The sequence below is a fragment of the Polaromonas sp. genome (assembly GCF_016185115.1).
Classification (GTDB): domain Bacteria; phylum Pseudomonadota; class Gammaproteobacteria; order Burkholderiales; family Burkholderiaceae_C; genus Polaromonas.
In genome coordinates, this window is the sequence record NZ_JACPOF010000030.1 from 281344 (window position 1) to 339014 (window position 57671).

Genomic DNA, 57671 nt, shown 5'->3' on the forward strand with positions numbered 1-57671 from the left:
GTCGGCCACGGCGCCCAGGATTTGATAGGCGATGCCCGGGGTGTCAGGCACGCCCAGCACGGATATTTTGGCTTCATCACGGTTGAATGCGATGCCCGATACGATGGCTTGTTCCATGTTTTCGTCTTCCTCAAAGCTGATCAAAGTGCCAGATTTGGCCTCAATGTTGATGTCAATGTCCCAGTCGGTAAAGCTGCTGAGCACGCGCAGCGGCACCTTGTACTTGCCGGCAAATTCAACCGAGCGGATCTGCAGCACCTTGGAGCCCAGCGATGCCATCTCCAGCATCTCTTCAAAACTCACGGTCTGCAGGCGGCGCGCTTCAGGCACGACGCGCGGGTCGGTGGTGTAAACGCCATCGACATCGGTGTAAATCAGGCACTCATGCGCCTTCATGGCGGCAGCAATGGCGACAGCAGAAGTGTCGGAGCCGCCACGGCCCAGCGTGGTGACGTTGTCGCCTTCGTCCACACCCTGGAAGCCGGTGATGATGACGACCTTGCCGGCATCAAGGTCGGCCTTGACCTTTTTGTCGTCAATCGATTCGATGCGGGCCTTGGTATAGGCGCTGTTGGTCTTGATGGCGACCTGCCAGCCCGCGTAGCTGACAGACTGCATGCCCTCGGCCTGCAGCGCAATGGCCAGCAAGGCGCTGGAGGCCTGTTCGCCGGTGGCGGCAAGTGCGTCGAGTTCGCGGCCGTAGGCGTCGCCGGGTTTGGCGGGCGACAGTTCTTTGGCCAGGCCGAGCAGACGGTTGGTTTCGCCACTCATGGCGCTGGGGACGACGACCATCTGGTGGCCAGCACGCGCCCATTTGGCGACGCGTTTGGCCACATTGCGAATGCGCTCTGTCGAGCCCATCGATGTGCCGCCGTATTTGTGAACGATCAAAGCCATTGCAGGATGTCAATCAAGGGTTGGGTTTTGGCATTTTTGCGGGCAAAAAAGCCTCTTTCAATGAAAAGACTGCTGCCAGCAAAGCCTTCAATTATAGCCAGTCGGCCCCTGCAGGCCGCCACGCCTCAGCGCCAGCCCAGTACGGCCCCGATGCGGGTAACGTGACCGGTCGCAACCTTGATGTCGATCTGGTGGCCGCGTGTCGTGCAGGCAGCTATCTGGGAAAGCAGCTGTTCGAGCTGCGCAGCGCTTGGCGTGGCCCCATGCACCCCAAGCAGCCAGTACCTGAGCACATTCGCCTGGCGGTTTTTTGACAGGGCCTGAAGGCTCTTGATGGCGGGCGGCGAACCCACCTTCACAAGGTCTTCAGCAGCAACCTCAACCAGCAACTCATGCGCCTGCGCTGCATGCCGCGCACTGCGCGCATAGGTCTCGCGGAACTGGGGGAAAGCGCCGTCAAGCGCGGGCAACAGCCGCGCGCGAATCATGTTGCGGGTGTAGCGCTCGTCGGTATTGGTCGGGTCATCGACAAACGGGATTTTTTGCTGCACCAGCCATGCACGCAGCTCAGCTGCTGACGTTTCCAGCAAAGGCCGGTAAAACTGCATGCCCTCACGTTCGAACTGCGGCCCCATGCCAGAGAGCCCCGGCAGCCCCGCCCCCCGGCTCAATGCCAGCAAAAGCGTTTCAACCTGGTCATCCGCGTGCTGGCCCAGCAGCACACCACTCACGCCCAGACGCAATGCCTTGGCCGCCAGTGCCTTGTAGCGCGCTTTGCGAGCTGCATCTTCCGGGCTTTCGCCAGTAGCAGCCGAAGCATCAACACGCACCACGTGCAAAGGCACATTAATCCCGGCACAGACCGCTTCGCAAACCCGCACGAAATCATCGGCAGCGGCCTGCAGGCCGTGATGGATATGAATGGCGTGTACTTGGCCCGGCCAATGAGCGGCAGCAGCAAGCAGCAAGGCGGTGGAATCAGCACCGCCGCTGTAGGCAACGGCCAACCCCGAAGAGTTTGGCGGAAACGTAGGGATTCGAACCCCCAATGAGAGTGCCGCGGCAGCCGGATTAACAGGAACGTTAATGGCAGGCGGCGCAGGCAGCTTATTTCGCGTCGGCTTTGGTGTCGGTGAAGCGGCCATAGCTTTGCAGGCGTTCGTAGCGGCGGTCCAGCAATTCCTTGACCTTCAAATCGCTGACCTGCCGGAACGCGTCGTTCAGGGCGCGCTTGAGGAATGCCGCCATCTGCTTGTGGTCGCGGTGTGCGCCACCCACCGGCTCGTTGACGATCTTGTCGATCACACCCAAAGCCTTGAGGCGGTGCGCCGTGATGCCCAGCGCTTCCGCAGCGACTTCTGCCTTGTCGGATGTCTTCCAGAGGATGGAAGCGCAGCCTTCAGGGCTGATGACTGAATAAATCGAATACTGCAGCATGACGACCTGGTCACCCACCGAAATCGCCAGTGCGCCGCCAGAGCCGCCTTCGCCAATGATGGTGGTGATGATGGGCACCTCCAGCTGCGCCATCTCGAATATGTTGCGTCCGATGGCCTCGGATTGGCCGCGCTCTTCGGCATCAATCCCGGGGTAAGCGCCCGGCGTATCGACAAAGGTGAACACCGGCAGCTTGAACTTCTCGGCGGTTTTCATCAGGCGCAGGGCCTTGCGATAACCCTCGGGCTTGCTCATGCCGAAGTTGCGCAGGCCGCGCTCTTTGGTGTCGCGGCCCTTCTGGTGGCCCAGCACCATGCAGGCCGTGCCGTTGAAGCGCGCCAGTCCGCCGACGATGGACAGGTCGTCGGAAAAATGCCGGTCGCCGTGCAGCTCGACAAAGTCGGTGAATATTTCGCGAATGTAGTCCAGCGTGTAGGGCCGTTCGGCGTGGCGGGCGATCTTGGTGATCTGCCACGGCGTCAGGTCGCTGTAGATGTCCTTGGTAAGCTGCTGGCTCTTTTTGGCCAGCTGGTCGATCTCTTCAGAGATATCGACGGCTGACTCGGTCTGCACATAACGCAGTTCTTCGATTTTTCCTTCAAGCTCCGCAATCGGCTGCTCGAAATCAAGAAAGGTCTTTTTCGCCATGTCGTACTCCCCAAAGCTTCAAGGCTTCAAAATCAGGTCGGCTCGGCGCCCGGCACGGGCAAGGGGTCGAGCGAGCGCCAAATATACCAAGTTGCAACACTGCAATAAGGTGCCCAGGCGGCGGCCACCTCGCGCGCATCGCTGCGGCTCACAGCTTCGCCCGAGAAATAGCTTTTGCTGATGCCGGCAATCAGGCCCACATCATCCAGCGGCAGCACATTGGGCCGGCGCAGGTAGAAGATCAAAAACATCTCGGCCGTCCAGCGGCCAATGCCACGGATGGCCACCAGTTCTTCAATGATGGCCTCGTCGTCCATCGCGGCCCAGTCCTTCACATGCACCGTGCCGGCGTCAAAGTGTATGGACAGGTCAACGAGGTACTCGACCTTGCGTGCGCTCAGGCCGGCGGCGCGCATGTCGTCGACTTTCAGCTTGAGCACATTGGCAGGTGTCATCTTGCGTGGCAGGGCCACAAACCTGTGCCATACGGATTGCGCCGCCTTGACAGAAATCTGCTGCCCCACAATGCTTCGCGCCAGCGTGCTGAAAGCGTCGCCCCGCGACTGCAGGCAGGCATCGCCAAACTGCGGAATCAGCCGTTTCATGACACGGTCTTTTTTGGTCAGGTGCCTGCAGGCGTCGGCCCAGTACTCCGGCGTGGAATTTACCGGCCCCAGGTCTTCCGGCTCTGCATTCACCGTCTTTTTCATGACGCGGCTTCCCAGGTCGTCCCGGCAGGCGAATCCTTGAGCACAATGCCTTGCGCCAGCAAATCGGTACGAATCTTGTCGGCCAGTGCAAAGTCTTTTGCGGCCTTGGCCTGGGCGCGCTGCGCAATCAGGGCCTGTATGCTGGCCTCGTCCAGGCCTGCACCGGCCTGAAGATAGGCGCCAGGTTCGTTTTGCAGCAAACCCAGGCAGCCACCCAGGCCCTTGAGCAATGCAGCCGTTTCGGCAGACGCGGTTCTGTTTACTTCACCGGCCAGCTCAAACAAAACCGCCATGGCTTCGGGCGTGCCAAAGTCTTCATCCATCGCTGCCTTGAAGCGCGCGGCAAACGTGTTGCTCCAGTCGATGCCCGTACCGGCCGGTGCCACCAGCGCCAGTGCGGTGTAAAGACGTTTCAGGGAATTGCGGGCATCGTCAAGATGCGCGTCGCTGTAATTGAGCGGGCTGCGGTAGTGGGCGCGCAGGATGAAAAAACGCACCGTCTCCGCATCGTATTTCTGCAGGATCTCGCGGATGGTGAAGAAGTTGCCCAGCGATTTGGACATCTTCTCGTTGTCAACCCGCACAAAACCGTTGTGCATCCATGTGCCGGCCAGCGGCTTGCCAAACGCACCCTCAGACTGCGCAATCTCGTTTTCATGGTGCGGGAACTGCAGGTCTGCACCGCCGCCGTGAATGTCGAAGGATTCGCCCAGCAACTCACAGGCCATGGCGGAGCATTCAATATGCCAGCCGGGGCGGCCCGGGCCGTAGGCGCTGGGCCACTTGGCGTCGTCGGGCTCGGCCGGTTTTGCGCTTTTCCAGAGCACAAAGTCCAGCGGGTCGTCCTTGCCATCCAGTACATCCACACGCTCGCCGGCACGCAGTTCGTCCAGCGACTTGCCCGACAGCTTGCCGTAGCCGCTGAATTTACGAACGGCGTAATTGACATCGCCAGCGCCGGTTCCTTCCTTTGCCTGATACGCCAGGCCCTTTTTTTCAAGCTGGCCAATGAGGCTGAGCATCTGCGGCACGTATTCAGTGGCGCGCGGTTCATGGGTCGGACGTTCAATGCCCAGGGCATCGGCGTCCTGGTGCAGGGCCTGGACCATGCGGTCGGTCAGCGAGCGTATGGTTTCGCCGTTCTCGACTGCGCGCCGGATGATCTTGTCGTCAATATCGGTGACATTGCGCACATAGGTCACCTTGAAACCACTGGTTTTGAGCCATCGCTGCACGACGTCAAACGCAACCATGGCGCGCGCATGCCCCAGGTGGCAGAGGTCGTACACGGTCATGCCGCAGACGTACATGCGCACATGGCCTGGGACAAGCGGTGAAAACGTTTCCACGTCACGCTTGAGCGTGTTGTAAATCCGGAGACTCATGAATGGGTTGGGTACGTGGCAGCCCTGGAGCGGTCAAAAGGGTTTGTAAAAACCACTGTTTCACTGGCCGTGGCGGGTGGAAAGCAGGTATAAAAAGCGGGTTGTAGAACTACGGGAAAAGCGCCCGGGCACCTGTAAAACGGATACTTCGAACGCTAATGAACTATACCCCTCAGCTACAATCCGCCAGTATATCCAGCCCGCTTCACCCGTCAAAAGCACAAAAATTGCAGAGGCCTTATGTTTAATCCAGCATCCCGTCCGCAACCATCCGCCGCAGCCGGTCTTTCCGGCCTCATGCGCGTGCTTTTGCTGGCTTTTGGCCTGTCGGTCACGGCAGCTTACGCCGACGAATACACGGATGTGAACGCGCTGATTCGGGCCGGCAAGTTTGCAGAAGCCCAGGCCAAAGCCGACCAGTACCTGTCGGGCAAACCGCGTGACCCGCAAATGCGCTTTATCAAGGGTGTGATCCAGACCGAAGCCGGCAAACCGGGCGACGCCATCACCACCTTTACCCAGATCACCCAGGATTACCCCGAACTGCCAGAGCCCTACAACAACCTCGCGGTGCTGTATGCCGGCCAGAGCCAGTTCGACAAGGCCCGCGCCGCACTTGAAATGGCCATCCGCACCAACCCGAGCTACGCCACCGCCCATGAAAACCTCGGCGATGTCTACGCCAAGCTGGCCAGCCAGGCCTACAGCAAGGCATTGCAGCTCGATAGCGGCAACACCGGCGTGCAGCCCAAGCTGGCGCTGATCCGCACCCTGTTTGCACCTGAAGCCAGGGGCCAGAAGCCGGCAACCGGCGCGCAGGCTGCAGCAGCTGCAGCAAAGGCCCCCGTGGTCGCAGCAGCACCTGCGGCGCCAGCGCCTGCCGCACCTGCGGCAGCCAAACCCGCCCCGGCCCCGGCCGCAGCGGCACCTGCAGCACCACCACCACCCGCCGCTGCAGCCCCCAGCGGCGCAGAAAAAGATGTCGAGACTGCTGTTCGCAACTGGGCCGCAGCCTGGGCGGCCAAGGACATGACCGGCTACCTCGGCAGCTACGGCAAGGACTTTGCGCCGCCAAAGGGCGAGAGCCGCAAAGCCTGGGAAGAAGACCGCCGCGCCCGCATCGTCGGCAAGTCGCGTATCACGGTCAAGCTCGACAACCTTTCCGTGGCCGTCGATGGCAGCAAGGCCACCGCCAAATTCAGGCAGGCTTACAGTGCCGACTCCCTGAATGTGTCCAGCCGCAAGACGCTGGACCTGGTCAAGGCCGGCGAGCGTTGGGTCATCGTCCGGGAATCGACCGGAAACTAATCCGGTTGCGGTGGGTCACATGACTTCATGGCCACAGCAGGCTGCGTGTCAACCTTGAGCATCTTTTCCGATTGAACCCTTTTTCCACACAGTTAAAAAAGGCATCGCACGTCTTTTTCTGGGCCTCGCTTGTGCTGGCGCTGGCGCTGGCATCGCCGCTCGCCTACGCCAAAAAAGAAAAGCGCACAAAGGCCGAGCGGGCCGCCGCGTCTGAAAGCCGCAAGGCCGCGCGTGCCGAACGCAAGGCCAGACAGGCGAAGGCTGCACGCGCCCCGGTCGTCCCCAAGGCTGTGGTCCGCGATGGTGAAGCCGAAGCCCGGCTCATCGACATCTACAAACTGATTGGCCAGGCCAAAACGCGCGAAGCACTGGGCAAGGCCGAAGTGCTGGTGCGCGACCACCCTACTTTCCAGCTGGCCCAGCTGGTTTATGGCGACCTGCTGTCCGCACAGTTGCGCCCGGTGCGCGCCATCGGCGATGTGCCCGACACCACTGCAAAAGCGGCTGGCCCGGCACTCGCCGAGCTGCGCGATGAATCGCTGCTGCGCCTGCGCGCCCTGCGCGAACGCCCGGCGCCCGGGCTGGTTCCGTCGCAGTTCATGGCGCTCTCAAGTGTCAACAAACACGCCATTGCCGTCGATGCATCCAGATCGCGGCTCTACCTGTTTGAAAACACCGCCACAGGCATGAAGCTGCTGGCTGACTACTACATCTCGGTCGGCAAGTCCGGCATTGAAAAGAAGGTGGAAGGCGACCTGCGCACACCGCTGGGCGTTTACTTCATCACCAGCAACCTCGACCCGAAATCCCTGAAGGATTTTTACGGTTCGGGTGCGTTGCCGGTCAACTACCCCAACCAGCTGGACATCAAGCGCGGCAAGACCGGCGGCGGCATCTGGCTGCACGGCACACCACCCTCACAATATTCACGCGCACCACTGGCCACCGACGGCTGCGTGGTGCTGGCCAATCCCGACCTTGAACGCATCATCAACACGGTCGAGATTCGCACCACGCCGGTGGTGATCGCCCAAAGCCTCAAATGGGTGGCCCCGCAAACCGCAAAAGCCGACAGCAAACCGTTTGAAGATGCCCTCAAGGGCTGGCACACCGCCAAGTCCAGCGGTGACTTCGCCAAGGTCGCCAGCTGGTACGCGCCCGACTTTTTCACCACCAACGGCAAGACCCTGACCGACTGGACGCCCACCCTGCGCAGCGAAGTCGAGAAACTGGGCGGCAAGGAAATCCTGCTCAAGGATGTGTCCTACCTGCGCTGGACGGACACCACCGACACCATGGTGGTAACCTTTGCCGAACTCGTCCAGGGCGCCAAAACCGGTCGGACCAAACGCCAGTACTGGAGCCGCAGCGGCAACCAGTGGAAAATTTTCTACGAAGGAAACGTCTGATGACAACAGCCCCATCTCTTGCCTCCGCCAGCCGGCGCGCCAGTCTTGCCATCGCAGGGTTTGCCTTCGCCGCACTCAGCCTCGCCTCTTCAGGTGCTTTTGCCCAGGCGGCTCAGAAAGTGAAGTTTGTGACCACCGAAGGCGACTTCGTCATGGAGGTCTACCCCGACAAGGCCCCCAAAACGGTGGCCAACTTCCTGCAATACGTCAAGGACAAGCACTACGATGGCACCATCTTCCACCGCGTGATCAGCAACTTCATGGTTCAGGGCGGCGGTTACGACGCGACCTACGCCGAGAAGAAAACCCGCCCACCCGTTGCACACGAAGGCCGCGAAGCGCTGGCCAAAGGCGGCGCAAAAAATGTCGTTGGCACAGTGGCCATGGCCCGCACCAATGACCCCAACTCTGCATCGGCGCAGTTCTTTATCAACGTGAAGGACAACGAGTTCCTGAACCCGACCGTCATCCCGCCGGGCGACCCTGTGCCCAAATTCGAATTCCAGGGCCGCACCTATGAAAACATCCCGCGTTCGCAGCTGGTCAACAACCCGCAGCTCTTTGGCTACACCGTGTTCGGCAAAATTGTGAGCGGCATGGACGTGGTCGAAAAAATCAAGGGTACGCCCACCGGCCCGGGCGGACCTTTCGCGTCCGATGTACCGAAAACGCCCGTCATCATCAAGTCGGCCGCGCTGGTCAGCTGATACCCCAAACTGCCAGTCACTTCATTAACCACTCTCATCCAGGACCATCATGAGCAACCCACAAGTAGAACTCCACATCAAGGATTACGGCGTCATCACGCTGGAACTCGACGCGGCCAAGGCGCCCAAGACCGTTGCCAACTTCCTGAGCTACGTCAACAAGGGCCACTACAGCAACGTCGTGTTCCACCGCGTGATTCCCGGCTTCATGATCCAGGGCGGCGGCTTTGAACCCGGCATGAAACAAAAGCCCACCGATGGCGAGATCGAAAACGAGGCCACCAACGGCCTGAAGAACGACAAGTACACCGTCGCCATGGCCCGCACCAACGCACCACACTCGGCCAGCGCACAGTTCTTCATCAATGCATCGAACAACAACTTCCTGAACCACACCGCGCCCAACGGCTCCGGCTGGGGTTATGCCGTGTTCGGCAAGGTGGTGTCGGGCACCGACGTTGTCGACAAGATTGAAGGCGTGAAGACCGGCAACAAGGGCGGCCACGGTGATGTGCCGCAGACCGACGTGATCATTGAAAAGGCTGTGGCCCTGTAACTCTTTCTTCTTTTCCGTCCGCCGTCATGGCCGAGGCCGTGCCCCAGATTGCAGAGCTCAATGCTCCACAAGACTGGCGCACGGTCGATTTCATTTCAGACCTGCATCTGCACGCCAGCGAACCCGCCACCTTTGCCGCCTGGCAGCACTACATGCAGACCACCCCTGCAGACGCCGTGTTCATCCTTGGCGACCTGTTTGAAGTGTGGGTCGGCGACGATGCCGTGAATGACGACATTTCCATCACCGCCGCCAGCTTTGAAGACCGCTGCGCCCATGTGCTGGGCGACACGGCTGGCCGGCTTCCCGTCTACTTCATGCACGGCAACCGCGATTTCCTGGTCGGCCAGGGCCTGATGGACCTTTGCAATGCCACATTGCTGGCCGACCCCACCGTGCTGGTTTTCAACAGGCACCGCTGGCTGCTGTCACACGGCGATGCGCTGTGCCTTGAAGATGCCGACTACATGGTGTTTCGTGAGCAGGTGCGCAGCGTTCAATGGCAGCAGGCCTTTCTGGCCAAACCCCTGGCTGAGCGGCAGGAGATAGCGCGCAGCCTGCGCACGCAGAGCGAAGCCCGCAAGGCATCCGGCGCCACCTATGCCGACCTCGACACGGCCGCCACGCGCACCTGGCTGCAGGCAGCGCACGCCCAGACGCTGATTCACGGCCACACCCACAAGCCGGCAGTGCATGACCTGGGCAGCGGCATGAACCGCGTGGTGCTGTCTGACTGGGACCTGGCAGCAGCACCGCCGCGTGCGGAAGTTCTGCGTCTGTCTGCACACGGCCTGCAGCGCATACCGCTGGCGTAAATGCGCTTGACCGCCGCCTCCGCCTTGCAAATCGGGCACGGGCTCCCCAGCTAAAGCCATGTTCGACCGGCTGCAACATCACCTTTCCAGAATCACAGCCCTGCTCAGGCGCGAGCCGCCGGCCATCCCCGATGCCCTGTGGGATGACACATTGCGCGCCTATCCATTTCTGGCTGCGCTGATGCAACCCCAGCAACTCCGGCTGCGGCAGTTGAGCGCCAGCTTCCTCGCCCACAAGGAGTTCACAGGCGCGCACGGGCTTGAAGTCACCGACGCCATGGCAGTCGCCATCGCCGCGCAGGCCTGCCTGCCGGTGCTGCATCTGGGCCTGAAGTATTACGACGACTTCAGGGGCATCGTGGTTCACCCCGGCGCCATGCTGGCACGCCGCCAGACCACCGATGCAGCAGGTGTGGTGCACCACTATAGCGAGGTGCTGGCCGGCGAGGCGATGGAGATGGGCCCCGTCACCCTGAGCTGGGAAGATGTCACGGGTGGCGTGGCAGGCTCTGCCGAGCTGGCAGAGCGCGGCCACAACGTCGTCATTCACGAATTTGTACACAAGCTGGACATGCGCGACGGCCACGCCAACGGTTGCCCGCCCCTGCCCTCGCGCGCGGCAAAGACGGCATGGCAGCAGACCATGCAGGCGAGCTTTGCAGCCTTTCGCGAAAGCGTGGCCATGCATGAGCGGTTTGGGGCTGAAGCACCCTGGCTGGATGCCTATGGCGCGCAGTCGCCGGTCGAGTTTTTTGCCGTCGCGTCAGAAGCCTACTTTGTCAACCGCCATCGCTTCACGCAAGAGTTCCCCGCGCTCACCCCGCTGTTTGACGGCTTCTTCAGGCCCGGGGCACGGTAACCCCCATTCTCTGCCCCGTTCGTGTTTGAGTCAGCGCCAGTCACTTTGGGCAGACGCCTGCCTGCAGGCCCATGCCATTGGCAAATCAGGCTCACAAGCTGGGCTTCACAGGCATGGCAGCGCTGCTCGAAGCCGCGCGATGACCCGGAATTGCTACATATTTAATAGCTGATCACGTGCGTATCTATTGGCTTGCAGCCGTTTTTATGCCCCAAAAAGGCCCTTTTTCGATGTTTTTGGCGTGTTTTGGAGGGCCAAAACAGGCTGAAATCCTGAAAAGTTAATATGGAAGTTAACTTTTCAGCATTTTTTAACGTGCACGTTAAATTTTTAACACCTACGTTAATTTTCTGCCCAGCACCCCGGGCAACCGTCAGGCCTTGCCGCCCTCGGCCTTGGCCCGCTCAACCCGCGTAATAAAACACGGCGATGCAGTGGCAGGCGGTGCCGGTGGCCACAAAGATGTGCAGATGAAGTGGCCGTAGCGCACTTTGCCGTCGGTCGCAAAAAACGCGACGCCTGCGGTGTACGACAGGCCGCCGGCCACCAGCCAGAACAGGCCCCAGGCGGGAATCAGTTCCCACATGGGCTTGATGGCGATGACGGCGATCCAGCCCATGGCCAGATACAGAATGGTTGAAAGCCGGGGCCAGCGAATGCCGGCAAAGGCCTTGACGGCCACACCCGCCAGCGCCATGGCCCAGACCAGGCCAAACAAAGTCCAGCCCCAGGGGCCGCGCAAAACGCCCAGCGTGAAGGGTGTGTAGGTGCCTGCGATCAGCAGGTAAATGGCGCTGTGGTCGAGCACCTGGAACACGCCCTTGGCACGGCTGGCCCGCATGGGCAGCGCGTGGTACAGCATGGACGCGGCATAAAGAGCCACCATGCTGGCGGCAAACACCACGGTGGCTGCAATGTCTATGGTGTCGCCCTGGCGCATGGCAGACACGATGAGGAAAGGCGCGGCAACAAGAGCGGCCAGCAGCGCCACGCCGTGGCTGATGCTGTTGGCAATCTCCTCACCGAGCGTTTGCGGACGCTCTTCATGCAGCGCAACACTCGCGGGTTGAGCTGCAGGAATGCTGCTCATCGTTTGAGCAGTGCCTTCAATGCGTTCTGAACACGACGCGCCTTGGCGGCGTCAAACTCACCGGCCAGTACCTGTGCGGCGTCTTCACCCCAGGTTTCCGTCGGTGCCGGCGCGTTGCGTTTGGTCAGCAGCTGAAGCTGCAACATGCGGCGCGCACTGATGTGCTCGGCGGGGGTTGGCAGCTCGGCTGCGATTTCCATGCGCAGCAGGGCTTCTGATGCATCCTTGCCGGACGGCGTGCTGACGGCCTTGACCCAGCTGTTGCGCACTGCGGGCGTGACAACCTTGCCGAGGTCCTGGGCGCTGGGCAGCTGTTCGGGGTCGCGCTTTTCCCATGCGGTCAGCAGGTTGGTCAGCACTTCGCCGTGGGCCTGCATGGCGAGCTTTTTGAGCGCCATGTTGGCGGCTTCAAAAGCCTCGCGCTGGGCGCGGAAGGCGGCATCACCGAGGCGCGGGCCGCGCTCTTCAAACGCGGGGCGTGCGTTGCGGTCTGCACCACGCGGGCCCCGCTCTTCGCGGTCGGCACGGTACGGCTCAAACTTGTTGTCGGTGCTCTGGCGCGGGCCGCCGGGCTTGCCGCCCGGGCCGCGTGAATCCTTGCGGTCACCGAACTTGCCGCCACGGCCTGCGGGCGCGGCCTCTGGCCTGCGCGCACCTGGCCGGTCATCACCGCGCATGGCGACTACGGGCTTGGGCGGTGCCTTGGGTGCGGGTGCAGGCTCGGCAGTGACCGGGTCGGGGTTGGCGGGCTGGCCGGCTTCAGCAAAATCTTCAGCGGCGGCATCGGCGGCTACTTCAAGCACGGGTGGTGCGGACTCTTCAGCTGGCGCGTCAGCAGGCGCATCACCAGCGGCAAGTACTGCTTCGACAGATGGGAAGTCATCGGCTACACCCGATGCGGCTGGCGCAGGCGACGCGGCAGGCGCAACTACTGGTGCTGCAGGTGCGGGTACAGGCACCTTGCCGGACACGATGGCCTCAAGCGCCTTGGCTGCGGCATGAATCTGCTGCGCATCGCCACTGGCGGTTGCGGCGGCGACTGCCTTCGATGCTTCAAGCACCATGCGGTCGTATTCACCCAGTGCAGATGCGGCCTTCTCGCGCTCTGCCGTCTTGCGCTGGAAAGCGTCGTCAATCGGCTTGCGGAAGGCGTCCCACAGTTTTTGTTCCTGCTTGCGCTCGATAGGCACGCCCTGCGCCTCATGCTGCCAGCGCTGCTGCAGCGACTTGACGGCATCAATACGCAGCATGGGTTCTGCGCCCAGCACAGTCGCTTCTTCAATCATGGCCCTGCGGCGTGCCAGGCTTTCGTTGCGGGCAGTGGTGAGGGCCGCATCGGCGGTTTCCATCGCGGCTTTCCACTGCGGCTGGATTTCTGCAAAGGCCTTTTCGCTCAGGTGACCGGCTTCACGCCATTTCTCAACAAAACCGTTCAGGCTGCGGATGTGCATCTTCCAGTCGGTGTTGCCCTTGTTGGCTTCAGCCCAGGCCAGCACTTCGTCGATCAGCGTCTTGCGCTGTGCCTTGGTGGCTTCGGTCTGTTCCTTGACGGTTTCCAGCCAGGTCTCAACAACCTTGTGCGCCTCGTTGCAGGCGTCGTCGAAACGCTTCCACAGCGCATGGTTGGGCGTGCCGCCCTGGTCGCTGGTCTTCCATTGTTCGCGCATATGGCGCAGGGTATCCTGCTGCTTGCGGCCGCCCATGGGCTTGGCCACCAGTGCTTCTGCCTTCACAACCAGTTCTTCACGAATCTGGTCGGCACGCCAGCGCTGCCAGCCTTCAAGTTCACCGGCAGCCGTCAGCGCGGCATGTGCGGCGGCTTCGAGCTTGCTGTCGATGTTGCGGATGTTTTCTTTCAGGGCCTGGCGCAGTTCGGCTGCGACCCTGGGCGTGGCCTTGCCGTGGCCTTCAGCGACTTCACGCTCCAGGTTGGCAACGGCCTGCTGCACGATGGCAGAAGATTTCTCACGCATGTCCTTGAGCACGGCCGGGTCAAGTTTGGTCTTGGGCGCACGGCCGCCCTGCTCAGCCGACGCAAGCGGCGCAACACCCCGGGCAACGCGCAACTCATCAGCCCACACCGGCACGGCAGGCAAAGGAGCTGCTGCATCGTCTGCCGCCTTGACGGCAACGGCAATCGCGCCCTGAAAGGCTTCCCACACGGCGAGCAGCTGCGCACGCGAGGCGTCGAGCAGCAGCGGAAACTTGGCGTCAACGCTGGCCCAGTTGGCGTCCTGAGTGATCTCGTCGGCCTGGCCTTGCCAGTGGGTGACATCACCACGCAATGACTCAAGCGCGGCTTCTGCATCACGCCAGGGCTTGAGCGACAGCACCTCGGTGCGCTGGGCCAGCAGCACGGCGGCTTCGCGCTGCACCTGGGTGCGGTGCTGCAGGTCTTCAATCGTCTTGATGCGTTCGGCCAGTTGCGCCTTGAAGCCTGCCAGCGGCTCTTTCGACAAAGGCGCACCGGCCTTGGCCGCATCGCGCTGCCATGCAAGTGCGTCAGCCAGGTTGAGTTTTGAGGTGGCCAGCAAGGCCTGCGCTTTTTGGGCCCACTCGGCGGCAACGGCTTCCTGGCCCTTGCTGCGTTTGAGCTCGTCGAGCTTTTCCTTCAGCGGCTTGGCTGCGCCCTTGTCGCGGTTGGCCAGGTCTTTGTAGACATCAGCCATCTGCTCTGCGGTCGGCTCGGTCGCCAGCCAGGTGCGGATGCGCGCAGCACGTTCGCCCGAGGTGGGTGCAGAAAATGCCCCGCCGGTCAGGCCGTCGAGTGGATGGGCATCTGCACCTTTGGTTTTGGCGGCAGGCGCTGCGGAGGTTTCGTTTTGGGATGGTTTGGACATGGGAAAGCGCAGCATTAAAAAGGGTTCAACAGGTTCGGAAAAAACAGCTGCAAGCGACGGCCTTGTGGCCGTTGCCGTCTGCAGATCTGTGGATGAGGCGATGGGCGCCGAAAATGATTTATGACGCCAATACCCGTATTTTCGCTGATTTAAGGAATGGCCAGTACCAGCTCGGCCCGGGGCGTCCATTTGGCGTCTGGCGGCACTGTTTTTGAGGCCCCCAGAAACAGCCTGTCGGTGGGCAGGTTTTTGGCCGCCAGGTAGTCCTTGACCACCACGCCGCGCTGCACAGCCAGCTCGCGCATGGTGTCCTCAGTGACCTTGATGTCGGCCAGCAACAGGTTCTCCATCTCCGGCACGGGCAGGTCTTTGGCCATGCCGACGAGGTTGCGCGGCTTGGACATGTCGGCATGTTTGTAAACCTCCTTGAGCAATGTGGGGTACTCAGCCGGGCTGACTGTGACGCTCACCGTTGCAGCACCGCCCTCCTTGACCACGCTGCGGCGCTTTTCTGCACGCACCAGCTGGTCAAGCCTTGCGCGCTTGAAGCCCTCACGTTCAGCATCGAGGTTGCTGGTGCCTACCACCGTGAGCCTGAGCGACGGCCGGTCTTCAAGCGCCTTGGCCACCTTGTCGAGACCCGCCTGCGCATCGGGTTGAAGCCGCGCGCTGCCGGGCGCGAAGGCAACGTTGCCGAGCTCATCCCCCCCGCCGCCAAACGCACTGGCGAGCAAGCTGAAGGGCGCGGTAATGGCCTTGACGATCACGTTGAGGATGACCTTGATGATGATGGGACCGAGGCTGAACTGCGGGTCGTTGAGAGAGCCGCTGATGGGCAGGTCAATGTCGATCACGCCATTGCGGTCAGCCAGCAGCGCGACGGCCAGCTTGACCGGCAGGCTGGCGGTGGAGCCTTCAACCTTGTCGCCAAAACTGAGCTGGCTCAGGATGACCTTGTTGCTGGCTGTGAGTTTGCCGTCAGGCTGCACCTGGTACTTCACATCGACACTGAGCTTGCCGCGGTTGATGCCGTAGCCCGAGTATTTGACCGAGTACGGCGACAGCGGCGGAAGTTCAAGATCGCGCACCTTGCCGGTGATGTCGAGTGCAATCGGCTTGACCAATGGGTTGAGCTTGCCGAGGATTTCGAGCGAGGCCGTGCCTTCTGCCCTGCCCCGCAGTTCAAGATCAGCCATATTGGGCACACTGGCCGAGCCTGCCGGCACGGACGAAAACGCACTGAGCTTGCCGGTCAGGTCACTGAGGTTGGCCGAGTAATTGGGTTTGACAAAGCGGTCCGAGAACAGCACCTTGCCGTTGACCATGCTGATGGGGCCGAAGTTGATGATGGGCGCTGGCCCGGCTTGCGCTGCAGGAAGGGCTGTCTGGGCGGTCGTTGCAGTTGCTGAATTTGTTGGGGGGGCCACTGCTGCTGCGGTCGGCGCGAAGGTCGCCGTGCCCGGGGCTGACGCGGCCCCGGGCACTGTCCCGGACGAGGAGGACTTCACCAGGTCCTGCAGGTTGATGCGCCCTTCCGGCAGCACGATCACCCGTGCAAAAAAGTCCTGCAACACCGTCTCTTTCACATCGATGCGCGTGGCCTTGCCCGGCTCAAGCGCGACATTCAGGCCGCGCAGGTTAAGCGCCTTCCACGCCAGCAGGTCTTCGCTGGGTGCAAGGGTATTGGCCTTCATTTCTTCAATCGCAAAGTTGCCATTGACCTGCGCCTGCGGGCCCGCCGGCATCTGACGATAAACCACGCGCCCCCTGAAGCTGGCATCAGCCCGCAGCAGTTCTATATTGAGGATGTCTGCGAAGTAAGGTTCGAAAGCCTGTGCGGGCAGGCGCTCGGCCAGCACCTGGCCCTGCGCCTGTATGGGCGCCAGACCCAGATTGCCGTTAAAGCTGAGCTTGCCGGGCTCAAAGCGCCCTGTCGCCAGGCGCAGCGAAGCCTTGAGCGGCATGAGCTTTGTCGCGGCTGCTTTTGAAGATGCCCGGTCGTCAAGCACCAGCCCACCCAGTTGCGCATTGAAGGCACTGACCTCAAACACAACAGGTTTGGCGCCGGCCCTGTCCGAGAAAGACATGCTGCCACCCTCGACAACCACATCACCCACGGCCACGGCCCAGGATGGCGCAGCGGCCTTGCTCGCAGCCGTCGTGGGGGCCGGTACAGGTGCAGTGGGCGCACGGCTGCCGACCAGCCAGCGTTCGTACATCCAGCGTTTTTCTGCATCGCGGTCAACCAGGGCCCTGGGCTGGGTGAGCTGCATCTTCGCAGCCTTGAAGCTTTGGCCTGTTACGTCAATATCCACACCGGCTACATCCACCCGCTTGACCGAAACCAGCGACACCTTTCCCTCGGCCAGCAGGATGTCGCTTACCGCGAGTTGCGGCGCGGTGACCTGCAGGGTCGGCGTCTTGCCGGGGCCGGCTGCCTGCCAGTTGAACCCGAGTTGTGCATCAAGCTGACCACCGAGAGCAGGCAACAGGAACTGGCCTATGTATTTGGAAGCCATGTTCAACGGCCATGCCGCGAGCGTGGCAGTGACCTGGGCGGACTGGTCGGTGGCTGTGCCACTGAAAGCGAGCCGGGCGGGCGGTGCAGGTGTCGCGGTTTTGGCAGGCGTCTGTTTGCCCGAAGCAGCCGCTACGGGTGCGGCAGGGGCGGCATCAAGCCCGAGTGAACCGCTGAACTGCAATGGCGAACCTGCCGCGAAGGGCCAGGCAATAGCCGAGGCGTCCAGCGCCACACCAGCCAGCCTGACCTGCGCGGGCGAGGCCAGGGTTTCGTCCAGCCAGTTGACGCGGCCATCGCGTACCGCCACGCTGGCGACCTGTACCTTCCAGGGGTTTGTGGCTGCGGGTGCGGGTGCGGTCGCCACTTTTGGCGCAGCTGGGGCCGCCGGGCTGCCTTTTGAGTCAGCACTGGCCGGCTTGCCAGCATCCACCGGCAACAGGTTGAGCCGGCCCGCGCGATCACGCGACACACTCAAGACAGGCGACAGCAGCTCCACTTTTGACAGCTTCACGGACTGCGCGAGGGGCTGCACGTCATCCATGGTGATGCGCAACTGCTCAAACGCCAGTACTTCCTGGCTGGTTTTCCCGGCCGTGGCTCCAGCGCCGGGCTTGCCCGAAACCGGGCTGATGGCCGTGCCCAGCAAACGAACCTTGTCGGCAGTCAGCAGACCGGATACCTTCACGACTGCGCCCGGGTTTTGCTCAAATGAGACCTTGGTATCAGCATTGAGCACAGCGCTTTGCAGCCTGAAAGGCAGGCCTGCAGGCACATAGCCGAGGTAAGGGGTCAGGTCGAAACTGCTCAGCTTGAAGGTGGCGTCGGTCTTGTGGGTCTGGGCGAACGGTGTGCCTTCAGCAGCGGTATCAAAACTGCTGCCATTGAGTTTGAAAGCCAGGCGCGGCGCGGTTTTGACATCGCGCTGGGAATTGAGGTTGCTGAGAAAGGGAACCGACAGGTCCAGCGCCCGCAACTCATGCAACCTGCGGACGGACTGGTCGTCAAAATCGAGCTGGCCGCCCCTGATGACGATGTTGTAAAGCGCAAAACGCTGCGGGTCGCCTGCGGGAGGCGCGTCTGCTGCGGGCTTCAGGCGCTCCAGGATGTCGTCAATGTCGTAGCGCCCTTCGCCAAAATGGGTAAGCGCCAGGGCTGGCCCATCCACCTCAATCGCATCGGCCACGGGCGCCAGCCGCAGCAGGGACTGCAACTCACCATCTATATATATGCGCTTGATGCCCAGTTGGGCGGTTTTCTGGGGGGAACCCGGTTGGGCAGTCCCTCCCGCTACCCCATTGGTAGCCTGACGCCTGGCGATGGCCAGGTCGTTGACCGTGAGCTCCAGCGACCAGGGTTTGAAGTCTATGGAGCCCACCGTCACCTGACGACCCAGCTTGTCAGAAGCGATTTTTTCGATCTGGCTTTTGGCGATGCCGGGCACGAAGGCATAGGCCAGGGCCCAAAACAGCAGCACACCGCCGGCAAACCACGCAGCGCGTCGCTGCCATTTGGGCGAGCTCGCCACCCCCACTGCTGCGGAAGGAAGCTGTTTGCCCCTTGCCAGCCACTTGTCCATTGTTTTTATCGCGGTGTCAGGAATCGTCATACCCCGAGTCTTGAACGAGGCAAGGCAAAGGTCAATGACCTGCCTCAAGATTCATGCGCATTGCCGGGCTGCACCAGTTGGCACAAAGGGGGCCATACATAATGCCGCGCCGTGGCAGTGCCCCTGTAATTCGGCAGGCCCAAAGCAAAAACCCCGGCCAGCTTGACTGTCCGGGGTTGGCGGCGGGCTATAAAGCTCATGCCGTCAGGGTTTTCGCAGCAGGAGAGATGAATCGTCCCCAGTGCGATTGAAGGCAAGTGATTACCTCCAGGTTTGCCGGGGTTGGTTACCCGGTAGAGTCCGATGACTCGGACAAGGTGCAGATTAAACCTGTAGCGCTGTGCGCACAAGGAAAACTTTTAAATCACAGCAGCCGCTGTGATTGCCGCGAGGGGAGTACTGGGTAAAAAACCAGCCGTGTGCCGCCGCTGATCGCATCAACGGAGTTCGTAACTTGTAGGTCAATGCCGCAACTTGACTTAGAGCAATCTATCAAAAAGACGCCGTAAGACCTTGATTTTAGCTGCACGGGTCGAAATCCATGGTTTTTATGGCTATTTTTAATATAAAGAACCAGTTACTTATTATTGACAGGTTATTAAACAAGCCCATAAAATTCCGCCAGTCCCAAAAACCAAGGGACAACCCGAACCCGCTGCCCCGCTCATTTTGAAGCAGGCAACGTCAAACCAAGGGTCAACACAGCAAGGGCCAACACGGCACAACCTGGTTTGATGGCGACCCAATCCAGGCCCAAAGGCTCCGACCCACAACGGAACCGACTGGGCAGTAGAGAAGGAGTGCTATGACAGCGCCAGTAAATTCCCGCCTGAGGCTTCGCCTTGAGGCACACCTGAAAAACGTTCAAAGCAGTGCGGCCAGCATTGCCGACGACATCGCTCAGGGCTTTTTCGAAATCACACACAACGGCTTTGCCCTGCTGGGCCTGGCCGTCGTTTTTGCAGTGATCACACTGATCGCCCGCCCGGACCTCCGCCAGGCTGGTGAAAGCAAACTGATCACCTGGCTGCAGGCACGGCAGGAGGCCGTGATCGGCTTCACCGAGCCCGATGCGATAGACCGCGCCACCGCGTCCAACCCCAAAGACCTGCCAAAACAGCAGGCCGCCCTCGCCTACTGGCTCAGCCGCAAGTACGGCGTGGCGCCCGAGCCCCTGAGCGTGCTGGTGTCAGAAGCATTCGAAATCGGCCAGAAAGCCAGGCTGGACCCGACGCTGATCCTCGCCATCATGGCCATCGAATCGGGCTTTAACCCTTTTGCCCAAAGCCCGGTAGGCGCCCAGGGCCTGATGCAGGTCATGACCAAGGTGCATCACGACAAATACGAAAACTTTGGCGGCAAGCTGGCTGCATTTGACCCCGTGACCAACCTGCGGGTGGGCGTGAAGGTGCTGCAGGAATGCATCAGCCGCGCCGGCTCGGTTCAGGGCGGCCTCAAGTTTTACGTGGGGGCTGGCAACATGGATGACGACGGCGGTTACGCCGGCAAGGTCATGGCAGAACATGCACGCCTTCAGGCGGTTGTCGGCGGCAAGGGCCTCTCGCCTTTCCACGCAGCCCCGGCAAGGACTGTGCCCGCCAAGGCAGATCCAGCCGACGCCGCAGACCGCAAGTCGGACGAAAAAGTCGCCGCACTGGCCCAATCCTGAACTGGCGCCTGGGGGTCTCCGGCCTCCCGGTCGGGTACACTTGAGGCGTGCGCAACTGGCGATAGGCACAGCGCCTCCAGAGCTTCTGGCAGGACCTGATGCTGACGTGGGACACCACTGGGAAGCGCACCGCGGGGGCCTTTTTTGGCCGAAGCGTTCAGCCGTTCGCCTGGGCAGCCCTTGTTTCATTGCTTCAATGACTGACAGGGACCACGTCTTTAAGGACTGCCATGTACGACCGCAATATCCTGGTTGAACAAACCGACCCCGAAATCTTCGCCGCCATACAGGCTGAAAACGCCCGGCAAGAGCACCATATCGAGCTGATTGCCAGCGAAAACTACGCCTCCCCAGCCGTGCTGGCTGCGCAGGGCTCACAACTTACCAACAAATACGCTGAAGGCTACCCGGGCAAGCGCTACTACGGTGGCTGCGAATTCGTCGATGTGGCCGAACAGCTGGCGATTGACCGTATCAAGAAAATTTTTGGCGCCGACGCCGCCAACGTGCAGCCGCATTGCGGTGCATCCGCCAACGAAGCCGTCTTTCTGGCTTTCCTGAAACCCGGCGACACCATCATGGGCATGAGCCTGGCCGAAGGCGGCCACCTGACCCACGGCATGGCACTGAACATGAGCGGCAAGTGGTTCAATGTCGTGAGTTATGGTCTCAATGACAAGGAAGAAATCGACTACGACGCCATGGAACGCAAGGCGCATGAGTCCAAACCAAAGCTGATCATTGCCGGTGCCTCCGCCTACAGCCTGCGCATCGATTTCGAACGTTTCGCAAAAGTGGCCAAGGCCGTCGGCGCAATCTTCATGGTGGATATCGCCCACTACGCCGGCCTGGTGGCTGCAGGTGTGTACCCCAACCCGGTGCCGCATGCCGACATCGTCACCTCGACCACGCACAAGAGCCTGCGCGGCCCGCGCGGCGGCATCATTTTGATGAAGGCCGAGCACGAAAAAGCCATCAACAGCGCCATCTTCCCCGGCCTGCAGGGCGGCCCGCTGATGCACGTGATCGCCGCCAAGGCTGTGGCCTTCAAGGAGGCCATGGCCCCCGAGTTCAAGACCTACCAGCAGCAGGTCGTGAAAAATGCGCAAATCGTTGCCGAGACCCTGATCCAGCGCGGCCTGCGCATCGTCAGCGGCCGTACCGAATCGCACGTCATGCTGGTTGATCTGCGCGCCAAGGGCATCACCGGCAAGGAAGCCGAGGCTGTGCTGGGCAGCGCCCACATGACCATCAACAAGAACGCGATCCCCAACGACCCCGAAAAGCCCATGGTCACCAGTGGCGTGCGCATAGGCACCCCGGCCATGACTACTCGCGGCTTCAAAGACGAAGAGGCCCGCGCCACCGCCAACCTGATTGCCGACGTGCTGGACAACCCGCGCGACACGGCAAACCTTGAAGCCGTGCGCGCGAAGGTCAAGGTTCTGACCACCCGCTTCCCGGTCTACAAATAAGGGAGCGGTTTTGGGCATTTCCGGACATTCAGGCCATGGTATTGAATTCACGGAATTGCCCGGATGAAATGCCCTTTTTGCGGCAACCTCGAAACCCAGGTCGTTGAAACCCGGGTGTCGGAAGACGCCGACTTCATACGCCGCCGCCGCCAGTGCGGCGCGTGTGAAAAGCGTTTCACGACCTACGAGCGGCCTGACGTCACCTTTCCGGCCATCGTCAAAAAAGACGGTCGGCGCATCGAGTACAAACGCAGCAAGATCCTCGGCAGCATGAACCTGGCTTTGCGCAAGCGTCCGGTCAGTACCGAACAGATTGACTCGGCCATAGAGCGAATTGAAGAAAAACTGCTGAGCCTGGGCGTGCGTGAGGTGGTGTCAAACCGCATTGGCGAGCTGGTCATGCGCGAGTTGAAGAAGCTCGACAAGGTCGCCTACATCCGCTTCGCCAGCGTTTACCGCAGTTTTGAGGATATCGACGAGTTCAAAACCCTGGTGGACGAAGTCCGGCGGTAGGCGGAACTATTCCACATTTGTAACGCCACTGGTCGTCTGTGGTGTTCCGCCTGTCTGCAACGCTGGTCGGTCAACCCGGGCACGGGCAAAATCAGGGCCATGCATAAACCCGGCGGATTCACGCTGCTTGAAGTGGTGGTAGTGATGGCGATCATTGCCATCATGACTGCGCTCGCAGCACCTGGCATTATTGGGTTGATCCAGTCCAATTCGGTGGCCAGTAATGTGAACACCTTCATGGCCGACATACGTTTTGCGCGCAGTGAGGCCGTCAGGCGCGGCGGTGCGGTGGTGATGTGTCGCAGCGACGACCCCGAAGCTGCAGCCCCTACCTGCGGAACCGGGTCCGGACCAGGAAACAACGGCTGGGTCAGCGGCTGGATCATTTTCGAAGACCGTGATGGCTCCCAGAACTACACCAGCGCCGGGGACCAGGCCCAGTTGCTCAAGGTTCAGGGACCGATTGTCAACCTCGACTCAATCGTGGAAGCCAGCAGCACCAAATTCCAGTTTACCGCGACAGGCCGCATGAAAAACCTCACGTCGGCCACGTCACTGCAATTTGGCAGCAACATGCCGAACACACGTCAGCGGGTCGTCTGCGTCAATGGCTCGGGACGAGTTCGAATAGCGGGTGACGGAACTGCTTCCTGCAGTGCTGCAACGGATCAATGACACATTCAACCAACTTACCAAGCCAGCGTGGCGCAACCCTCATTGAGGTGCTGGTGACCATGCTGATATTGTCCATGGGTCTCCTTGCGATGGGTGCCATGATGGCTTACTCCAGCCTTTTGCCAAAGTTTTCCGGAAATCGCTCGGTTGCGGTCAGTACCGCCAGCAACATGATTGACCGCATGCGGGCAAATCCGACCACACAGACCCCAAGCTTCTCGCTCACGGCGTACAACACCGCAACTTTTTCGACAAGTTTCACGCCGTCAGGGACATTGCCTGCGGGCAGCACATGCAGCTATCCCAGTTGCACGCAAACAGCCATGGCCAATATGGACATCGCCATCATCCAGCAGCAATTGAGTCAGCAGCTTTCCCCTGCGGGAATCACCATCGCGGTAACAGATGCCGCGAATAACGAAGGCAACCTCTGGGTTATCTGGCAGGAACCTTCCAGCATTGCAACCCTGAGTACGGGCAGTGACAACTGTCCAGCCGCGATAACAGCCCTGGGCCTGTCTCCAGCTCCGCGCTGCGTATACATGCCATTCAAACTATGAAGAGCCATCACATGCTCCCGGGATCCCACCAAAGGGGTCTGACTCTGATAGAGCTGATGATCTCGCTCACGCTGGGCATGATCATCATGATTGCGGTTATCAGCGCCTACCTTGCCGCATCGGGAGCAGGTCGCACGGCGGAAGCCATCGGGCGCATGAATGAAGACGGCCAGACGGCCTTGACCATACTCTCACAACAGTTACGCATGGCTGGCGTGAACCCGTCCCAGTCGGACAGATCGACCCAGACGGTAGCCGGCAGCCCCAACCTGCGAGGCAATTCCGTACCACTGCACAACACGGTCACCAACGCCTTTGCCATACGGGCCTGTGACACCACCTTTTCAAACATCACGTCGTCAGCGGTCTCAACCGCGGGCCTGACCTGTGTCCATGCCGCCGGCAGTACAGGCCCGGACTCGATTTCCATTGCCTACGAGGCTGACCGCTACAACACTATTCCCACAAGTGCAGGCATACCGACCGACTGCATGGGAAGTGGCCTGACGGCGCTGTCACCGGTGCCGAACTACCTCAAATCAGATGGTGTCACAACGGTCAGCCCCAATATTTACGAAGCTGAAAACCGGTACTACATAGGCACGTCAACTTATGTCACCAATCCGACGCTGTATTGCAAAGGCAAGGCGACGGCCAATGCACAACCATTGGTTGAAAACATAGAAAACCTGCAATTTACCTTTGGCATGATCAATCCGATCACCACGACTTTCGCTTATTTGTCTGCCACCCCGACGTATACCGCTACCATGGTTCTTGGTTATCTGTCGGCATTCAACGTTGAAAATTTCGGCGACCCCAGTCCGCTTGGTGCTGCCGGCGCCACCCCCCTGCGATGGAATGCGGCAAAAACCGTACGGATCTGCGTCGTGGCACGCAGCGAAGGGCTGGTGGCTGACTCGATTGCATCGGCGCAGTATCTCGACTGCAATGGAACACTGGTTACCCCTGCGGACAGGCGCTTGAGGCGGGCATACACCACCAGCGTCATCATGCGTAACCAGTAGCCGGATGTCAGCGATCACACCATGCACAAACGCAAATTGAAACACTCGCCAGGCGGGCAGGCGCAGAGCAAGGCCCAGCGGGGCATCGTACTCATCATGGCCCTGATCATGCTGGTCGTGATTTCCTTGCTGACGGCCATGAGCGTGCGCAACGCAACATCAAGCGAGGGGGTCAATGCCGCGGTGCGGCAGACGCAACTCGCAACCCAGTCGGCCGAAACCGCATTACGCTACTGTGAAGCAGGTTTGATCTCAAGGCTGACCTACACCACCGGCGTCCAGACGCCCACCTACATACTTTCACCGCCCGGATCGTCCACCGTCACCATGACGGATATCCACTGGCAGGAGCCTGTAACAGGCACGCCGACATCCGTGATACCCGCCAACTGGGATACAAATTCGTCGGGCAACCCCGACCGCATATTGGTCGTGCCCCTGTCCAGTGTCAATCGTGGCGGCATCACGACCACTTTTGCCCGGCCACCCGAGTGCATGATCGAGCGACTGAATCCCGTCACATCGGACAGACACACCAAAAACTTTGTCATCACGGCCCGGGGCTTCGGCCCGGAAGTCGCCGCGGCGGACGCGAACAGAACCCGCCCCATAGGCAGTGAGGTGTGGATGCAGTCCACACTGGAATTCAATTAGGCAACGCTCGGCAGAGGCTCACCATGCTCAATTTTCTAAGCTTGAAGATCTTGCGGTACTTACGCGCGACGGCTGTGGCATTCGCCGTGCTGGTCTTGTCCTTCGCAGCCCTGCAACCGGTTCAGGCTCAAATATCACAAACGCCACTGCTGACACAGGCGGGTTCGGTTGAGCCCAACCTGATGCTGATGTTCGATGACTCAGGGTCGATGGTCGCGCAATTCATCTACCAGTTTGGCGGGCCGGAAAGCGGTTACGGGCGTGCGGGACCTGGCACGTCCGCTTCATTCTCGACAAACTGTCCGATAAACCTCCGGGGCATTAACTGCAGCACCTATCCCTCGCCGGGAAGCATCACCGTTACGGGCACCTACAACCCCCCACCAAGTGATTGGTACTGGGAGATGTCTCCCGATGTCAATGGCCTGTACTACGACCCAAGAGTTACCTATAACACCCGGGTCAATGCGACGGGCACCTTCTCTACCCCGGGCGTCACGTCAACCACGGCATTTAACGTCTATTTTTACAAGAACAGTTCCAACGTCAATGTGACCTGGCCAGGAGTGACCGGTACTGCAGCTTTTCCAACACCCACCCTGATTACGAGTTATTTCTCGGGCAGCAATACGTATGTGCCCGGCACTTCACTTCTGGCAATCGGCGCAACTCCAAACTTGTCTTACCCCTCCACAGTGAGCAGCACCACGGGGCCATTCCCCAAGTTTCTCAACAGAACAGATTGCGCGGGAAACTCCTGCTCTCTTGCGGAGGAAAGACAGAATTACGCCAACTGGCAAAAATACCACAGCAACCGCATGGACGTGGCCAAAACGGGGCTGGGCTACGCTTTCCAGAACATGACGCAGTCCATACGTTTGGGCTGGTCTACGATCAATGATTTGAAAAACAACAGCGCGGTCGCTGCCGGCGTCGGGTTATACACACAGGCGCAAAAAAATGCGTTTTACAACTGGCTTTATTCAATAGATATAGGCGGGGGTACTCCGACTCATTTTGCACTTGACAATGTAGGAAAGTATTTTTCAAGAAGTGACAATCTGGGCCCTTGGGCAAGCAGCCCCATCGTCAGCTCAACCGGCATCGTCACCTTGAGCACCACTACAACCGACACCGTAGCCATACGCGCAGCGCAATACTCTTGCCGCAGGTCGTTTGCCATGCTCACAACGGACGGCTATTACAACGACAGCTATTCGGGCCTGGGGAATATTGACAACACATCAGCAGGGCCCATCACTGGCACAACGGCCACGGGCGGCACACTGACATACAGCTACAACGGGACTGCCAAACCTTACGCCGACAGCCAGTCCAACACGCTTGCAGATGTGGCGATGAAATACTGGATTACGGATTTACGGACAGACCTCCCCAACCGGGTCAAGCAAATCACGCCCTCCGTGATTAACGGGCTGACAACAACAGTCGCCAATGAATCCTTCTGGCAAAACATGAGTTTTTATGCGGTCGGACTGGGTGTATACGGAACCTTGCCGCAAACGGCCACGCAACTGGCGTCGCTCACATCGGGTGCATCATCATGGCCTACGGTAGGCGGTGAAGATGAAACGGCCATGGATGATTTATGGCACGCCACGATCAACGCCCGCGGGAAAATCCTGAGTGCCAAAAACGCCGGCTCACTCAACGATGCGGTCGAAGGCATGCTGGCAGACATCAGCAAGAACACTTCTTCCCAGTCCGGTGTGGCAGCATCCACCCTCAGCCTGACGAATGGCACCCGGAAATACACCCCGAAATACACCACGGGGGAATGGACAGGCAACGTCATTGCAACAGCGCTCGACCCTTCGTCCAGTGCGGAGATATCCATCACATGGCAGGTGGTGGACACAAACCCCATCACCAGCGCCACCTACAACGGCATACCGGGCTACAGCACCCGGAATATCTATGCCTGGAATGGTACGGCGATGGGCAACTTCAACGCCCTGAACACCTACGTGATGTCAAACGTGGTGGGCGCAAATACAAACCTGATCAACTATCTCAGGGGTGACCGAACCAATGAAGACCCCAATGGCACGGCGCTGTACCGCGCGAGGAAGTTTTTGCTGGGCGACATCGTCAATTCGTCCCCCGTATTTATCAGGGGGGCGCTCAATTCCAGCTATGACCAGTTGCCCTCAGGCACTTACGGACAGTCCACCTATGCGGCGTTTGTGACCAGCAAGGCGGCCCGAGCCGAGGGCGTGCTGTTTGCCGGGGCCAATGACGGCATGCTTCACGGCTTCCGGGACAGCACTGGCACAGAGATTTTTGCCTATGTGCCGAGCGCCGTGATGCCCAAACTGCATTTGCTGGCCAGCAGAAGCTACGACCACCAATATTATGTAGACGGCCCCAACGTGGAAGCAGACGCTTGCCTGAGCGGGGGGTCCGGGTGCACCACCTGGTCAAACCTGCTGATAGGAACGGCCGGTGCGGGTGCCAAAACGGTTTACGCACTTGATGTCACCGACCCCATCAACATGTCGGCATCGAGTGTGAAATGGGAGATCACGCCCTCGACCCCCGGCTATGCAAGCCTGGGGTACATCCTCACTGATGTACAGACCGGATTGACCAAGAGTGGTGAGTGGGTTGCCATATTCGGCAACGGTTATTACGGCTCCAGCACAATGGCCAGCCTGTATGTTGCCAACCTTGACACGGGTGCATTGATCAAGCAGATCAGCACCGGCGTGGGCGGAAGCAACGGCCTGGGCGGCGTGCGGGTGGTACGGGACAGCAATCAGCGCATCATTGGCGCCTACGCCGGTGACGCCAGGGGCAACCTGTGGAAGTTTGATCTATCAAGCGCAAGCAGCGCGGGTTGGGGTCTGGGCCTGTCAAATTCGCCCCTCTACAGCGGCACCACGACAAAATCCATCACCGCCCAACCCACGGTTGTTGCGAATCCCAATGGCGGCAATGTGATTGTCTTTGGCACCGGCAAGCTCTACGACGCGACAGACGTCACAAACACGGTGACCCAGACGATGTATGGCATATGGGACAGCGTGTCATTTGGAAGCAGCACAACCCCCTTGGGCGTGACACAGACAGGTGTGTCCAGCCTGGTACAGCAAACCATTTCAACAGTGGCCACAACAGGCACCAAAATAGTCACGGCTTCCAACCTGAGTACGTCGACCGTCACGGTCAACTACTACACAGTCTCGACAAATTCGGTGGACTTCGCCACCAAAAGGGGCTGGTATATGAACCTCCCCAATACCGGGCAGAGATCCATCTACTCTTCTGAGGCGCTGGTTAGTGGATATGTGCTGCTCGACACCGTGTCACCGTCGAATGTCTCCCTGGACCCATGCATTCAGACCGGGTCAGGGAGGGCATGGAATTACGTCATTGATGGTGTCACGGGCAGTGGCCCTACGACAGCCATTTTTGACACCAACGGAGACGGCATCATCAACACGTCCGACGTGATTGTGGCGGGTTATGAGAATACGGCCGACGGTCGAACGCGGGTGATCAAAAATGACAGCAAATCAGACTCGACCGGGACTTACTACAATCCTCTCAGCACCGAACAACAGCCCGGGTTCAGGATCAGGATTCCCCCCCAGGTTTTCAATCCATTGACCAATATCAGCAATATCGGTGGCGGCAAGCGCTCCTGGCGACAGCTGTTCCCACGCTGAGGTATTTTTCAGGGGCCTTTGCGGCCCCGTCTGGCATCACCATTTTCCCCATCGCAACGGGAGTTTTCAAAAAATGAAACAGCAATCGTCACACATGAGGAGGCCCCATGGCTTCACACTGATCGAACTCATGATCACGGTGGTCATCATTGGCATCCTGGCCAGCATCGCACTGCCCTCCTACAACAGTTATATCGCGAGAGCCAGGCGCGCCGACGCCAAAGCGCAATTGCTGCAGGCCGCCCAGTTCATGCAGCGCTTTTACGCCGCAAATGACCGTTATGACCAGGATCGGGGCAGTAACAGCGTACTTGGAAGCGGGGTCGGCATGCCCGATGGTCTCAGGGTTTCGCCGGCAGACGGAACCGCCCTCTACCAATTGAACCCCGCCATCAGTGCTGCGGGCAACTACACGGCCACTGTGAGTGTCACAGCCTTCACCCTGTCGATGTCTCCGATTCTCGGGCGCTCCCAGGCGGCAGACGCGTGCGGCATTTTCACCATTACGTCTACCGGCATCAAGGGCGTGACGGGCAATACCAAGACCCGGGATGAATGCTGGAAGTAAATTGTCGTTGAGCAACGCGTGCCGACAGCGTACGAGATGACTGGACCCGGCGCTTGGGCAACGGGCAGCGCATGACTCCTGCTGCAGCACATGAAGGTTTTGTTGGGCAGGCGCTCGCCCTGGCTCGATCAGCGTGTTACATCACCTCACCCAACCCCCGCGTGGGATGCGTGCTGGTCTCATCCGATGGCAAGGTCATCGGCGAGGGCCACACGCAAAAAGCCGGCGGCCCACACGCCGAAGTAGCGGCACTCGCAGACGCTGCAGCGCAAGGCCGTGATACAGCCGGTGCAACCGCTTATGTCACGCTTGAGCCCTGCTCCCACCACGGCCGAACGGGCCCCTGCTGCGATGCACTGATTGCCGCAGGTATCAAAAAAGTTGTGGCCTCCCTACCCGATCCGAATCCGCTGGTCGGTGGCCAGGGTTTTGCGCGTTTGCGCGCAGCGGGTGTTGAGGTTGAAATCGGCCCGGGCGCTGCCGAATCGCGTGAACTGAATATCGGGTTTTTCAGCCGCATGATCCGCAAGACGCCGTGGGTGCGCATGAAAGTGGCCGCCTCGCTGGATGGCAAGACTGCACTCATGAACGGGCAAAGCCAGTGGATCACCGGTGAAGCTGCGCGCACCGATGGCCATGCATGGCGCGCACGCAGTTGCGCCGTGTTGACGGGCATAGGCACCGTGCTTGAAGACAACCCCCGCCTGGATGTGCGTCTGGTCGATACGCCACGCCAGCCTCATCTGGTGGTGGTTGACAGCCGGCTGGAAACACCACCTGACGCAAAGCTGTTTATCGCAGGCCGCGCCTTGTACATCTACGCGGCAGTGCCCGATGGCGCAAAGAAACAGGCGCTTGAAGCGCGCGGCGCCAAGGTCATTTACCTGCCTGGCCCAACAGGCAAGGTCGACCTGGCAGCCATGCTGCTCGACCTTGCGAAACGTGAAATCAATGAACTGCACGTCGAGGCCGGCCACAAGCTCAACGGGTCGTTTCTGCGCGAAGGCCTGGTTGATGAGCTGCTCCTCTACAGTGCGCCGCAGCTGCTCGGCACCGCCCAGGGCATGGCCTCATTTGGCCCGCTTGAAAGCCTGCAGGATGCGGTCAGGCTGCGCTTTTTATCAACGCAGCTGGTGGGCGATGACCTGCGAATACTGGCGCGGGTTACAGGCCGGGACCAGTTCCAGGTCGATTTCCACCGCAGCGATTGACCCCGTTTGTCATTGCGGACTGGATCCGCAATCCATGAACCCCGTTCCGGAAAGCCTCAAAAGCCATGGATCCCGGATCCAGTCCGGGATGACAAAGCCCCAGGCGAGACATTCACACCTTCATTTCTCGCCTTTTGAGGTTTAATCAGCCCCGGGCAGGAAGGCCGACCCGATTCCCTGCGAAAATAGCGCATGTTTACCGGAATCATCACCGGCTTGGGGCGCATCGTCGACATCCAAAGCCTGGGCAGCTCTTCAGACCATGGCAAGCGTCTCACCATTGAAACGCCGGCGGGTTACCTCAGTGATGTCGGTCTGGGGGACAGCATCGCCCTCAATGGCGCCTGCATGACAGCCGTATCGCTCGACCTTCCAGCAAACCGCTTCACCATAGACATTTCCGCCGAATCGCTGGACAAGACCAGCGGGCTGTCAGAGCCCGGCATCATCAATCTTGAAAAAGCCCTGCGGGCGCATGACAGGCTGGGCGGGCACATCGTCTCCGGCCATGTTGACGGTATCGGCACTGTCACACACTTTGCCGAAGTCGGCGAAAGCTGGGAACTGCGCATACAGGCACCGCTTGAACTTGCCAAATACATGGCCTACAAGGGCTCCATCACCGTCAACGGCGTCAGCCTGACCGTCAACCGGGTTCAGGACCTGGCCGATGGCAAGGGCTGCGAGATCAGCATCAACCTGATCCCGCACACCGTCGAAAACACCGCGCTGGGCCAGCTCAAACAGGGCTCCAGGGTCAACCTTGAAATCGATCTGATCGCGCGCTACGTCGAGCGCATGCTCCAGGACACCGGAAAGAACCAGCACCAATGACAGTCGCCCCAATCTCCATTTCCCCCATAGAAGACATCGTTGCCGAGATGAAGGCTGGCCGCATGGTCATCCTCATTGATGAAGAAGACCGCGAGAACGAAGGCGACCTGGTCCTGGCCGCAGACCACGTCACGCCGGAGGCCATCAACTTCATGGCGCGTTATGGCCGCGGCCTGATTTGCCTGACGCTGACGCGCGAGCGCTGCGAACGCCTGCAGTTGCCGCCCATGGCCAGCCGCAATGGCACCAAGCACTCGACCGCTTTCACGGTGTCGATTGAGGCGGCCGAAGGCGTGACCACAGGCATATCCGCAGCTGACCGCGCGCGTACCGTGCAGGCCGCCGTCGCCAAAGATGCGAAGGTCAGCGACCTGGTGCAACCCGGCCACATCTTTCCTCTGCAGGCCGTTGACGGCGGCGTGCTGATGCGCGCCGGTCACACCGAAGCCGGCTGTGACCTGGCCGGGATGGCGGGCTGCTCACCCACCGCCGTGATCTGCGAGATCATGAAAGACGATGGCGAGATGGCCCGCCTGCCCGACCTGCTGATTTTTGCAGCCGAGCACAAGCTCAAGATTGGCACGATTGCCGACCTGATCGAACACCGCAGCCGCAACGAGTCACTGATCGAAAAAGTCGGCAGTCGCACGCTCACCACCACTTTTGGCGAGTTCATCGCACATGCCTTCAAGGACAAGACTAGCCAGGGCTTGCATCTCGCCCTGGTCAAGGGCCAATGGTCAGCAGACGAAGCCGTGGCGGCACGCGTGCATGAGCCGCTGTCGGTACTGGACGCACTCGAAGTCGGGCGTGCCATGCATTCGTGGAGCCTGGACCAGAGCCTTCGCTATATCGCCGACGCGGGCAAGGGCGTGGTGGTGCTGCTCAACTGCGGTGAGAGTGCCGAGCAGTTGCTGGCCCAGTTTGAAGGCACGGCCCGCGCCAGCCAGGCGCCGGAACGTGGCCGCATGGACCTGCGCACCTACGGTGTCGGCGCGCAAATCCTGCTCGAATGCGGCGTGCACAAAATGAACGTGCTGGGCAACCCGCGGCGCATGCCCAGCATGGCGGCAGGCTACGGCCTGGAAATCGTCGGCTACATCAACAAATAACAAACTGAAATCAAGAGGAAGCCATCATGTTTGGTGCAGACAAAGGAACAGCCGACAGGCTGGACGGCAAAAAGCTGGTGATCGGCATCGTGCAGGCGCGTTTCAACGAACCTGTGACCAACGCGCTGGCCGATGCCTGCCTGCTGGAGCTGGGGGCGCTGGGCGTGGAAGCCAAACACATCAAGCACGTCAAGGTGCCTGGTGCTCTTGAAGTTGCCAGTGCGCTGCAGGTGATGGCCGAGAGTGACAAATACGACGCGCTGGTCGCGCTGGGCTGCATCATCCGCGGTGAGACCTATCACTTTGAGCTGGTCGCGAATGAAAGCGGCGCGGCTGTCACACGCGTGGCGCTTGACTACCAGATACCGATTGCCAATGCCATCCTGACCACTGAAAACCTGATTCAGGCCGAAGTGCGCCAGACCGACAAGGGCCGTGACGCTGCCCGTGTCGCCGTTGAAATGGCCAACCTGCTCAACGACCTGGCCTGAACTGAAAACCCCTATGTCTGAACCGACCGCCAAACCCAAGCGCCCGCCGCAAAAGCGCACAGGCCTGACCGATACCGGCGTTAAAAAAGCGGCCGACAAATCCGGCCGCACCCGTGCCCGTGAATTTGCCATGCAGGCGCTCTACCAGCACCTGGTGGGCCGCAACGAGGCCGACGCCATAGACACATTCACACGTGACCTCGTCGGCTTTCACAAGGCCGACTCGGCCCACTACGACGCATTGCTGCACGGCTGCATAGACGATGGACAGGCGCTGGACGCCGCCATCACGCCGCTGCTCGACAGGCCCATGGCCGAGATCTCACCCATAGAGCATTCGGTGTTGTGGATAGGCGCTTACGAATTCAAGAACTGCCTCGACGTGCCCTACCGCGTGGTGATCAACGAATGCATAGAACTGGCCAAGGCCTTTGGGGGTACCGACGGCCACAAATACGTCAACGGCGTGCTGCACAAGTTGGCGCCTTCGTTGCGTGCAGCTGAAGTTGCTGCAGACAATGCCAGGTAAGACGGCGTCTTGAAAGGCATGCTTTGAGGATTGCACAAAGAGCCCAGAAAATCGAGCCGTTTTACGTGATGGAGGTCGCGAAAGCGGCTTCGCTTCTTGCAGGCCAGGTCGCGCACACCGCCGACCCGATGATCTTTTTGAACATCGGCGAACCCGACTTCACCGCACCGCCGCTGGTGCAGGAAGCGGCTACCAAAGCCATACACGACGGCGCGACCCAGTACACGCAGGCTACAGGCCTGTGGGAACTGCGCGAAAAAATCAGTGGCTGGTATGCCTCGCGCTTCAAGGTCGACGTCGCTCCCAACCGCATCATCATCACTGCCGGCGCCTCTGCAGCCCTGCAGCTGGCCTGCCTGGCGCTGATAGAAGCCGGCGACGAAATCCTGATGCCGGACCCGAGCTATCCCTGCAACCGGCATTTTGTAAGTGCAGCAGAAGGCCAGTCGGTGTTGATTCCGACCACTGCCCAAGAGCGCTTCCAGCTGACGCGTGAAAAAGTCGAGGCCGCGTGGAATCACAAGACGCGCGGCGTCCTGCTCGCATCGCCCTCCAACCCCACCGGCACATCGATTGCGCCTGAAGAGCTGCAACGCATTCATGAATACGTGGAAAGCCGTGGCGGCATCACACTGATCGACGAGATCTACCTCGGCCTCAGCTACGAAGAGCACTTCGGCCACACGGCGCTGGCCATGCCCAATGAGCTGGGCCAGAGCGTCATCAGCATCAACTCCTTCAGCAAATATTTCAACATGACGGGCTGGCGGCTCGGCTGGCTGGTGGTGCCTGAGGCGCTGGTGCCTGTGATTGAGCGCATCGCACAAAACCTGTTCATCTGCGCCAGCACTGTGGCCCAACATGCAGCGCTCGCCTGTTTCGAGCCTGAAAGCCTGGCCGAATACGAACGCCGCCGCAGCGAATTCAAGGCCAGGCGCGACTATTTCATACCCGAGCTGAACCGCCTGGGGCTGACCGTACCGGTGATGCCCGACGGCGCGTTTTATGCCTATGCCGATTGCACCTCACTTGTAAAAAAATGGGGGTTGGCAGAACACAGGGCTGACGGCACCGGTGGTAGCTGGGACCTCGCTTTTGAGCTGATGAAGCGCGCACACCTGGCCGTCACGCCAGGGCGGGATTTCGGCACCGCCTCGCCTGAAAAATACGTACGGTTTTCAACGGCGAGTTCGATGGCGCATCTCAAGCAAGCCATTGCCCGGCTGGAGAAGGTCATTGGATAAGCCTGCCTTCCAATGGCCCATCCGTGTTTACTGGGAAGACACAGACGCGGGCGGCATTGTTTTTTATGCCAACTACCTGAAGTTTTTTGAACGTTCACGCACCGAATGGCTCAGATCACTGGGCATTGAACAGCAGCGGCTCAAGAAAAGTGAAGGCGGCATGTTTATCGTCAGCGACACCAGCGTGCGCTACCTGCGCCCTGCACGGCTGGATGATGAACTTCTTGTTACCTCCACCCTCCAGGAATTGGGCCGTGCATCCATAACAATAGTGCAGCAGGCGCTTTTAAAATCCGGGCAGGACAGCACCCTGCTTTGCGAAGGCACCATACGCATAGGCTGGGTCAGCGCTACAAGCTTGCAGCCAACCCGAATTCCGGCCAGCATCATCAACAGCCTTAAAAACTGAAACACCAGCATGAACCAAGACCTTTCCATCGTCAGCCTTATTCTTCATGCCAGCTGGGTCGTCCAGGGCGTTGTGGCGCTGCTTGTGGGTGTGTCGATTGCAAGCTGGGCCGCCATCTTCAGGAAAATCATTTCCATCAAGCGTGTGCAGGCACTCAATGAAGAGTTCGACCGCGAGTTCTGGTCCGGCACCAGCCTGAATGATCTGTTTGCCAGCGCCACACAGAACGCCAAACACTCGGGCTCCATGGAGCGCATTTTTGCCAGCGGCATGCGTGAGTACCAGAAGCTGCGCGAGCGCCGCATCACCGATGCAGGCACGCTGCTCGACGGCGCACGCCGTGCCATGCGTGCCGGTTACCAGCGCGAGCTGGATGCGATTGAGGCCAACCTCTCTTTCCTGGCGACTGTCGGCTCTGTTTCGCCCTACGTCGGCCTGTTCGGCACGGTCTGGGGCATCATGCACGCCTTCACCGGGCTGGCCGCGCTGGAGCAGGTTACGCTGGCCACGGTGGCACCTGGCATTGCCGAGGCGCTGGTCGCCACCGCCATCGGCCTCTTTGCTGCCATACCCGCTGTCGTTGCCTATAACCGTTTTGCGCACGATATTGACCGCATCGCCAACAAGCTCGAAACCTTTATCGAAGAGTTCTCCAATATCCTGCAGCGCAACCTTGGGGCACAAAGCCCCTCAGGACATTAAGCATGCCGGGCGTTGTTTCCCGCGGCCGGGACCGCCGCACCATCAGTGAAATCAACATGGTGCCTTTCATCGACGTGATGCTGGTGCTGCTCATCATCTTCATGGTGACGGCGCCGCTCATCACGCCCAGCATGATTGCGCTGCCCAAGGTCGGCAAGGCCCCATCGCAACCGCAAAACCCTATACAGATTCTGATCAGCAAGGACGAAACCGTGCAGATCAAGGTCAAGACCGACGCCGTGCCCAGCAACGTCAACAACGTGGCCGCCGACATCGTGAAGATGGACGCCAACGTCAAGGCCGGCGCCAATGCCGTGCCTGTGGTCATCAGCGCCGACAAGTCCATCAAGTACGAAACCGTCGTCAAGGTGATGGACAACCTGCAGAAGGCCGGTGTCTCGCGCGTCGGGCTTTCAGTGCAGACCGGCAAATAAACCAGACGCACCATGCCCAGCGCAGCAGACCGCATTGAATTTGGCCCGCCACGCGATGCCGGTTCGATGCGCGCCTTTTGTTTTGCGCTGCTGGCCCACGCGCTGCTGATTGCCGCGCTGACCTGGGGCGTGAACTGGAAGCGCACGGACCAGTCGGTGGCCTTTGAAGCCGAGATCTGGTCCGCCGTGCCCCAGGCCGCCGCGCCCAAACTGGTCGAGCCACCTCCCCCGCCGCCGCCCGAGCCACCGCCCAAACAGCCCGAAGTCAAGGCCGCTCCGCCGACTCCCAACGTAGATATCGCTCTTGAGCAGGAGAAAAAGCGCAAGTTGCTGCAGCAGCAGAAAGAGCGCGAGGAACTGCAGGCTAAGAAAGACAGGGAGCAGAAGGCAAAGGAAGACCAGGCCAGAAAGCTCGCCGCACAGCAGGACGCCAAAAAACTGGAAGACCAGAAGCTCGCCAAACAGCGTGAGCAGGACAAGCAGGCCCAGACAACAACGGCCAAACAACGCGAGGAAGCCCTCAAACGCATGATGGGGCTGGCAGGCGCATCGGGCGCATCCGAATCAACCGGCACGGCCAGGCAGTCCAGCGGCCCCTCGCAGGGCTACGGCGCCAGGGTCAGGGCCGCAGTCAAGCCCAACATCGTGTTTGCCGATGACGTGTCTGGCAACCCGATTGCCGAGGTCGAGGTACGCACCTCATCGAACGGCACCATCATCAGTCAGCGCCTGGTCAAGTCGAGCGGCAATGCCGCTTGGGATGAGGCCGTGATCAAAGCCATCATCCGCACCGGCACCATGCCGCGCGATGTGGACGGGCGGGTGCCTTCCGCCATGGTCCTGAGCATGCGTGTGAAGGATTGAGTCTGGGCGTCAGCAGGCAGACTTGCTATTGAATCAATAGCTGCTCACGCACGTATTTAAAGGGCTACAGCCGTTTTTGTGCCTAAAAATGGCCTTTTTTTGGCTGTTTGAAGCGTTTTGGGCAGGATTTTCAGATTGCAACAACCCCAGAACACATAATTTTGCCGTATACGTTAAATTTTTGCCGTATACATTAAAATAACCTCCACCACTTTAAACACCGGCGTCATCCCGGACTCGATCCGGGATCCATCCCCGCTTTTATCAAGCGTCAGCGCTCAACCAGCATGGATTGCGGATCGTGGTCCGCAATGACAGGCGGGGAAGCGATCCCGGCCGCCCCCACCCCATCACTCGTAGACGATATGCGCCTGGCCCCTGTCTGCCTGCGCCATCCAGCTCGCCAGCGCTGCATCGGTCGGGAAGAATTTGGCGCGTTCGTCCAGCACGATGTCGGCGTTGACAGAACCAAAGTCCGCTTCGCGCCGCACACTCAGGCGCACGGGCAGGCCCCTTACTACTTCCAGTTCGCCCTGCTGCGACATTTCGCGTCGGGGCGGAAAGTCGCGCACCATACGCGAGATGTCGGGCGCCGTGCCATTGACCGCTACGCGCAGGTACTTGCCGAACTTGCAGCGCGCGGTTTCCAGGTCCCAGACCTGCGTGACCTTGAGCCGGTAGCCGCCCGAGAAGCGGTCTGGCTGCAGCACGCCCTGCACGATGACGAGTTCATCGTCCTTCAGCAGGTTGCGGTTGGCGTTGAGCGTCGCCTCGTCCGCCGTGGCCTCGATCATGGCCGTCTTGTCATCAAGCTTGAACAGCGCCAGCTTGCCGCGCTGGCCGTTGATGACGCGCAGGTCGGTGACGATGGCGGCCAGCAGTTGCTGGTCGCGTGAATCGATGAGGTCTTCAATCTTGCGCTTGGCAAACTTGCGCACCTCCAGCTCGACCTCGTCAAACAGGTGGCCCGACAAATAGAAGCCGATGGCGGTTTTTTCCTGCACCAGGCGCGCCTTCACGCCGAAAGGCATGGCCGGCACCAGCGGCGGCTCCTGCGTGCTGGCGGCGTGCGAGTCCATGTCGAACAGGCCGCTCTGGTTGGCGTTGGCTTCGGTCGCAGCCGCAAACTCAAAAGCGCGGTCTACCGACGCCAGCAACTCGGCCCGGTTCAAATGCAGGTTGTCAAAAGCGCCCGCCTTGATGAGCGCCTCGACCGTGCGCTTGTTGAGTTTTGATTTGTCGACCCGCACGCAGAAATCAAACAGCGAGGTGAAAGGCCCGCCCGCTTCACGAGCGGCGACGATGGCTGCAATCGCCTGCTGGCCGGTGCCCTTGACAGCGCCCAGGCCGTAACGAATGCTTTTGTCGGTGATGGGCTCAAATCGGTAGTTGCCGCGATTGACGTCGGGCGACTCAAAGCTCATACCCATCTTCTGCGCATCGCCGAAGAGAATCTTCAGCTTGTCGGTGTCGTCCATTTCCACCGTCATGTTGGCGCAGAAGAACTCGGCCGTGTAATGCACCTTGAGCCAGGCTGTGTGGTAAGCGAGCAGCGCGTAGGCGGCAGAGTGCGACTTGTTGAAGCCGTAGCCTGCAAATTTTTCCATCAGGTCAAAAACCTCGTCGGCTTTTTCCTGGCTCAGGCCGTTTTCACCGGCGCCCTTGCGGAAGATCTCGCGCTGCGACGCCATCTCCTTCTCGTCTTTTTTACCCATCGCGCGGCGCAGCATGTCGGCGCCACCGAGTGAATAGCCACCCAGGATCTGCGCGGTCTGCATCACCTGCTCCTGGTACACCATGATGCCGTAGGTCTCTTCCAGCATGGGTTTGACGCGCGGGTCCGGGTACTCGGGCTCCTCGCGGCCCTGTTTGCGGGCGATGTAGGTCGGGATCAGGTCCATGGGGCCCGGCCGGTACAACGCATTCATCGCGATCAGGTCTTCAAGCCGGTTGGGTTTGGCGTCTTTCAGCATGCGCTGCATGCCGGTACTTTCAAACTGGAACACGGCTTCAGTCTGGCCGCGCGCAAAAAGCTCGTAGGTCTTTGCGTCGTTCAGCGCCAGGTTTTCAAACGCGAAGTCTTTCTGCGTGGGGTGCCGGGCGATGATGAACTCGCGCGCAATCTCAAGAATCGTCAGCGTCGCCAGGCCTAAAAAGTCAAACTTGACGAGGCCAATCGCCTCGACGTCGTTCTTGTCGAACTGGCTCACCGCCGAGGTGCTGCCGGGCTGCAGGTCGAGCGGGCAGAAGTCGGTCAGTTTGCCAGGCGCAATCAGCACCCCGCCGGCATGCATGCCGACGTTGCGGGTCAGGCCTTCGAGCTTGCGCGCCAGTTCAAGCAGCGTGTGGACGTCTTCTTCTTTCGCTTCACGCTCGGCGAGTATGGGTTCGGCTTCAAGCGCATACACCTGCTTGTCGCTCTTCTTGCGTTCAGCCGGAAGCAACTGCAGGGTGACAGACTGCCCCGGCTTGTTGGGAATGAGCTTGGAGATGCCATCACAAAAGCCGTAGGGAAAGTCCAGCACCCGGCCCACGTCACGAATCGCCGCACGCGCCGCCATGGTTCCGAAGGTGACGATCTGGCTGACCGCCGCGTGGCCGTATTTGTCCTTGACGTAGTCGATGACGCGATCACGGTTGCTCTGGCAGAAGTCGATATCGAAGTCGGGCATGGACACCCGCTCAGGATTCAGGAATCGCTCGAACAGCAGGTTGTACTGCAGCGGGTCCAGGTCAGTGATCTTGAGGGCATAGGCAACGAGTGAACCTGCGCCAGAACCCCGGCCCGGGCCGACCGGGCAACCGTTGTTCTTGGCCCAGTTGATGAAATCGCCCACGATGAGGAAGTAGCCAGGAAAGCCCATCTTCAAGATCGTCTTGATCTCGAACTCAAGGCGCTCGACGTATACCGGGCGCTTTTCCTCGCGCACGGCCTCGTTCGGGTACAGGTGCTTGAGGCGTTCTTCCAGGCCTTCAAACGACACCTGGCGGAAATAGTCATCGGCCGGCATGCGCACGCCGTTGACTTCAGGCGTCGGGTAATCCGGCAGCATGGGCTTGCCGAGTTCGAGCTTGAGGTTGCAGCGCTTGGCAATCTCGACCGTATTGGCAATCGCCGACGGGATGTCGGCAAACAGCTCTTCCATCTGCGCGGCCGACTTGAAGTACTGCTCACGCGTGAACTTGCGCACGCGGCGTGCATTGCCCAGGATCTCGCCTTCTGAAATACAGACACGCGCCTCATGCGCCTCGTAGTCGTCGTAGGTCAAAAACTGCACCGGGTGCGTCGCCACCACCGGCAGCTTGAGCCGCGCTGCCAGTTGAACTGCGGCAGTCACATGGCGCGAATCCTCGGCCTGTTCGGCGCGCTGCAGTTCAACATAGAAACGGTGCGGGAATATCCCGGCCAGGTAAAGCGCGCTTTCAACAGCACGTGCATCGTCACCCTGCACCAGCGCCTGGCCGATGGCACCGCGCTGCGCACCTGACAGCGCAATCAGGCCCTCGTTCAACTCTTTCAGCCACTCCAGACTGATGATGGCCTGGTCGCGCACCACGCCCCGCGTCCACGCGCGGGTGAGCAGCTCAGACAGGTTGAGGTAGCCCCGGTGGTTTTGCACCATCAGCAGCATGCGGGCCGGTGGCGCGGCGGCATCCTTGCCAGGCACCTGCACCCACACATCTGCGGCTATCAGGGGCTTGACGCCCTTGCCGCGGCATTCCTTGTAAAACTTGACTGTGCCGAACAGGTTGCTCAGGTCACTGATGGCCAGCGCGGGCTGCTGGTCGGCCGCAGCGGCGGCCACGATTTCATCTATGCGGTTGGTCCCGTCGACGACTGAAAACTCGGTGTGGATGCGTAAATGGACAAACATCGAAGAATTTTAGCCCCCACGGTCGTTCACTATGTGTAACTCCCTGCCCCCCCGAGGAGGCCGCTGCGCCTACGGACTAGCAAAGCCAGATCCGTGGCCCCTGCTTGCATGGGAGGGGACGCCTTCTACAATTCTAGGCATCATGAAAGTTCTGAACATCGCGGCTTACAAGTTTGTGTCGCTGAGCCAACTGCCTGAAATGCAGGCAGCCATCCGGGATGCCCTGCAAACACGCGCTCTCAAGGGCACTGTGCTGCTGGCTGAAGAGGGCATCAACCTTTTCCTGGCAGGTCCGTCGGCGGCTATTCATGATTTTTTGGCATGGTTGCAGCTGGATGTGCGTTTTGCCGATCTGGAGGTCAAGGAAAGTTTTTCGAACACCCAGCCCTTCCGCAAGCTGCTGGTCAAGGTCAAGCCGGAAATCATCCGCATGAATCACCCGGCCATACAGCCTGCATCAGGCCGCGCACCTGCAGTGGACGCGAAGACGTTGAAACGCTGGCTGGATGCTGGTCATGACGACAAGGGCCAGCCGGTGGTCACGCTGGATACCCGCAATGACTTTGAAGTGGATGTGGGCACCTTCAACAATGCAATTGACTGGCGCATCAGCAAATTCACTGAATTTCCGCAGGCACTGCTGGACCACCGCGAAGAGCTGCAGGGCAAAACAGTGGTGAGTTTCTGCACCGGTGGCATACGCTGCGAAAAGGCGGCCATTTTCATGCGCGAAGCCGGTGTGCAGGATGTTTACCAGCTAGATGGCGGCATCCTCAAGTACTTTGAAGTCAACGGCCACGCGCACTATGACGGCGAGTGCTTTGTGTTTGACGAAAGGCGTGCGCTGGACCCGGCCCTGAGCCCAAAAGTAAACCCTGAACTGGCGTCCTGAGATATCCGGGGCTGCAGGTCTGGAGGGCGAGCAGGTTTCGGCATCTTGTCTGACAATGCACCGATTCAGAGTCTGCGAGGCTGATGCTCTGGTTCATCGGCGTGTAAGAACGCCTTGACCCCAATCGACCAACGCCAAATCAATCCGAGGCCAGTCATGACAAGTCCCCAGAACGCTCTTTCCCTGTACGCTCCCCAAACCTCAGATCTGGCAGCACGCTTTCTCGCCATACGTCAGCAAACTGAAAACCTCATCAAGCCGCTGAGCGCTGAAGACTGCCAGTTGCAGTCGATGCCTGATGCCAGCCCGGCCAAATGGCACCTGGCGCACCTGACCTGGTTTTTTGAAACCTTTCTGCTTGAAAAGTTTGAGCGCGACTTCAAGCCTTTTGATGCACAGTTTCGTGTGCTGTTCAACAGCTATTACAACGGCGTGGGTGACAAATATCCCAGGCCCAGGCGCGGCCTGATCAGCCGCCCCACGCTTGACGAAGTGCTGGACTACCGCGCCCAGGTCAACCAGCGCATGCTGGACACCATGGCTCATGTCGAGGCCCACGGTTCAGCGCAGCAGAAGAAGGAAATTGAAGAACTGGTCACGCTGGGCTTGCACCATGAGCAGCAACACCAGGAACTGCTGCTGACCGACATCAAGCACGCTCTTTCATTTAACCCGGGGCGCCCTGCCTACGCCAAACGCTGGCCGCTCGCTGGCATACATCCGCAACCGGTAAGCTGGACGGCCTATGAAGGCGGGCTGGTAGAGCACGGCTTTGATGCCACGCGCGATGGCGCTTTTGCTTTTGACAACGAAACGCCACGCCACAAGTACTACCTTGAACCGTTTGAACTGGCCAGCCGCCTCGTTACCAACGGCGAGATGCTGGCCTTTATGGCCGACGACGGTTACCAGCGTCCAGAGCTCTGGCTGTCCATGGGCTGGGACTGGGTTCAGTCGGGTCAGCATGAGATGCCACTCTATTGGCAGAAGACCGGGGACAACAGTTACCAGAACTTCACCTTGCAGGGCCTGGTCGATGTGGACCCGAACACCCCCGTATGTCACCTGAGTTATTTTGAAGCCGATGCTTTTGCCCGCTGGACCGGTGCACGACTGCCGACCGAGTTTGAATGGGAACTGGCCGCGCGCGATTTGCCGCAAGCGATATCACCACAAGGCAACTTCGTCGAGAACGCCGCCTATCACCCATTGCCACAACAGGAAGGCCATGAGGGCCAGCCCATGCAGATGCTGGGCGATGTCTGGGAATGGACGCAATCAAACTACAACCCCTACCCCGGCTATAAGCCCTGGGAAGGCCTGGTCGGCGAATACAACGGCAAGTTCATGTGCAACCAGTTTGTACTGCGCGGCGGCTCATGCGCCACACCGCAAAGCCACATACGCGCCACCTACCGCAACTTCTTCCCGCCGGATGCACAGTGGCAGTTCAGCGGACTGCGGCTTGCCCGCGACATCACAAAGAATCGTTAGCCAGGAATAAAGCGCCGCTCCGGTAGCGGGATGAATTCCGTCTCGCCATCGACCTGGCCTATGGTTTGCGCAGCCCAGTCATCAGAGGCCTGCACAATGCGCTCCTTGCGGCTGGAGACAAAGTTCCACCACATCAGGCGGTGCCCATCAAGTGGTTCGCCTCCCAGCACCATGAAGCGCGTGGCCTGCGATGCACTGATGCTTGCAGCAACGCCCGGCTCAAGTAGAACCAGGGTATGTGCCTCAACCGCTTCCCCATCGACCTCAAAATCGCTGTCCACCGAATAAATGGCCAGTTCGGGGGCGAGTGGTGGCATCTCGAAAGTGCCGCCAGCCTTGAGCTGCACATCAAGATAGAGGGCCGGTGCGAAGGTGGCGACAGGTGAAGTCTTGCCGAATGCCTCGCCTATCAGCACGCGTACCTCTGCGCCGCCCACCACCAGTTCAGGAATGTCCGCGGCAGGCGTGTGTACAAATGCAGGGGCCACCTCTTCATGCGCCACGGGCAGTGCCGCCCAGAGCTGAATGCCGTGGTTCACATAGGTTTTTGTGCGAAGGTCTTCTGGCCCGCGCTCTGAATGAACAATGCCGCGCCCCGCGGTCATCCAGTTGATGGCGCCGGGCTCTATGCGCTGTTCGTAGCCCAGGCTGTCGCGGTGCATGATCGCGCCTTCAAACAGGTAAGTCACGGTGGCCAGGCCAATATGCGGATGCGGCCTGACATCATGGTTCTCGCCGGGCTGCACCGTGACGGGACCGAAGTGGTCAAAGAACAAAAAAGGCCCGACAGCCTGCTTCTGCGCAGCCGGCAGCAGCCGCCGCACCATAAAACCGCCGCCCAGATCCTTGTTGTGTCCCGTCAATTTGATCTGCACACTCATGCCGCACGCTCCACACTGGTTGTGATTTCGGTTGTAACCGTGGTCATGAGTTTATGCACCGGGCATTTTTGTGCAACCGCGGCCAACTCGCGTACTTGCGCATCCGTCAGCTCACCGCTGACCTGCAGCCGCGCCGCAAGCTTGTAAATGCCAGCCCGTTCCTGCGAATCATCGCGCTCAATGACGGTATGAATGTCATCGACCTTGATGCCCTTCTTGTTGGCATACCACATCACCGTGAGAGCCTTGCACGCGGCCAGCGCCGCGTCGTACAGGTCATGCGGGCTGGGGCCGGTATCTGCACCGCCCTCTTCTGCACTCACATCCGCAATCAGCGAGTGTGTGCGAATCTGCAGCGACTGGGCCATGGCCTCGCCATAGGCGCGTTTGAGTTCAACAGTCATGGCGCAGCCTCCAGTTTTTAACGGTTGAATTTACCCGCGACCTCAACAACCCGCTGACCGAGCTTGCGTGCGTTTTCAAGGTCACCGGCTGCCATCTCTGCGGCACCGGCATCAGACGGCGACTGCGCCATCGCGCCGCTGTAGGAGCCGAGGTAGTTTGCGTCGTTGCGCTGTGCAGCCTTGCTGTTGCTCGGCAACACGCCCTGGCTGACCCAGATGCCGCCGTGCTGCATGGCCAACGTGAACATGTAGGTCAGCGTGGACGATTTGTCGCCATTCAGGCTGGCGCTGTTGGTGAAACCCGCAAAGAGTTTGTCCTTCCAGGCCTGGGTGTACCAGGGCTTGGACGATGCATCGACAAACTTCTTGAACTGCCAGCTCACGCTGCCCATATAGGTGGGAGAGCCCAGAATGATGGCGTCCGCAGCGGCAAGTGTTTCCCAGCCACCTTCGGGCAGGTTGCCATCGGCATCAATGGCCAGCAGGTCGGCGCCCGCGCCCTCCGCCACAGCCTGCGCCATGCGCTGGGTATGGCCGTAGCCGGAGTGGTAAACGACAGCAATTTTTGGCATAAACGCTTTCGGTAAAACGGTTGGAATAATCAGGATTACTTGCCGATTTTGGCGTCAGCGCTCCATGCGCCGCCACCAAAAGCTGCGATGCTGAACAGACCACCGGCAATCGCCAGGTTCTTGAAGAAATTCATCTGCTGCATCATGACCTGTTCTGCAGGCACGGACCAGAAGGCGTGGAAGATAAACGTGATCACGACGGTGAACAGTGCAATCCCCAGCGCCGCCCAGCGCGTCTGGAAGCCCACCAGCAGCAACAGGCCCAGGCCAAGCTCAACGAGGATTGCAATGGCTGCGGCCACCTGGGGCAAGGGCACACCCTGCGAAGCGATGTAGCCCACCGTGCCGGCAAAGCCACCAATCTTGGCGAAACCTGCAGGTACGAACAGCAAAGCCAGCAGTACGCGGGCCAGCAGGGAGAGAGGGTTTTGAAGTGTGTTCAACATGATGAGTCCTATATTAAAAATGGGAAGGCAAAGGGAAAACGAAAACAAAAATGTCAGCCGGAAGTTTCCGGCCAGCACTCACGAAGACCTCAGGCGGCGAGGTCAAACACCAGCACCTCGGCATCCTTGCCGTGGCCCAATTCAAGATGGCCGTCCTGACTCTCAATCAGGGCCGCATCACCAGTTTGCAGCTTCTGGCCATTGACGTCCAGTTCGCCGCGCACCAGGTGCACATAGGTCTTGCGCTTGGGGTCCAGCGCAAATGAAGCCTTTTCACCGGCGTCAAACAGGCCAGCATAAATTTTTGCATCGGCATGGATGGTCACCGAGCCGTCGACACCGCCGTTTGAAGCCACCAGTTTCAGCTGACCGCGTTTTTCAGGGGCGCTGAAAGTCTTCTGTTCGTAGCTCGGTGGGATGCCCGTCACATTGGGTTCAATCCATATCTGCAGAAAGTGCGTGGTCTGTCCTTCTGCATGGTTGAACTCGCTATGCTGCACGCCGGTGCCGGCACTCATGCGCTGCACATCACCGGGGGGGATTCCCTTGACGTTGCCCATGTTGTCCTTGTGGGCCAGTTCACCGCTCATCACATAGCTGATGATTTCCATGTCGCGGTGGCCGTGCGTGCCGAAGCCGCGGCCTGCGGCAATGCGGTCTTCATTGATGACGCGCAGGTTGCCGAAACCCATGTGCTCGGGGTCGTAATATCCGGCGAACGAGAACGAGTGAAATGATTTGAGCCAGCCGTGGTCTGCATAGCCGCGGTCTGCTGATTTGCGCAAGGTGATCATAAAAACTGCCTTTCGGAGCTGGCATCTGCGGCGGTGCTGTTAAAACTTTGCAGCGCTGCGTCCAACAACTCCAATGTAGGTCCATCCGAACCGCTGGCAGTTGCCGCCGTTTGATGGCATCATTCAAATAATTTGAACGAAATGACCCCCCACGCTTTTCGCTTCGCGTAATACGCTGCCCCCCGAGGGGGCGCATTTCCCCTAGGGGCGGCCCGTCGGGAAAACAGGTCGCATCTGCGTGCTATATCAATGTCAATGAACAAACAACCAAATACGATACGTGATGTATTGACGCCCGAAGCGCTCAACCTGATTGACGCCGTGCACCGCACCGGCAGCATGGCCGCTGCGGCACGCGAACTGGGCGTGGTGCCTAGCGCACTCACCTACCGGGTGCGGCTGGTCGAGGATGCGTTGGACGTGCTGCTGTTTGACCGCTCTTCGCGGCAGGCCAGGCTGACCGAAGCCGGCAAGGAACTGCTGCGCGAGGGCAACCGGCTGCTGGCTGAACTTGACGCCGTGGCCAATCGCGTCAAGCGCGTGGCGACGGGCTGGGAGCCACAGCTGACGCTTTCAGTCGACAGCATCATCTCGCGCGGCACGGTGATGGAACTCTGCGAAGCCTTTTTTGCGCTCGAACCACCCACGCGGCTGAGGATTCGTGAAGAGGCGCTGTCCGGCACCTTGCGGGCGCTGACATCCGGGCAGGCCGACCTGGCACTCGGCGTGGCCATTGATGTGGCGGCGGGCTCGGACATGGAGGCGGCCAGCCTCAGCACGGTACAGAGCAAGCCACTTGGGACCGTGAGCTTCGTGTATGCGGTGGCGCCGCATCACCCGCTTGCTGCAGTCGACGGCCCCCTCACCGACGCAATCATGCTGCAGCATCGTGTGGTGGCAGTAGCAGACTCGATACAGCGCGGCAGCGGCATGTCTGTGGGGCTGCTTGGCGGCCAGGATGTATTTACCGTGCCCGGCATGCTGGCAAAACTGGATGCGCAGTTGCGCGGGCTGGGCAGCGGTTTTTTGCCCGAATATCTGGCACGTCCGCATATCGACACCGGACGCCTTGTGGAAAAAGCCGTGGACAGGCCACCGCGCGTGATCAGGCCCAGCTACGCGTGGCGCACCAGCGCAGGGATGAAACCGGGCCGCGCCCTGCAATGGTGGCTCAAACAGCTGGAGAAACCCAAGACCAGAAACGCCCTGCTTGAACGGTAGGACCAGTCAACACGCCCGAATTGCAGCCGTACGGGCACACACCAAGGCATGAGCCCGTCGACTGCGTGTAGAGTGTGTTTATCGGCAAGCTATTCAGCCCATCACAAAATCCGGAGAATTAAAAATCATGAGCACAACAATCCGCAAAAAACCTCCGGCGAAAAAGTCATCCACACCCACTCCCAGGACCGGCGCTAAAAGTGCAGCGCGTCATATTGCCGTCATTGGCGCAGGCGTTGCTGGCATGGCCTGTGCACGCACGCTGATGCAGGCTGGCCACCAGGTCACGGTATTTGAAAAGAGCAGCGGTGCCGGTGGCCGCATGTCCACGCGGACCAACGAATTTGGCAGTTTCGATCATGGCACGCAGTACTTCACGGCCCGTGATGCACGTTTCGGCAAGGTGCTGGCCATGACCCCCGGCACGGTACGCCCCTGGAGCGCGAACACCGTGCGCATACTCGATGAACTGGGCCGCGTCGTCGCCTCAGCCTTGCCACCCAAGGAGGCCCACTGGGTGGCCAGCCCGGGCATGAACGCACTGGTTCGCCAATGGGCAGAACCCCTTGCCGCGTCCGGCCGTCTGCTGACCGATACACAGGTCATGCGGCTGGAAGCAGACAAGCTTGACCCGTCGCGCTGGCAACTGCAAACAGAGGGGCAGACAGAAGACGCTGGCAGCCACGTGTATTCGGGGTTTGATGCCGTGATACTCGCGGTGCCGGTGGCCCAGGCCAAGGCCCTGCTGCTGAGTTCGCAAACCGGCAAGACGCTGGTTGAAGCCGTTTCTGATGTGACGGTCGCCCCCTGCTGGACTTTGATGCTGGCCTTTCCGCAGGCCATACAGCCCAACCTGCCGCACCTCGGCCCACACTGGAACGCAGCACGCAGCACGCACCACCGTGTGGCCTGGGTCGCACGCGAATCATCCAAGCCAGGACGCGGCCCCATCGAACGCTGGACGGTACAGGCCAGCCCCGACTGGTCCGAGCGCCATCTTGAAGACGACCATGAGCGTGTCAAAGCCAAGCTGCTCAAAGCCTTCACCGAAGTGACCGGCATTCGCGCAGAACCCGCGTTTGCAGAAGTGCACCGCTGGCGTTATGCACAAACCATGCAGCCCCTGGGCAAAAGCCATCTGTGGGATGCCAAGGCAGGCATAGGGATTTGCGGCGACTGGTGCATAGGCCACCGGGTTGAAGACGGGTTTATCTCGGGTCTTGAAATGGCTCTCGCCGTTCTCTAACCAGGTAAAAATGGTGAACGCAAGGCAAGCAACAAAGCGGGGGTTTCGCAAGCAGGGGCCGCGGAACCGGCTTCGCCGGGTCGCAGGCGCAGCGCCCCCCCGGGGGGCAGGAAGCTACACGAAGTGAGCGCCCGTGGGGGCTACATAGGCCGCTTCGCACCCTCACCTACCGGCCCCCTTCACGCGGGTTCTCTGGTCGCTGCACTGGCCAGCTGGCTGGACGCACGCGCGCATGGCGGCCAGTGGCTTGTGCGTATTGAAGATGTCGACACGCCACGCTGCGTGCCGGGCGCGGACCCCATCATTCTTGAGCAGCTCGCTGCCTGCGGCCTTCACCCCGACGGGCCAGTGGTTTACCAGTCACAGCGCGGGCAGCTTTACCAGGCCGCCCTGGACACCCTGATCGCAAAAGGCCTCGCATATCCATGCGCCTGCACGCGGCAGGACATTGCACTGGCACTTGCTGCCAGCGGGCAAACAAGGCAGCGGCATGGCGAACTGGTCTATCCCGGCACCTGCAGGCACGGGCTGAAAGGCCGGCCTGCAAGGGCCTGGCGTTTCCTGGCGGATTCAAGCCCGCCGATCCACTGGACTGACAGGCGCCTGGGTGATCAGGTTCAAAACGTCGGACACGAGGTCGGCGACTTCATCCTCAAGCGCGCCGACGGGCTGTGGGCCTACCAGCTGGCCGTGGTGGTCGATGACGCAGCGCAGGGCATCACGCATGTGGTGAGGGGTGAAGACCTGGCCGACAACACAGCGCGGCAAATCCTGCTGCAGGGCGCACTTGGCCATGCCAGGCCGCAGTACCTGCACACGCCACTCCTGCTCGCCGCTGACGGTGAAAAGCTGTCCAAGCAGAACGGCGCCCGGCCCCTTGACGTCAGCCATCCGGTTGCAACGCTTGATCTTGCCGGCAAGACCCTGGGACTGCCAGGCAGCCCCGGCATCACCACCGTCAGCGATTGGCTCACCCACGCCACACAACAGTGGCCACGACTGACTGCCAAGACCGGAGAAGAAAAATAAAACGCCCCGCAAGGCGAAAAATCACACACTCTGGCGCACAAGGCGTGTCTGGACACAACGCCGGGGCCCCTACACTACGGCGCGACCTGCATAATTTTCATCACACGCGTATTCATGACTCTCTTCTCCAGGGCTTTCGGGCTTGCCGCCCCACGCTTTCGTGCCTGGCTTGCCTTCCTGGTGCTTCTTGCATCCGCCACATCTGCACTGGCACAGACCTGCGCCCTGCCCGGCTGGGACGGCCCGGTCACCGCCAGCGGCGTCATCAACGCCTATCACGGCGGCAGCGGCAGCCCGGCAGCCGGCGCCACATCCATCAGTGTTGCCTCGGCGACCGGCCTGCGCACCAATACCCGTGCATTGAGGGCCGGGGACCTGATCCTCATCATGCAGATGCAGGACTCGGTCACCGGCGCCAATGCCGGATTGCATGAATATGCGCAAATCGTCGCCATCTCGGGCACGACGCTGTCCCTGAACCGGCCACTGACCAACGCCTACACCCAGGCCATGTCCACGTCCAGCGTGCGCAACTGGCAGGTGATCTGGGTGCCGCAGTACTCCTCCGCCACCATCAGCGGCACGGTCAGCGCCGACCGCTGGACCAGCAGCACCACCACAGGCGTTGTCAGCGGTGGCGTTGTGGCTCTGGACGTGACAGGAAGCCTGGCATTGAACGGCACGGTGACGGTGGCGGGCGCAGGATTTCGGGGCGCGATGGGATTGAGCGGCACGGCAACGGTTACCGCGACCGTGACCACCGCCAACATCACCTTCAACCCCGCCAGCGTCAGTACAGTCAACGGCGGGCAAAAGGGCGAAGGTACCCAGGGCACCCCACCCGTGGTGTTTGTCGGTACCGCTGCAGGCGCTACTTACACGACGCTTCTCGGACAGGGCTACGCCCTGGGAGCAGGCGGCCAGGCAGCCATCGGCAATGCCGGTGGCGGTGCCAACGACGGTTGGCCGACGGGAGGCAACGGAACCAGTACCAACTCCCTCAACTCCGGTGGCGGGGGAGGTGCCAACGCAGGTGCCGGTGGACAGGGCGGTAACAGCTGGAACAACGGGAACACGGCAACAGCCGTCTTGAACCAGGGCACAAATACCAATATTGGGAACGTTGCAGGTGGCAAAGGTGGCAACGCCCAAAGCAATCTGGCAACGCGGCTGGTTCTTGGCGGCGGCGGCGGCGCTGGCGCTGCCAACAACGCAACTGCAAATATCGTTACAACCTGGCCACCGACCGCCACAAGTACCGCAGCCAATGGCGCATCGGGTGCCGCCACGTCCAGCGGCGCACCCGGGGGCGGAGTTGTCCTCATCAGGGCGGGCAGTTTCTCCGCAACCGCAGGTGTCATCGATGCAAGTGGATACCGTTCCTACAACAAGTCCCTGGTTGGAGATACTGATTCTGCAGGCGGTGGCGGTGGCGGTGGCTCGGTATATCTTGTAGCCGGTTCCGGCACGGCAGCAGGACTGACCGTCAATGCCTCGGGTGGCGCTGGCGGATCATCAAACTACTACAACCATGGGCCCGGCGGTGGTGGGGGGGGTGGTTACGTCCTGACCAATATGACCGGCGGTACGCTCAACGTGGCGGGCGGCGCCAACGGAACGGATGGCTGTTGCGGAGGTACTGCCGGAAACGGAAGCCCCAAAGCCTGGAACTCTGCCCCCGGCAACGCTGGAACGGCGCTGACAACAGGTGGCGCAGCCGCTGGCGTGCAAGGCGGTGCAAGTTGCCTGCCGGTCATCGCCGTCACCAAGAGTACGACCACGCCCAGCATTACGACGACAAGCGGTGCAACGGCCAGCTACAGCATCAACCTGAGCAACAGCGGAGGCGCGGCCTCCAACGTCTTCATGATTGACGCCACGCTTCCCCCGGGGTGGTCATACACCTCAGCGATTGCGCCCACATTCAATTACAGCCCCGCACCGCCGCCTGCGGCGAACTCCAGCGCAGCGGGCGCCGAAACCACCTCCGCTTCCGTGCCGGGCGCGTTACCGGTCAATACGCTGACCACCGTCAACACGGGTACGGCGGTGTCATTGCGCGCAGCAGGCACTGCCCCGGGCGTCACGCCCACCACCGGCAACAACACCGTGACATTTGGCAGCTTTTACCTGCCGCAAAACAGCAGCGTCACCGTCAGTTTTGTAGCCACCATCCCCAACACAGCGACAGTGGGCGTCTACCACAACCCGGCTGGCGTCATTTTCCTGGACCCCACCCGCACGACGGCGGTGCGCATGGTCAGCCCGGCAAGCAACGTCAGCGCCAACCGCAACAGCATTGGATACAGCGCCAATACGACCTATGCCAGCGGTGGGACAAGCACCGTTGGCGGCAGCAACTACAGCGGTCTTGCGGCCGGCCCCACCACGGATGACGTGACGCTGCTGCCCGACCTGTCTGTCACCAAGAGCATGAACACCCCCACGTTCACGCTCGGGGCCTCATCGCTAAGCTACGTGATCATAAGCCGCAACAATGGCCGCCCCGTCGCCGACCAGGTGTATGCCAACACCCAGGCAACAGCCCAGTCGGCCACCGCCATCATGTCCACGCCACTCTCGATGACAGACACGCTGCCCACGGGCATGACGCTGACCGCGATAACCAACAGCGCGCCCGCAATCTGGGCGTGCTCGGCAAATGCGACCAGCACGACGTTCAGCTGTTCGGCAAGTTCTGCGATCTACCCCCTGGCGGCATCCAGCAACCTGGTAAGCGTGACCGCGACGGTCACCGTGGGTTCGACGGCCTGCCCCGGGCCGCGCGTGAACACCGTCACCTTTACCATATCCCCACTGGGCGATGCGGTGCCGGGCAACAACATCGGCACTGTCACCACCCCCATCAACTGCAACACCAACCTGACCGTGACAAAAACCGATGGCCGGACCACAGTCGCCGCCGGCGCCACGACCAGCTATACGCTGACCTTTGCCAATCTCGGCCCCGCAGCCGCAGATGGCGCCCTGTTGACCGATGTGCCCAGCGCCGGCCTGACCTGCTCGGTTGCCAGCTGTACGCCGGGCGGAGCGGGTGTCTGCCCTGTCGCCGGGCAGTGGCCGAATCTGCTTGGCGGTGGCCTCACGCTGCCTTCTTTCGCATCAGGGTCAACACTCACCTTCATCGCGAGTTGCAACGTCACGGCCACGGGGCAGTAGCTGCGGCAGTCCAAAAATCAGGCTCGGCGACAATACAGGGATGAGTGAGCATCCCGACCTTCCACCCCAAACCCCGCCGGCAGCGCGCACCATACGCAGTTTTGTGCGCCGTACCGGCCGCACCACGGCGGGCCAGGCCAAGGCCTTTGCCGACGTAGGCCCGCAGTTTCTGGCGACCTATGCGCAGGGCGCCATGGACTTCCCGGCAGTCTTCGGGCGCGAGGCGCCTGTCGTCCTTGAAATCGGCTTCGGCATGGGCGAGGCCACGGCGCACATTGCCGCCGTCATGCCCGAGAAAAACTTTCTCTGCTGTGAAGTGCACACGCCCGGCGTGGGCGCACTGCTCAAACGTATTGAAGAACAGTCGCTGACCAACATCCGCATCCTGCAGCACGACGCCGTTGAAGTCATTGACCACATGCTGCCGCTGCAAAGCCTGGATGGCGTGCACATCTTTTTCCCCGACCCCTGGCACAAGAAAAAACACAACAAGCGCCGGCTGATACAGGCACCACTGGTTGCCAAGCTGGCAGCACGCCTCAAACCCGGCGGCTATCTGCATTGCGCGACCGACTGGCAGCCCTATGCCGAGCAGATTCTGGAAGTATTGAAAGCTGAGCCGCTCTTGAGAAACACCGCACCCGAAGGCGGTGACGGTTATGGCGTCAAACCCACCTACCGCCCGCTCACCAAGTTTGAGAACCGCGGCATCAAGCTCGGTCACGGGGTCTGGGACGTCGTCTTCACCCGGGTTTAAACCCCCAAAGCTCGCCGATGACAAGGCCAAAGACAGACGGGCTGCTGACACGCAATGGCGTAGGCCCCAGCTGCGTCAGCCTGCCCGGCGGTAGCTGGCCGACCATCACTGATTTTCTGGTTGAGCGCTTCCCGGCGATTGCGCTGGATGTCTGGCTGGACCGCATGGCCAACGGACTGGTGCAGGATGAGTTTGGCGAGGCGGTCACACCGCAGCGCCCCTACCGTGGCCACATGCGTGTTTACTACTACCGCGCGCTGGACGATGAGCCACGCATTCCGTTTGAAGAGCAGGTGCTCTACCAGGACGAACACCTCGTCGTCGCAGACAAACCGCACTTCTTGCCCGTCACGCCTTCAGGCCACTACCTGCAGGAAACTCTGCTGGTACGCCTGAAGAACCGCCTGAACATAGACACCCTGACGCCGATTCACCGCATAGACCGCGAGACCGCAGGGCTGGTGCTGTTTTCAACCCGGGTGGAAGACCGCAACGCCTACCAGGGCCTGTTCAGGCAGCACACCATCCACAAACACTATGAAGCGATTGCGCCCTGGCGTGCCGATCTCGCCCTGCCCCTCACGCGCAAAAGCCGCATCGTTGAAGACGAGCCCTTCTTTCGCCAGCGCGAAGTACCGGGTGAGCCCAACAGTGAAACCCGGATTGATGTGATGGAAGTCATGGGTGATGTCGCGCGCTATGCGCTCAGCCCCATCACCGGCAAGAAGCACCAGCTGCGCGTGCACATGAATGCGCTGGGCCTGCCCATCATGAATGACCGCATGTACCCGCCGGTGGATGTGACGCCTGATGATGACTTTGCGCAGCCCTTGCAGCTACTCGCAAAGTCAATCGCCTTTGTTGATCCGGTGACAGGAGAGTCGCGACGCTTTGAGAGCCGGTTGGCGTTGCAGGGCTTGACGCACTGATCGGCTTGGCTGGGTATCCCCGGGGCAATCAGAATCCTGATTGAATTGTCATGGCCACTCAAATAGATGACTAACGTTCACATTAAGGGACAAGCCGCTTGCGGCACGTCTCTCTCGGATGTGCGGTTAGCGATTTAGCCACAATCCGATTGCCACCGATCCAATCAAAACCAGGCCAAACGCAAGTCCAATCAGTCGATGCAACTGGTCGTACTCTCCTTCTTTTACTCTCAAGCCTACTCCGATTAGTATTTCGCGCTTGCCTAGGTACTGAGCGATGATGCTGGCCCCGTAAAACACTACCCCCACACTCCAAATCGAAGGAGACGGCATATTAAGTCCAAAGAGATGATGTCTCTCAATCAAATACAAAATAACTGGGAAAAGTGCAGTAAGAATTAAAAGGAACTTTCCAATTCGATCAAACATGGCAGTCATTTTTGAGAGCTAACGTAAAAGTGATCGGTGGACCATTGGCACGCGAAAGCGGGTCGCAAAAACGTCCGTGTCGATCGATAAGTTAGACCTCATAAGATCACTCCTACCAGGATCATGCATCCCAGCACAGAGTAGACGGAGCCGAGCCCAACCCAATACCTGTCCATCGGTGTTGCTCGGCCCTCCGATGTAATAAGCGCGTACCCGAGCAACCCTGTACCGACGACACCGGCAAGATACGAAACGACCAACATTGCGACTAAGACGAGAAGCAAGCCCAGGTTCAAGCCAGCGTCATCCTCGGGCGAGGCGAGCCACGAGTGCAATGCGAAGCCAAGAAATGGAACGACGAATGTCGTTGAAAGCGATGCCAGGATGATTCGAGCGGCGACGCGTTTCATGAGTTCAAACGTTCAAGGCAAGAAGCTATGCCTTCACTTCTTTAGCAGTGATCTGGTACTTGAAATCATCAGGCGAGTAAGGATCAGCCCGCCCTGCAGCAGTCTCAGCCGTCGGGTACATCAAAAAGCCCAGCTTCTCGCCAGTTGATTTCGGCAACGCCACATCGTGAGCCGTGTTGTAGGCCATCCAGTTGCCTTCCCAGCCGCCGAAGAGTGCCTTGTTGACGGGCGCTACCACCGGGTTGACGGTGGTCTTGATCCAGTCTGCGGTTTCGAGGCGCATGACCTTGGCGACGTCGGCGGGGTCCATCGCCACCCAGCCGTAGCCCCTGAGGTAAACCTCTGAGCGGCAATGCTGCGCGCCTTTCAGGCTGGCCGGGTTGCCTGACAGCTCCTTGTAGCCGAAGGCTGAAGGCACGAGGCGAATGCCGTACACATCACGTGCCGGGATGCCGACCGAGCGGCACAGGCCGACAAACAGCGCATTCAGGTCGGCGCACTTGCCGCCCAGGTTGCCGGTTTCCAGCATGGTCTTGATGTCGCCTTCGCCGCAACCGCGGACCTTGGGTTCGCGGTAGGTGTTGGCCACTATCCAGTCGTAAATCTTCTGGGTTTTTTCAACGTCGGTTTTGGCATTGCCGATGGCGCCCAGCGCGGTCTTGCGCACGATACCGTCGGTGGGCACCCATTTGGTGGCCCGCGTGTAGTAACGCAGCGTGTCTTCGCTCTCAGCCTTCGCGGTCTTTTGCGACCAATCGATGGCGCGGCCCTGGGTTTGCACGCGGCTGGTCAGTTCAACAAAAGGTTTCTTTTCAGTCGCAGGGAATTCGGCATACAGCATCTTCGCGCCGTCCTGGCCGTCCTGCGTCATCAGCGTCGTGCCGTTGCTTGAGAAGCTGTTGTCCAGCGATTTCTGGTAGTCACTGTTGACCGATGGCACGGGTATCCACACCCTGGTCACGCCTTCAGGCTTGAGGATGTCGATGCGGGTCGTGACATCAAACGTGCGCCATGCGCCGCTCTGCGGGGCGAACAGCGTGCGCGTGGGGGCCGTTTGCGCCAGGGCCAGCGTTGGCAGGGCGGCTGTCGCAGCGGCGGCAGCGCCGGTTTTAAGGAAGGTGCGGCGTTGGGTGGTCATAAGGACTCCGGGAGGTTCAAAAAATGATGGGCGTGCCAGTCATGGCGGCCGAAGCAGTGATTATCGGCTCAGCTTTAAACAGTCTTGAGCAGCGGCGCCACCAGTTTTTCAGCCGCAGCACTGGTCCAGTCAACCTCGCCCATCACGCGCTGACGCGGGCGGCCGCGGTTGTCGATCATGAGGGTGGTCGGAAAGACCTTTACCCCCCATTGGCGCGCTGCCTTGCCGTCCAGGTCAAGCAGCACAGGCAGGGTCACCCCGGTGGTTTTGGCGAATTGAAGCGCACGTGCTGCGGGTTCCTTGAAGTTGACGGCCAGCACCAGCAGTTTTTCGGGGCCATACAGGTCGGCCAGTTGCTGCAGGGTGGGCATCTCGGCGCGGCAGGGTTCGCACCAGCTGGCCCAGAAGTTGATCAACACGGCCCGGCCTGCCAGGTCCGCCGGGCGCCAGGTTTTGCCGCTGGTGTCGACCAGTGAGAAGGCACCGACTGGCCCTGTCCAGGGCGATACATCAAAGGCCGGC

General features: G+C 60.3%; 49 protein-coding genes, 1 pseudogene and 1 riboswitch (2 of these 51 only partly in view). Of the genes and pseudogenes, 33 read left to right on the forward strand and 17 right to left on the reverse strand.

All coding sequences use genetic code 11. The features are described from left to right. The 5 genes from HYX42_RS22320 to cysS form a co-directional block, all read right to left on the reverse strand. Nucleotides 1–897: the 5' portion of an aspartate kinase gene (locus HYX42_RS22320; RefSeq protein WP_293407391.1), read on the reverse strand. 372 nt of this gene lie to the left of the window's left edge; the window shows 897 of its 1269 coding nt (coding positions 1–897); its start codon is at nt 895–897; the stop codon falls past the left edge of the window. Nucleotides 898–1022: 125 nt separating this feature from the next. Continuing rightward, nucleotides 1023–2042 (reverse strand): tRNA lysidine(34) synthetase TilS, encoded by a 1020-nt coding sequence (tilS, locus tag HYX42_RS22325; RefSeq protein ID WP_293407393.1) that lies wholly within the window; start codon nt 2040–2042, stop codon nt 1023–1025. Then, nucleotides 2005–2982, reverse strand: a complete 978-nt coding sequence (locus HYX42_RS22330) for an acetyl-CoA carboxylase carboxyltransferase subunit alpha (protein ID WP_293407395.1) — start codon at nt 2980–2982, stop codon at nt 2005–2007. The genes tilS and HYX42_RS22330 overlap by 38 nt, the downstream gene beginning before the upstream one ends. Nucleotides 2983–3014: 32 nt before the next feature. Then, nucleotides 3015–3692: a DNA-3-methyladenine glycosylase 2 family protein gene (locus HYX42_RS22335; RefSeq protein WP_293407397.1), complete on the reverse strand. Its 678-nt coding sequence runs from the start codon at nt 3690–3692 to the stop codon at nt 3015–3017. Next, entirely contained in the window at nt 3689–5077 is a 1389-nt protein-coding gene (gene cysS, locus HYX42_RS22340) for a cysteine--tRNA ligase (protein ID WP_293407399.1), read from the reverse strand. Before cysS ends, HYX42_RS22335 begins: the two co-directional genes overlap by 4 nt. Before the next feature lie 240 nt (nt 5078–5317). Here cysS and HYX42_RS22345 point away from each other — a divergent pair, with 240 nt between their 5' ends. The 6 genes from HYX42_RS22345 to HYX42_RS22370 all read left to right on the forward strand — a co-directional run bounded on the left by HYX42_RS22345 (nt 5318) and on the right by HYX42_RS22370 (nt 10731). After that, nucleotides 5318–6385 carry a tetratricopeptide repeat protein gene (locus tag HYX42_RS22345; RefSeq protein ID WP_293407401.1) on the forward strand — a complete coding sequence of 356 codons (1068 nt, stop codon included), beginning with the start codon at nt 5318–5320 and terminating at the stop codon, nt 6383–6385. Between the two features lie 71 nt (nt 6386–6456). Further along, nucleotides 6457–7794, forward strand: a complete 1338-nt coding sequence (locus HYX42_RS22350) for a L,D-transpeptidase (RefSeq protein WP_293407403.1) — start codon at nt 6457–6459, stop codon at nt 7792–7794. Further along, on the forward strand, nt 7794–8501 hold the full coding sequence (locus tag HYX42_RS22355; protein WP_293407405.1) for a peptidylprolyl isomerase: 708 nt from the start codon (nt 7794–7796) through the stop codon (nt 8499–8501). The genes HYX42_RS22350 and HYX42_RS22355 overlap by 1 nt, the downstream gene beginning before the upstream one ends. 49 nt (nt 8502–8550) lie before the next feature. After that, nucleotides 8551–9057 (forward strand): peptidylprolyl isomerase, encoded by a 507-nt coding sequence (locus HYX42_RS22360; RefSeq protein WP_293407407.1) that lies wholly within the window; start codon nt 8551–8553, stop codon nt 9055–9057. A gap of 26 nt (nt 9058–9083) precedes the next feature. Beyond that, complete coding sequence (locus HYX42_RS22365) at nt 9084–9872, forward strand: UDP-2,3-diacylglucosamine diphosphatase (protein ID WP_293407409.1); 789 nt, start codon at nt 9084–9086, stop codon at nt 9870–9872. 58 nt (nt 9873–9930) lie between these two features. Then, on the forward strand, nt 9931–10731 hold the full coding sequence (locus HYX42_RS22370) for a M90 family metallopeptidase (RefSeq protein WP_293407412.1): 801 nt from the start codon (nt 9931–9933) through the stop codon (nt 10729–10731). 404 nt (nt 10732–11135) lie between these two features. On the opposite strand, the pseudogene HYX42_RS22375 reads toward HYX42_RS22370, so the two are convergent. From HYX42_RS22375 to HYX42_RS22385, 3 genes and pseudogenes are all read right to left on the reverse strand, one after another. Further along, nucleotides 11136–11821 (reverse strand): annotated as a pseudogene (locus tag HYX42_RS22375) (hemolysin III family protein). After that, complete coding sequence (locus HYX42_RS22380; protein ID WP_293407414.1) at nt 11818–14661, reverse strand: DUF349 domain-containing protein; 2844 nt, start codon at nt 14659–14661, stop codon at nt 11818–11820. The pseudogene HYX42_RS22375 and the gene HYX42_RS22380 overlap by 4 nt, the downstream one beginning before the upstream one ends. A gap of 149 nt (nt 14662–14810) precedes the next feature. Then, entirely contained in the window at nt 14811–18788 is a 3978-nt protein-coding gene (locus HYX42_RS22385) for a DUF748 domain-containing protein (RefSeq protein ID WP_293407416.1), read from the reverse strand. An 805-nt stretch (nt 18789–19593) separates the two neighbouring features. Between HYX42_RS22385 and HYX42_RS22390 the strand changes: the two genes are divergently transcribed. The 19 genes from HYX42_RS22390 (at nt 19594) to tolA (ending at nt 37452) form a co-directional block, all read left to right on the forward strand. Then, the gene (locus HYX42_RS22390; protein WP_293407418.1) at nt 19594–20457 is read left to right on the forward strand and encodes a lytic transglycosylase domain-containing protein; all 864 of its coding nucleotides are present in this window, start codon (nt 19594–19596) and stop codon (nt 20455–20457) included. Between the two features lie 41 nt (nt 20458–20498). Continuing rightward, nucleotides 20499–20639, forward strand: a riboswitch (ZMP/ZTP riboswitch). A gap of 48 nt (nt 20640–20687) precedes the next feature. Continuing rightward, entirely contained in the window at nt 20688–21932 is a 1245-nt protein-coding gene (glyA, locus tag HYX42_RS22395; RefSeq protein WP_293407420.1) for a serine hydroxymethyltransferase, read from the forward strand. Nucleotides 21933–21995: 63 nt separating this feature from the next. Beyond that, a complete protein-coding gene (nrdR, locus tag HYX42_RS22400) occupies nt 21996–22445 on the forward strand; it encodes a transcriptional regulator NrdR (RefSeq protein ID WP_293407422.1) in 450 nt (149 codons plus the stop codon). Between the two features lie 99 nt (nt 22446–22544). After that, entirely contained in the window at nt 22545–23120 is a 576-nt protein-coding gene (locus tag HYX42_RS22405) for a GspH/FimT family pseudopilin (protein ID WP_293407424.1), read from the forward strand. Further along, nucleotides 23117–23680 (forward strand): type IV pilus modification protein PilV, encoded by a 564-nt coding sequence (gene pilV / locus HYX42_RS22410; protein ID WP_293407426.1) that lies wholly within the window; start codon nt 23117–23119, stop codon nt 23678–23680. Before HYX42_RS22405 ends, pilV begins: the two co-directional genes overlap by 4 nt. Before the next feature lie 11 nt (nt 23681–23691). Beyond that, nucleotides 23692–24708 carry a PilW family protein gene (locus HYX42_RS22415; protein ID WP_293407428.1) on the forward strand — a complete coding sequence of 339 codons (1017 nt, stop codon included), beginning with the start codon at nt 23692–23694 and terminating at the stop codon, nt 24706–24708. Nucleotides 24709–24729: 21 nt separating this feature from the next. Beyond that, nucleotides 24730–25362: a PilX N-terminal domain-containing pilus assembly protein gene (locus tag HYX42_RS22420; protein ID WP_293407429.1), complete on the forward strand. Its 633-nt coding sequence runs from the start codon at nt 24730–24732 to the stop codon at nt 25360–25362. A 23-nt stretch (nt 25363–25385) separates the two neighbouring features. After that, nucleotides 25386–29054 carry a PilC/PilY family type IV pilus protein gene (locus tag HYX42_RS22425; RefSeq protein ID WP_293407430.1) on the forward strand — a complete coding sequence of 1223 codons (3669 nt, stop codon included), beginning with the start codon at nt 25386–25388 and terminating at the stop codon, nt 29052–29054. Between the two features lie 94 nt (nt 29055–29148). Further along, the gene (locus HYX42_RS22430; RefSeq protein ID WP_293407431.1) at nt 29149–29622 is read left to right on the forward strand and encodes a type IV pilin protein; all 474 of its coding nucleotides are present in this window, start codon (nt 29149–29151) and stop codon (nt 29620–29622) included. Nucleotides 29623–29693: 71 nt separating this feature from the next. Continuing rightward, a complete protein-coding gene (gene ribD, locus HYX42_RS22435; protein ID WP_293407432.1) occupies nt 29694–30833 on the forward strand; it encodes a bifunctional diaminohydroxyphosphoribosylaminopyrimidine deaminase/5-amino-6-(5-phosphoribosylamino)uracil reductase RibD in 1140 nt (379 codons plus the stop codon). 192 nt (nt 30834–31025) lie between these two features. Further along, nucleotides 31026–31667: a riboflavin synthase gene (locus HYX42_RS22440; protein ID WP_293407433.1), complete on the forward strand. Its 642-nt coding sequence runs from the start codon at nt 31026–31028 to the stop codon at nt 31665–31667. Further along, entirely contained in the window at nt 31664–32779 is a 1116-nt protein-coding gene (gene ribBA / locus HYX42_RS22445) for a bifunctional 3,4-dihydroxy-2-butanone-4-phosphate synthase/GTP cyclohydrolase II (RefSeq protein WP_293407435.1), read from the forward strand. The genes HYX42_RS22440 and ribBA overlap by 4 nt, the downstream gene beginning before the upstream one ends. Nucleotides 32780–32805: 26 nt before the next feature. After that, nucleotides 32806–33270 carry a 6,7-dimethyl-8-ribityllumazine synthase gene (ribH, locus tag HYX42_RS22450; RefSeq protein ID WP_293407437.1) on the forward strand — a complete coding sequence of 155 codons (465 nt, stop codon included), beginning with the start codon at nt 32806–32808 and terminating at the stop codon, nt 33268–33270. 13 nt (nt 33271–33283) lie between these two features. Then, nucleotides 33284–33799, forward strand: a complete 516-nt coding sequence (gene nusB, locus HYX42_RS22455) for a transcription antitermination factor NusB (RefSeq protein WP_293407439.1) — start codon at nt 33284–33286, stop codon at nt 33797–33799. A gap of 23 nt (nt 33800–33822) precedes the next feature. After that, nucleotides 33823–35043 carry a pyridoxal phosphate-dependent aminotransferase gene (locus HYX42_RS22460; protein ID WP_293407441.1) on the forward strand — a complete coding sequence of 407 codons (1221 nt, stop codon included), beginning with the start codon at nt 33823–33825 and terminating at the stop codon, nt 35041–35043. Then, nucleotides 35036–35452 (forward strand): tol-pal system-associated acyl-CoA thioesterase, encoded by a 417-nt coding sequence (gene ybgC, locus HYX42_RS22465; RefSeq protein WP_293407443.1) that lies wholly within the window; start codon nt 35036–35038, stop codon nt 35450–35452. The genes HYX42_RS22460 and ybgC overlap by 8 nt, the downstream gene beginning before the upstream one ends. A gap of 9 nt (nt 35453–35461) precedes the next feature. Then, a complete protein-coding gene (gene tolQ / locus HYX42_RS22470; protein WP_293407445.1) occupies nt 35462–36154 on the forward strand; it encodes a protein TolQ in 693 nt (230 codons plus the stop codon). 2 nt (nt 36155–36156) lie between these two features. Then, nucleotides 36157–36588 (forward strand): biopolymer transporter ExbD, encoded by a 432-nt coding sequence (locus HYX42_RS22475; protein ID WP_293407447.1) that lies wholly within the window; start codon nt 36157–36159, stop codon nt 36586–36588. Between the two features lie 12 nt (nt 36589–36600). Continuing rightward, nucleotides 36601–37452, forward strand: coding sequence for a cell envelope integrity protein TolA (tolA, locus tag HYX42_RS22480; protein ID WP_293407450.1), 852 nt, complete (start codon nt 36601–36603; stop codon nt 37450–37452). Between the two features lie 350 nt (nt 37453–37802). Here tolA and dnaE read toward each other — a convergent pair whose 3' ends face one another. Further along, nucleotides 37803–41327, reverse strand: a complete 3525-nt coding sequence (dnaE, locus tag HYX42_RS22485; protein ID WP_293407452.1) for a DNA polymerase III subunit alpha — start codon at nt 41325–41327, stop codon at nt 37803–37805. A 142-nt stretch (nt 41328–41469) separates the two neighbouring features. On the opposite strand from dnaE, the gene HYX42_RS22490 reads away from it, so the two are divergent. Then, nucleotides 41470–42219: a sulfurtransferase gene (locus HYX42_RS22490; RefSeq protein WP_366931173.1), complete on the forward strand. Its 750-nt coding sequence runs from the start codon at nt 41470–41472 to the stop codon at nt 42217–42219. A 156-nt stretch (nt 42220–42375) separates the two neighbouring features. Next, on the forward strand, nt 42376–43713 hold the full coding sequence (egtB, locus tag HYX42_RS22495; protein ID WP_293407454.1) for an ergothioneine biosynthesis protein EgtB: 1338 nt from the start codon (nt 42376–42378) through the stop codon (nt 43711–43713). Here egtB and HYX42_RS22500 read toward each other — a convergent pair. The 5 genes from HYX42_RS22500 to HYX42_RS22520 form a co-directional block, all read right to left on the reverse strand. Next, on the reverse strand, nt 43710–44594 hold the full coding sequence (locus tag HYX42_RS22500; RefSeq protein WP_293407456.1) for a pirin family protein: 885 nt from the start codon (nt 44592–44594) through the stop codon (nt 43710–43712). The two genes, egtB and HYX42_RS22500, sit on opposite strands and share 4 nt — an antisense overlap. Beyond that, nucleotides 44591–44998 (reverse strand): OsmC family protein, encoded by a 408-nt coding sequence (locus HYX42_RS22505; RefSeq protein WP_293407458.1) that lies wholly within the window; start codon nt 44996–44998, stop codon nt 44591–44593. Before HYX42_RS22505 ends, HYX42_RS22500 begins: the two co-directional genes overlap by 4 nt. 17 nt (nt 44999–45015) lie before the next feature. After that, a complete protein-coding gene (locus tag HYX42_RS22510; protein ID WP_293407460.1) occupies nt 45016–45570 on the reverse strand; it encodes a flavodoxin family protein in 555 nt (184 codons plus the stop codon). Nucleotides 45571–45605: 35 nt separating this feature from the next. Beyond that, nucleotides 45606–46016, reverse strand: a complete 411-nt coding sequence (locus tag HYX42_RS22515; RefSeq protein ID WP_293407462.1) for a DoxX family protein — start codon at nt 46014–46016, stop codon at nt 45606–45608. Nucleotides 46017–46105: 89 nt separating this feature from the next. After that, the gene (locus tag HYX42_RS22520; protein WP_293407464.1) at nt 46106–46810 is read right to left on the reverse strand and encodes a pirin family protein; all 705 of its coding nucleotides are present in this window, start codon (nt 46808–46810) and stop codon (nt 46106–46108) included. A gap of 255 nt (nt 46811–47065) precedes the next feature. Between HYX42_RS22520 and HYX42_RS22525 the strand changes: the two genes are divergently transcribed. From HYX42_RS22525 to HYX42_RS22550, 6 genes are all read left to right on the forward strand, one after another. After that, nucleotides 47066–48031, forward strand: a complete 966-nt coding sequence (locus HYX42_RS22525; RefSeq protein WP_293407466.1) for a LysR family transcriptional regulator — start codon at nt 47066–47068, stop codon at nt 48029–48031. Between the two features lie 127 nt (nt 48032–48158). Continuing rightward, complete coding sequence (locus HYX42_RS22530) at nt 48159–49277, forward strand: FAD-dependent oxidoreductase (RefSeq protein WP_293407468.1); 1119 nt, start codon at nt 48159–48161, stop codon at nt 49275–49277. Nucleotides 49278–49400: 123 nt separating this feature from the next. After that, on the forward strand, nt 49401–50306 hold the full coding sequence (gene gluQRS, locus HYX42_RS22535; protein WP_293407470.1) for a tRNA glutamyl-Q(34) synthetase GluQRS: 906 nt from the start codon (nt 49401–49403) through the stop codon (nt 50304–50306). A 114-nt stretch (nt 50307–50420) separates the two neighbouring features. Beyond that, the gene (locus tag HYX42_RS22540) at nt 50421–53486 is read left to right on the forward strand and encodes a hypothetical protein (RefSeq protein WP_293407471.1); all 3066 of its coding nucleotides are present in this window, start codon (nt 50421–50423) and stop codon (nt 53484–53486) included. A 40-nt stretch (nt 53487–53526) separates the two neighbouring features. After that, a complete protein-coding gene (gene trmB, locus HYX42_RS22545; RefSeq protein ID WP_293407472.1) occupies nt 53527–54243 on the forward strand; it encodes a tRNA (guanosine(46)-N7)-methyltransferase TrmB in 717 nt (238 codons plus the stop codon). 17 nt (nt 54244–54260) lie between these two features. After that, entirely contained in the window at nt 54261–55172 is a 912-nt protein-coding gene (locus HYX42_RS22550) for an RluA family pseudouridine synthase (RefSeq protein ID WP_293407473.1), read from the forward strand. 126 nt (nt 55173–55298) lie between these two features. Here HYX42_RS22550 and HYX42_RS22555 read toward each other — a convergent pair whose 3' ends face one another. From HYX42_RS22555 to HYX42_RS22565, 3 genes are all read right to left on the reverse strand, one after another. Next, complete coding sequence (locus HYX42_RS22555) at nt 55299–55601, reverse strand: hypothetical protein (protein WP_293407475.1); 303 nt, start codon at nt 55599–55601, stop codon at nt 55299–55301. A 435-nt stretch (nt 55602–56036) separates the two neighbouring features. Beyond that, complete coding sequence (locus HYX42_RS22560) at nt 56037–57149, reverse strand: transglutaminase family protein (protein WP_293407477.1); 1113 nt, start codon at nt 57147–57149, stop codon at nt 56037–56039. Between the two features lie 74 nt (nt 57150–57223). Continuing rightward, nucleotides 57224–57671, reverse strand: partial view of a TlpA disulfide reductase family protein gene (locus tag HYX42_RS22565; RefSeq protein ID WP_293407480.1) — the 3' portion only. 89 nt of this gene lie beyond the right edge of the window; only the last 448 of its 537 coding nucleotides appear in the window; its start codon lies beyond the right edge, outside the window; it ends in the stop codon at nt 57224–57226.

Excerpts from the sequence above, each read along its gene's own strand:
- tilS (WP_293407393.1), bottom strand. The coding sequence starts at position 2,042 with ATGGCCGCTTCACCGACACCAAAGCCGACGCGAAATAAGCTGCCTGCG.
- HYX42_RS22330 (WP_293407395.1), bottom strand. The coding sequence starts at position 2,982 with ATGGCGAAAAAGACCTTTCTTGATTTCGAGCAGCCGATTGCGGAGCTT.
- HYX42_RS22335 (WP_293407397.1), bottom strand. The coding sequence starts at position 3,692 with ATGAAAAAGACGGTGAATGCAGAGCCGGAAGACCTGGGGCCGGTAAAT.
- cysS (WP_293407399.1), bottom strand. The coding sequence starts at position 5,077 with ATGAGTCTCCGGATTTACAACACGCTCAAGCGTGACGTGGAAACGTTT.
- HYX42_RS22345 (WP_293407401.1), top strand. The coding sequence starts at position 5,318 with ATGTTTAATCCAGCATCCCGTCCGCAACCATCCGCCGCAGCCGGTCTT.
- HYX42_RS22355 (WP_293407405.1), top strand. The coding sequence starts at position 7,794 with ATGACAACAGCCCCATCTCTTGCCTCCGCCAGCCGGCGCGCCAGTCTT.
- HYX42_RS22360 (WP_293407407.1), top strand. The coding sequence starts at position 8,551 with ATGAGCAACCCACAAGTAGAACTCCACATCAAGGATTACGGCGTCATC.
- HYX42_RS22365 (WP_293407409.1), top strand. The coding sequence starts at position 9,084 with ATGGCCGAGGCCGTGCCCCAGATTGCAGAGCTCAATGCTCCACAAGAC.
- HYX42_RS22370 (WP_293407412.1), top strand. The coding sequence starts at position 9,931 with ATGTTCGACCGGCTGCAACATCACCTTTCCAGAATCACAGCCCTGCTC.
- HYX42_RS22380 (WP_293407414.1), bottom strand. The coding sequence starts at position 14,661 with ATGTCCAAACCATCCCAAAACGAAACCTCCGCAGCGCCTGCCGCCAAA.
- HYX42_RS22385 (WP_293407416.1), bottom strand. The coding sequence starts at position 18,788 with ATGACGATTCCTGACACCGCGATAAAAACAATGGACAAGTGGCTGGCA.
- HYX42_RS22390 (WP_293407418.1), top strand. The coding sequence starts at position 19,594 with ATGACAGCGCCAGTAAATTCCCGCCTGAGGCTTCGCCTTGAGGCACAC.
- glyA (WP_293407420.1), top strand. The coding sequence starts at position 20,688 with ATGTACGACCGCAATATCCTGGTTGAACAAACCGACCCCGAAATCTTC.
- nrdR (WP_293407422.1), top strand. The coding sequence starts at position 21,996 with ATGAAATGCCCTTTTTGCGGCAACCTCGAAACCCAGGTCGTTGAAACC.
- HYX42_RS22405 (WP_293407424.1), top strand. The coding sequence starts at position 22,545 with ATGCATAAACCCGGCGGATTCACGCTGCTTGAAGTGGTGGTAGTGATG.
- pilV (WP_293407426.1), top strand. The coding sequence starts at position 23,117 with ATGACACATTCAACCAACTTACCAAGCCAGCGTGGCGCAACCCTCATT.
- HYX42_RS22415 (WP_293407428.1), top strand. The coding sequence starts at position 23,692 with ATGCTCCCGGGATCCCACCAAAGGGGTCTGACTCTGATAGAGCTGATG.
- HYX42_RS22420 (WP_293407429.1), top strand. The coding sequence starts at position 24,730 with ATGCACAAACGCAAATTGAAACACTCGCCAGGCGGGCAGGCGCAGAGC.
- HYX42_RS22425 (WP_293407430.1), top strand. The coding sequence starts at position 25,386 with ATGCTCAATTTTCTAAGCTTGAAGATCTTGCGGTACTTACGCGCGACG.
- HYX42_RS22430 (WP_293407431.1), top strand. The coding sequence starts at position 29,149 with ATGAGGAGGCCCCATGGCTTCACACTGATCGAACTCATGATCACGGTG.
- ribD (WP_293407432.1), top strand. The coding sequence starts at position 29,694 with ATGACTCCTGCTGCAGCACATGAAGGTTTTGTTGGGCAGGCGCTCGCC.
- HYX42_RS22440 (WP_293407433.1), top strand. The coding sequence starts at position 31,026 with ATGTTTACCGGAATCATCACCGGCTTGGGGCGCATCGTCGACATCCAA.
- ribBA (WP_293407435.1), top strand. The coding sequence starts at position 31,664 with ATGACAGTCGCCCCAATCTCCATTTCCCCCATAGAAGACATCGTTGCC.
- ribH (WP_293407437.1), top strand. The coding sequence starts at position 32,806 with ATGTTTGGTGCAGACAAAGGAACAGCCGACAGGCTGGACGGCAAAAAG.
- nusB (WP_293407439.1), top strand. The coding sequence starts at position 33,284 with ATGTCTGAACCGACCGCCAAACCCAAGCGCCCGCCGCAAAAGCGCACA.
- tolQ (WP_293407445.1), top strand. The coding sequence starts at position 35,462 with ATGAACCAAGACCTTTCCATCGTCAGCCTTATTCTTCATGCCAGCTGG.
- HYX42_RS22475 (WP_293407447.1), top strand. The coding sequence starts at position 36,157 with ATGCCGGGCGTTGTTTCCCGCGGCCGGGACCGCCGCACCATCAGTGAA.
- tolA (WP_293407450.1), top strand. The coding sequence starts at position 36,601 with ATGCCCAGCGCAGCAGACCGCATTGAATTTGGCCCGCCACGCGATGCC.
- dnaE (WP_293407452.1), bottom strand. The coding sequence starts at position 41,327 with ATGTTTGTCCATTTACGCATCCACACCGAGTTTTCAGTCGTCGACGGG.
- HYX42_RS22490 (WP_366931173.1), top strand. The coding sequence starts at position 41,470 with ATGAAAGTTCTGAACATCGCGGCTTACAAGTTTGTGTCGCTGAGCCAA.
- egtB (WP_293407454.1), top strand. The coding sequence starts at position 42,376 with ATGACAAGTCCCCAGAACGCTCTTTCCCTGTACGCTCCCCAAACCTCA.
- HYX42_RS22500 (WP_293407456.1), bottom strand. The coding sequence starts at position 44,594 with ATGAGTGTGCAGATCAAATTGACGGGACACAACAAGGATCTGGGCGGC.
- HYX42_RS22505 (WP_293407458.1), bottom strand. The coding sequence starts at position 44,998 with ATGACTGTTGAACTCAAACGCGCCTATGGCGAGGCCATGGCCCAGTCG.
- HYX42_RS22510 (WP_293407460.1), bottom strand. The coding sequence starts at position 45,570 with ATGCCAAAAATTGCTGTCGTTTACCACTCCGGCTACGGCCATACCCAG.
- HYX42_RS22515 (WP_293407462.1), bottom strand. The coding sequence starts at position 46,016 with ATGTTGAACACACTTCAAAACCCTCTCTCCCTGCTGGCCCGCGTACTG.
- HYX42_RS22520 (WP_293407464.1), bottom strand. The coding sequence starts at position 46,810 with ATGATCACCTTGCGCAAATCAGCAGACCGCGGCTATGCAGACCACGGC.
- HYX42_RS22525 (WP_293407466.1), top strand. The coding sequence starts at position 47,066 with ATGAACAAACAACCAAATACGATACGTGATGTATTGACGCCCGAAGCG.
- HYX42_RS22530 (WP_293407468.1), top strand. The coding sequence starts at position 48,159 with ATGAGCACAACAATCCGCAAAAAACCTCCGGCGAAAAAGTCATCCACA.
- HYX42_RS22540 (WP_293407471.1), top strand. The coding sequence starts at position 50,421 with ATGACTCTCTTCTCCAGGGCTTTCGGGCTTGCCGCCCCACGCTTTCGT.
- trmB (WP_293407472.1), top strand. The coding sequence starts at position 53,527 with ATGAGTGAGCATCCCGACCTTCCACCCCAAACCCCGCCGGCAGCGCGC.
- HYX42_RS22550 (WP_293407473.1), top strand. The coding sequence starts at position 54,261 with ATGACAAGGCCAAAGACAGACGGGCTGCTGACACGCAATGGCGTAGGC.
- HYX42_RS22555 (WP_293407475.1), bottom strand. The coding sequence starts at position 55,601 with ATGTTTGATCGAATTGGAAAGTTCCTTTTAATTCTTACTGCACTTTTC.
- HYX42_RS22560 (WP_293407477.1), bottom strand. The coding sequence starts at position 57,149 with ATGACCACCCAACGCCGCACCTTCCTTAAAACCGGCGCTGCCGCCGCT.